The sequence below is a fragment of the Actinomycetospora rhizophila genome, assembly GCF_042657905.1.
In the GTDB taxonomy this organism is placed as follows: domain Bacteria; phylum Actinomycetota; class Actinomycetes; order Mycobacteriales; family Pseudonocardiaceae; genus Actinomycetospora; species Actinomycetospora rhizophila.
Genome location: NZ_JBHSKG010000002.1, coordinates 562,955 through 618,004, shown reverse-complemented (window position 1 = coordinate 618,004; position 55,050 = coordinate 562,955). Strand labels below are relative to the sequence as shown.

Here is a 55,050-nt window from a genome sequence, read left to right as displayed (position 1 = left end):
GGGCGTCAGGCGCACGACGTAGTGCCCGGGGGCGGTGCGGACGGGGTGCACGTGCGCGAGCTGCTGGTCGGGCCCGATCACCGCGAGGTGGATCGGGGCGTCGTCGTGGATCGCGAGGTCGTCGACGACCGCGCCGGTGGACGAGTCGCTGAGGTCGAGCTCGAGGTCGACCGGGGCGCCCGCGCTCGCCGGGGTCGGCGTGCTCGCGGTGACGACGACGCTGCCGCCGGTCATCGGCACCGCCGCCGGCGTGCTCGGCGCCGCCTCGCCGTGTCCCGCGTGGGCACCCGCGGGCGGGGCGCTGACCGGGGCGGGCGCCGGCGCCGCCTCCGGGGTCGTGGACGCCGACGACGGTGCCGTCGCCACCGCCGTGCCGGCGATCGTCAGCCCGACGAGCGCGACCGCCCCCAGCCCGAGCGCCAGCCGGGGCCGCTGCCGGACGCTCGGGGCGAGGGCGGCGACCAGCGCGATCACCCCGAGCACCGCGCCGACCCGGACCGCCCACACCCAACCCGGGGTGGACGCCGGCGCGGCGACGGTGACCGGGACGCGGGCGACGGTGGCGCCGTCGGAGACGGTGACCTCCCAGGCGCCCGGCCCGTCCGCGGTCAGGGCGACCTCGTGCGGCTGCCCCACCGGCGCGACGGGCACGGCGACGGGGTCCGTCGGGACGTCGCCGGGTCGCACCGCCGCGACCCGGACCTCGCCGGGCGGGGCGTCGCCGCGCGGGAGCACGACGACCGGCATCCGGCCCCCGCCCTCCGGCGGCGCGGTGATCGTCAGGGCCAGCTCGCGGGCGCCGAGGTCGAGCTCGAGGCGCTGGACCCCGGTGGGCGTCGACTCGTGCGCGAACGCGGCCGGGGCGACGAGCGCGGCGAGGACGCCCAGCAGGACGAGCAGCACACCCACCCGGCCACGACCGATCACGGGCACACCGTAGAGCCGCGACACCTCATCGGGCAGTGAGGTGAAGAGCGCATGATCGCTCCGGGTGCTCCCGCCGGTCGACGACATCGCCCCGGAGGAGCACCCGGGGCGATCTCGGCGACGGGCGAGTCCCTCTGCTCCGTAACGCTCAGCGCGTTCCGCCGATCCCTCTCAGGACGAGACGCCGGTGAAGGGGACAGGGTGACGACCACGGAGACGGAGACCTCGCCGCCGGCGTCCGGGGAACGGGACGAGGCGGCGCCCTCGATGAGCCCGCGGAGGCGACTCGCGATCTCCGCCTTCATCGTGCTGACCCTGGTCGCCATGCTCGCCGGCACCGCGCCGAAGTCGGCCCTGAGGGACGGTCTCGTCGACCTGGCCGGGCCGTTCATGCTGGCGACCGGCCTCGAGCAGGGATGGAGCGTGTTCGCCCCCAGCCCGCCCCGCACGACCAACCACGTCACCGCGCGCGTCGACCGTGCCGACGGCACCGTCGGGGTCTACCCGCTGGACGGCGGCGACGGGATCACCGAGTACTGGGACTACCGCTGGCGCAAGTACGGCGAGCAGCTGTGGAAGAAGAAGACGGCCGAGCGCGAGCGCGTGGCCTTCGCGGGCTGGATCGCCGACGAGGACCGCGCCGACGGCCACCAGCCGGTGCGCGTCACCCTGGTGCGCGCCGCCTACGTCAACCCACCGCCCGGCGGGGCGGCCGCCGACCAGGGCACGTGGCGCGAGATCCCGTTCTTCACGACCCCGGTGGGCCGGCGGTGACCGCGCGGTGGACCCGTCTGCGGGACGGCTGGGACCGGTTCTGGTTCGCGCCGCAGTCGACGGCACCGGTCGAGGTGCTCCGCATCGTCTTCGGGGTCGTCGCGACGATCTGGATGTTCTCGCTCGTCCCCGTGCTCGGCCCGTTCTTCGGGGCCGGCGGGGCCATCCCGCCGCGGGAGCTGCCCTTCGGCGGCTGGACGCTGCTCACTCTGGTCCAGGGCACGCCGATGATCTGGGCGCTGTGGCTGGCGGGCCTGCTCGGCGCGGTCGCGCTCACGGTCGGTTGCCGGACGCGCGTGGCCGCCCTGCTCGTCTTCGTCGTGATGATGTCGGTGACGCGTACGGCGCCCCTCGCGTTCAACGCGGGCGACGCCCTGATGCGGCTCGTCGCGCTCTACCTGGTCCTCATGCCCGCCGGGTCGGCGGTGTCGGTGGACCGCTGGCGCGCGGACCGGGAGGGGATGTGGACCTTCCCCCGGCACGCGCCGTGGGCCCTGCGCCTGGCCCAGATCCAGCTCAGCGTCATCTACATCTCGACGGTGTGGGAGAAGGCCGCGGGCCGGCTCTGGCGTGACGGCACCGCCGTGTCCTACGCCGTGCGCATCGGCGAGCTCACCCGCGTGCCGGTGCCGCAGTTCGTCACGGACTCGCCGGTGCTCGCCGAGCTGGCGACCTACGGCACGCTCGCCGGCGAGCTCGCGGTCGGCATCCTCGTCTGGAACCGCGCCGCCCGCCCCTGGGTGCTCGCCATCGGTGTGCTCCTGCACCTGTCGATCGAGCTGACCCTCGCCGTGGGCTTCTTCAGCATGACGATCGTGACCCTGTACCTCGCCTTCCTCCCGCCCGAGCGCGCCGAACAGGTCCTGCGATGGGTGCGCGACCGGCTCCCCCGACGGCGGGCACGCCCCGGCCCCGACGAACCCGCACCGTCGGTGCCCGAGGCCCGGGAGCCGGTCGACGCAGAGCCCGAGTCGGTCGCGGCGCCGGCATCGGAGCCCCAGCGGGGCGAGGGCCGACCGACCGAGGGCGAGCCCGGTCAGGAGACGAAGGAGCTGTCCGACGCCTGAGCTAACGCTTTCGTCACGACGCGACTTCTGAGTAACACCGAACGGGTGACAGGCGACACGTGATCGTCGACGGGGCGACGGTCAGCGCACGGATCAGGCCGGCACGGGCCGGGGACGGGAAGAGGGCATGGACAGTCAGGACAAGAGGCGTCGGCTCCTGGTGCTCGGGGCCGGGGTGGCGCTCATCGGATCCCTGGGCGTCGGATCGGCGTCGGCGACCGACTACACCGGCGGCAACACCTGCGTCGCGGTGTCGACGTACCACCACCCGCACCACGGTGACGGCCACGGTGACGGCAGCACCGACAGCTCGACCGACAGCTCCACGGACAGCTCCACCGACAACCCGCTCGACCCGATCACCGACCCGCTGACGGATGCCGCCGACCCCCTCACGGACGCGGCCGACCCGCTGACCGATGCCGCCGACCCGCTCACTGATGCGGCCGATCCCCTGACGGATGCGGCTGACCCGCTGACGGATGCCGCCGACCCCCTCACGGACGCGGCCGACCCCCTCACCGATGCGACGGCCCCGATCACCGGGGGCGAGACGGGTGGAGCCGGCGGCGCGGGCGGCACGTCCTCCCTCCCGAGCGGCGGCTCCTCCCTCCCGAGCGGTAGCTCGTCGGCGCCGTCGAGCGGCGGTCTCTCGTCCATCCCCTCCGGCGGTCTCCCGCTCACGCAGAACCTCCGGGCCGAGCCGACCACCGACTCGGGCTCCGGCGGCGACGCGAGCACCGACGCCGACCTCGACGAGAGCGGCGCCACCCTCACCACGACCGACGAGGGCGACAACTACGACTCCGGCTACCGCGGCGGCCACGGCTACCGCAGCGGCCACTACAGCAGCACCGTCTGCTACTTCAACAGCTCGGTGAACCACTACTGGTACGACTACCGCCCGGTCGGCGAGGTGTACGCGACGCAGGTCAAGCGCGTCCCGTCCGGCGGCGTGGACACGGGCAACTGACGATGCCCGCGACCGACAAGGACACGGACCAGAAGTCCGGCTTCTCGACCACGAACATCTCGATCGGGCTTATCGTGGTCCTGATCCTGCTCGCCCTGGTCGTCGGGGCGAACTCGTCCGGGCCGGTGGGGTTCGGCTCGCCCGCGCCGCTGGCCTCCTCGGCCCCGACGCGGGTGACCGTCCCGTCGATCTCCGCGGAGTCGTCGCTCGTCGCCACCGGGCTCCAGGAGAACGGCAGCCTCGAGGTCCCGCCGGTGTCCCAGCCCATGCAGGCGTCGTGGTTCGACCAGAGCCCGACGCCGGGCGAGGTCGGTCCGAGCATCATCCTCGGGCACGTCAACGGCGGCGGTCAGCCGGGGATCTTCGCGAACCTCGACGACGTCGTCTCCGGCGCGCAGGTGTTCGTCGACCGTGCCGACGGGCAGCGTGCCGTGTTCGAGGTGTCGCGGGTCGAGACGATCCCGAAGGACTCCTTCCCCACCGACGCGGTCTACAACGACACGGCCAACCCGCAGCTCCGGCTCATCACCTGCGGCGGGGACTACGACCGGGGCGCCCGGTCGTACCGCTCCAACGTGATCGTCTACGCCGACTTCGTCGAGGTCCAGAAGGTCTGACGGCCGCCGAACCGACCGACGCCGCGGGACCCGGCCCCTCCGCCGGGTCCCGCGGCGCACCCATCACGATCCCCGCCATGTCCGGCGACACCGACCTCGCCCGCCTGCTGGCCGGCATGCGGCCCGACCTGCATCCCGAGCGCTACGTCTTCGTCCTCGATCCCCCGGACGGCCTGGTCCCGCTCGCGACGGTCCGGGAGGCCGAGGGGCTCTCCGCGATCGTGACGGCCGCCGACGCCGAGGCCCACGGGCTCGCCGGCGAGTTCCCGTGCGCCGGCATCACCCTGCGCGTGCACTCGGCGCTCGAGGCCGTCGGGTTCCTGGCCGCGATCGCCCGCGCGCTCACCGACGCCGGGATCAGCACCAACGCCGTCGCGGGCTTCCACCACGACCACCTGTTCGTCCCCTGGGAGCGCCGCCAGGACGCGATGGCCGTGCTCCGGGGCCTCGCCGGGTCCTGAGCGCCCCGGCGCCCGAGATCAGGAGCGTGCCGTCCACCGGCGGCAGCCGGCGAGCGTGGACGAGGTACTCCTGATCACCGGCAGGGTCCGGGACGGCCGCGCCGGCCAGTGATCACGAGCGCACCGTGCCCCGTCCCCGGCCCGGTGACGTCCACCCGGTACCCCTGATCTCGGCGGCACGGTCGCGCGCCTCACACCGCGGCGCGAGCCCGTGAAAAGCCGGGCCGGGCGGCGTCAACGACGCGTCAACGCGGCCTCCCGCGCCCCGCCCCGCGCGCACGCTCGGTGATCGGCGCGCCGCCACCGAGGGCGGCGCCTCGGTCGAAGGGAACCCGGTGCTCGACCTCCTCTTCGCGGGCGTGGTGATCGCGGTCTTCGCGGTCCTGCTGCTCGCCGTCCGCGGGCTGGACCGGCTGTGATCGCGAACGTGGTGGGGGCCGTGATCGCCCTCGGCCTGCTCGTCCACCTCGTGGTCGCGCTCCTGCGCCCGGAGCGGTTCTGATGGCCGGCCTCCTCCAGGTCATGGTCCTGCTCGTCCTGCTCGCGGCAGCCTGGCGCCCGCTCGGGGACTGGATGGCGCGCGTCTACACCGACCAGCGCGACTGGGGCGTCGAGCGCGTCCTCTACCGCGCGGTGCGGGTCGACCCCCGCTCCGAGCAGCGGGCGAGCACCTACGCCGTCGCGGTCCTCGCGTTCTCGTTCGCCGGCATCGTCCTGCTCTACCTGCTGCAGCGCCTCCAGACCCTGCTGCCGTGGTCGTTCGACCGGGGCCCGGTGGAGCCGGCGGTCGCGTTCAACACCGCGATCTCGTTCGTCACCAACACGAACTGGCAGTCCTACGTCCCCGAGACGACCCTGGGCCACGCGGTCCAGATGGCGGGCCTGACCGTGCAGAACTTCGTCTCGGCCGCGGTCGGCATGGCGGTCGCGGTGGCCCTGGTCCGCGGGTTCGTCCGCAGCCGCACCGATCGGCTGGGCAACGCGTGGGTCGACATCGTCCGCGGGTGCACGCGCGTCCTGCTGCCGATCGCCGCCGTCGCCGCGGTCGCGCTCGTCGCGACGGGCGTCGTCATGAGCCTGCGATCGGGGATCGACGTCGTCGGCCCGGACGGCCGGGTGTCGACGGCCGCCATCGCGCCGGCGGCCTCCCAGGAGTCGATCAAGGAGCTCGGCACCAACGGCGGCGGCGTCCTCAACGCCAACTCCGCGCACCCGTTCGAGAACCCGACCCCGCTGTCGAACCTCCTCGAGATCTTCCTGATGCTGCTGATCCCGGTGGCGCTGACCAGGACGTTCGGTCGTCTCGTGGGCTCGACGCGCCAGGGCGTCTCGCTGCTCGCGGTCATGGGCGGGCTGTGGGCCGTGATGCTCGCGGTGATCTGGACGGCGGAGGCGCGCACTGCCTCGTTCGCGGGCGCGAACCTCGAGGGCAAGGAGGTCCGGTTCGGCGTCCCCGGCTCGGCGCTCTTCGCGAACACCACCACCGGCACGTCCACCGGCGCGGTGAACTCGCTGCACGACAGCTACTCCGCGTTCGGCGGCGGCGGGACGTTGCTGAACATGCTGTTCTCGGAGATGACGCCGGGCGGCGTCGGGACGGGGCTCTACGGGATCCTCGTCGTCGCGATCATCGCGGTGTTCCTCGCCGGGCTGATGGTGGGGCGCACGCCGGAGTACCTCGGCAAACGCCTCGGGCGCCGCGAGGTGACGTGCGCGGTGGCCGTCACCCTGACGATGCCCGCGCTCGTGCTGCTGGGCACCGGGCTGGCCGTCGCGCTGCCCTCGACCGCCGACGCGATGGCCAACGCGGGTCCGCACGGGCTCTCCGAGGTCCTCTACGCGTTCGCCTCGGCGGCCAACAACAACGGGTCGGCGTTCGGCGGCCTCACCGTCACCAGCGGGTTCTTCCAGACCGCGCTGGGCGTCGCGATGCTGCTCGGCCGCTTCCTGCCGATCGTCGCGGTGCTCGCCCTGGCCGGGCTGCTCGCCCGCCGGCCGCGGACCGAGCCCGGCCCCGGGACGCTCTCGACCGGCACTCCCCTGTTCTCCGTGCTCGTCGCCGGCACCGTCGTACTGGTCGCGGCGATCACGTTCCTGCCCGCCCTGGCCCTGAGCCCCCTCGCGGAGGGACTGGCATGACCGCCGTCCTCGACCGTCCGTCCACCACCGGCCGGCCCGTCGGGGCCGGCGCGTTCCGGCCCGCCCAGCTGGTGGAGTCGCTGCCGACGGCGCTGCGCAAGCTCGGCCCGCGCCACCAGGTGCAGAACCCCGTCATGTTCGTGGTGTGGGTCGGGTCGGTCGTCGTCACCGTGGCCGCGATCGTCGACCCGAGCGTGTTCGCGTGGCTGATCGCGGTGTGGCTGTGGTTCACCGTCGTCTTCGCGAACCTCGCCGAGGCCGTCGCGGAGGGCCGCGGGCGGGCCCAGGCCGCCGCGCTGCGGGCCACGCGCACGGACACCGTCGCCCACCGGCCGGACGGGTCGACGGTCGCCGCCACCGCCCTGCGCGTCGACGACCTCGTCGTCGTCGAGGCCGGGCTGACGATCCCCGGCGACGGCGAGGTCGTCGAGGGGATCGCCACCGTCGACGAATCGGCGATCACCGGCGAGTCCGCGCCCGTGGTGCGCGAGTCCGGCGGCGACTCCTCCTCGGTCACCGGCGGCACCACGGTGCTCTCCGACCGCATCGTCGTGCGGATCACCGCGCAGCCGGGCGAGTCGTTCGTCGACCGGATGATCGCGCTGGTCGAGGGCGCGCAGCGGCAGAAGACGCCGAACGAGATCGCGCTGACCATCCTGCTCTCGGCGCTGACGATCGTGTTCCTGCTGGCCGTGGTCTCGCTGCAGCCGATGGCGACGTACTCGGGCGGCGCGCAGTCGCTGGTGGTGCTCGTCGCCCTGCTGGTGTGTCTCATCCCGACCACGATCGGCGCGCTGCTCTCCGCGATCGGCATCGCCGGCATGGACCGGCTCGTGCAGCGCAACGTGCTCGCCACCTCGGGGCGGGCGGTGGAGGCGGCCGGCGACGTGTCGACGCTGCTGCTCGACAAGACCGGCACGATCACCTACGGCAACCGGCGAGCGACCGCGCTGCACCCCCTGGCCGGGGTGGAGGTCGCCGAGCTGGCGGCGGCGGCCCGGCTCGCGAGCCTCGCCGACACGACGCCGGAGGGGCGCTCGATCGTCGCGCTGTGCGCCGCCGACCACGGGCTGGCCGCGGAGGCGACCGCGGACGAGGCGGCCGCCGAGTTCGTGCCGTTCAGCGCGACCACGCGGATGTCCGGGGTGAACGTCGGTGGTCGCGAGCTGCGCAAGGGCGCGACGGCGGCGGTCCTCGCCTGGCTCGGGGACGACACCGACCGCGCCGAGCTCGAGGCCATCGCGACCGGCATCGCCGAGCGGGGTGGCACGCCGCTGATGGTCGCCCATGTGAGTGATTCGGGTCGTCATGACGACCCGAATCACTCACGTGCCGTCGGCATCGTCGAGCTCTCGGACGTGGTGAAGCCGGGGATCGCGGAGCGGTTCGCGGAGCTGCGGACCATGGGCATCCGCACCGTCATGGTCACCGGCGACAACCCGGTGACCGCGCGCGCCATCGCCGCCGAGTCCGGCGTCGACGACGTCCTCGCCGAGGCGACCCCCGAGGACAAGCTCGCCCTCATCCGCCGCGAGCAGTCCGGCGGGCGCATGGTCGCCATGACCGGCGACGGCACCAACGACGCGCCCGCCCTCGCGAAGGCCGACGTCGGCGTCGCCATGAACTCGGGCACCGCCGCGGCCAAGGAGGCCGGCAACATGGTCGACCTCGACTCCGACCCCACCAAGCTCATCGGGGTGGTCGAGGTCGGCAAGCAGATGCTGATCACCCGCGGCGCGCTGACCACGTTCTCGCTGGCCAACGACCTCGCGAAGTACTTCGCGATCCTGCCCGCGATGTTCCTGGCGGTCTTCCCGCAGCTCGCCGCGCTCAACATCACGGGGCTGGCGACCCCGCGGTCGGCCATCCTCTCGGCGGTCGTCTTCAACGCCCTGGTCATCGTCGCGCTGATCCCGCTCGCCCTGCGCGGCGTGCGCTTCCGCCCGAGCAGCCCCGACCGGCTGCTGCGCCGCAACCTGCTCGTCTACGGGCTCGGCGGCATCGTCGTCCCGTTCGTGGGCATCTTCCTCATCGACCTCGTCGTCCGGCTCGTCCCGGGGATCGGCTGAACCATGTCCACGCTCACCGCACCCGAGGCCACCCCCGCCCCCGTCACCGGTACCCAGCTGCGCCGCCAGCTCGGCGCGGCGGTGCGGGTCCTGCTCGCGCTCACCCTGCTCCTCGGCGTCGCCTACCCCGCCGTGATCTGGGGCGTCTCCCGGCTCCCCGGCCTGCACGGCCCCGCCGAGGGCTCGCCGAGCCTGATCGGCATCGACCCGGTGCCGGCGGACCCCGCCGCCGACCCGTGGTTCCACACGCGCCCCTCCGCCTCGGCCCCCGACGACGCCGTGGCGGGCCTGGGCCCCGCCGACGCGACCACCTCGGGCGGCTCCAACCTCGGCCCGTCCTCGACCGACCTCGCGCGGGCCGTCGCGGAACGCCGCGCCACGATCGCCGCCCGCGACGGCGTGGACCCCGCGACGGTCCCCCCGGACGCGCTCACCGCCTCCGCTTCCGGGCTCGACCCGGACATCAGCCCGGCGTACGCCGCGCAGCAGGTGCCCCGCGTCGCCCGGGTCACCGGCCTGCCCGAGGACCGGGTGCGCGCGCTGGTCGCCGACGCCACCGAGGGGCGCACGTTCGGGGTCCTCGGTGAGCCCCGGGTGAACGTGCCGGAGCTCAACGCCTCGCTCGGTGCAGGATGAGGAGGTGACCTCGACACGGGGTGAGCTGCGGATCCACCTCGGCGCGGCGCCGGGCGTCGGCAAGACCTACGCGGCGCTGAACGAGGCCCACCGCCGCGTCGAGCGGGGCACCGACGTGGTGGTCGGGCTCGTCGAGACCCACGGGCGCGCGAAGACCGCGGAGCTCCTCGACGGGCTCGAGGTGCTGCCGCGCCGGGTGCTCGACCACCGCGGCACCGCGCTCACCGAGCTCGACGTCGACGCCGTGCTGGCCCGCGCCCCCGAGGTGTGCGTGGTCGACGAGCTCGCGCACTCCTGCGCGCCCGGATCGCGCCACGCCAAGCGCTGGGAGGACGTCGAGGAGCTGCTCGCGGCCGGCATCGACGTCATCTCGACGGTCAACGTGCAGCACCTCGAGTCGCTCGGCGACGTCGTCGAGCGGATCACCGGCGTGCGGCAGCGCGAGACGATCCCGGACGCCGTGGTGCGCGCCGCCGACCAGATCGAGCTGGTCGACATCACGCCCGAGGCCCTGCGCCGCCGCATGGCCCACGGCAACATCTACCGGCCCGAGAAGATCGACGCCTCGCTCGCCCACTACTTCCGCACCGGCAACCTCATCGCACTGCGCGAGCTCGCGCTGCTCTGGGTCGCCGACCAGGTCGACGTCGCCCTGCAGCGCCACCGCCACGACGAGGGCACCGACGAGGTGTGGGAGGCGCGCGAGCGGGTGGTGGTCGCGGTCACCGGCGGGCCGGAGAGCGCGACGGTGCTGCGCCGGGCGGCGCGCATCGCCCGCCGCGCCGGGTCGGCCGACCTGCTGTGCGTCCACGTGCTGCGCGGGGACGGGCTGGTGACCGGCGGCTCGGGCGTCGGGCTGCGCCGCCTGGCCGAGGACGTCGGCGCGTCCTTCCACACCGTGGTCGGCGACGACGTCCCGGCCGCGCTGCTCGCCTTCGCGCGCGCCGCCAACGCCACGCAGCTGGTGCTCGGCACCTCCCGGCGCTCCCGGTGGGCGCGGGCGTTCGACCCCGGGATCGCCGCCCGCACCATCGCCGCGTCGGGGAGCATCGACGTCCACCTCGTCACGCACGCGGAGGCCGGCCTCGCACCGCGGCGACGGCTCTCCCTGCCCGCCCGCCGCCACGCCTTCGGCTGGCCCGCGGCGGTCCTGCTCCCCGTGCTCGCCACCGTCATCGGCGTGGTGCTGCGCGCGTCGGTCGACCTGTCCACCGACGTGGTGCTGTTCTTCCTCGCCACCGTGGTGACGGCGATGATCGGCGGCCTGGCCCCCGCGCTCGTGGCCGCCCTGGGCGGCGGGGTGCTGCTCAACGTCTTCCTGACCCCGCCGCTCTACACGCTCTCGATCGGGCAGCCGGAGAACGCGTTCGCGATCGTCGCCATGGTGGTCGTGGCGATCCTCGTCGCCGCCGTCGTCGACCGCGCCGACCGGCGTGCGGGCCAGGCCGCGACGGCCCGCACCGAGGCGACCCTGCTGACCTCGTTCGCGCGCGTCGTGCTCTCCCGGTCCGACCCGCTGCCCAAGCTGCTCGAACGGGTGCGGGAGGCGTTCGGGCTCTCCACCGTCGCGATGCTGGAGCGGGCCGGCACGGGCTGGGAGGTCACGGCGTGCACCGGCGACGTGCCCTGCCGCCGGCCGTCCGAGGCCGACGTCGACGTCGAGATCGACGAGGGCGTGCACCTCGTCGGCACCGGGCGCACGCTCACCGCGCCGGAGAGCGCCCTGTTCGCGACGGTCAGCGGGCAGGCGCTGCTCGCCCTGCGCAACCGGCGGATGGCGGCCGAGGCCACCGACGCCCAGCGGCGCGCCGACGCCGCGGGCCTGCGCACCGCGCTGCTCTCGGCGGTCGGGCACGACCTGCGCACCCCGCTGACCGCGATCAAGGCGGCCGCCGGCAGCCTGCGCGATCCCGGGCTGCCGATGTCCGACGCCGACCGCGCCGAGCTGCTCGCCACCGTCGAGGAGTCCGCCGACCGCCTCACCGGGCTCGTCGACAACCTGCTCGACTCCTCGCGGCTGGCCGCCGGGGGCGTCACGCCGGTGCGCGCGCCCGTGGGTCTCGACGAGGTGGTCGCCGCGGCGCTGGCGGGCGGGCACGTCGACGCCGGCCGGGTGGCCGTCGCGGTCGCCGAGGACCTGCCCGACGTCCTCGCCGACGCCGGGCTCGCCGAGCGGGTGGTCGCGAACCTGGTCGACAACGCGCTGCGCCACGGCGACCCCGATCAGCACGGCACCGTCGCGGTCCGGGCGAGCGCCTACGCCGACCGCGTCGAGCTGCGCGTCGTCGACGCCGGGCCGGGCGTGCCCCGCAAGCAGCGCGACCGCCTCTTCGCCCCGTTCCAGCAGCTCGGCGACCGGCGCGCCGCCACCGGCGTCGGGCTCGGGCTGCACGTGGCGCGGGGGTTCACCGAGGCGATGGGCGGCACGCTCGACGCCGAGGACACCCCGGGCGGCGGGCTGACGATGGTGCTCTCGCTCCCGGCGGCGATGCGGCCGGTCCCCGCATGAGCCGCGTCCTCGTCGTCGACGACGACCCCCACCTGCGGCGCACGCTGCGGATCAACCTCTCCGCACACGGGCACCACGTCGTGCTCGCCGCCGACGGGGCCGCGGCCCTGCGCGCGGCCGCCGAGCACCCGCCGCCCGACGTCGTGATCCTCGACCTCGGGCTGCCCGACATGCCCGGGATCGAGGTCCTCGAGGGCCTGCGCGGGTGGACCGCGGTGCCGGTGATCGTGCTGTCGGCACGCACCGACTCCGCCGACAAGATCGCCGCGCTCGACGCGGGCGCCGACGACTACGTCACCAAGCCCTTCGGGGTCCCCGAGCTGCTCGCCCGGCTGCGGGCGGCGGTGCGCCGGGCCGCGGTGGTGACACCGGACGGCGCGCCGATGGTGGAGACCGCGAGCTTCACCGTCGACCTCGTCGCGAAGAAGGTGGTGCGCGACGGCGCCGAGGTGCACCTGTCCCCGACGGAGTGGGGCGTGCTGGAGCACCTCGCCCGCCACCCCGGGATGCTCGTCACCCAGCAGCAGATCCTGCGCGAGGTGTGGGGCCCGGCCTACGGCACCGAGGGCCACTACCTGCGGGTCTACCTCGCCCACCTGCGCCGCAAGCTCGAACCCGACCCCTCGCGGCCGCGCCACCTCGTCACGGAGGCGGGGCGGGGGTACCGCTTCGAGGTCTGAGGATGCCGACCGCCGTCAGGACGAGGAGGACGGCGAGCCCGACCAGCACCGCGGTGAGGCTCACGACGCCCAGGAGCAGGCCGACGACGGTCGGCGCGACGACGGCGGCCGTCGCCCCGACCGCGACGACGACCGTGAGCGCCTCCCCGGAGCGCTCCGGGGCGATCTCGGCGGTCCACACCGCGAGGACCGCGGCCCCGCCCATGATCCCCGGCGCGTAGATCGCCGCGGCGACGAGCGCGACGGCCCCGGAGCCCGCGCCGGTCCCCAGGACGACCAGCGAGGCACCGAGGAAGAGCAGGCAGGCCGCCGCGACGCGGACCGTCCCGAAGCGCGCGCACCAGCCGCCGATGCCCAGGCCGACGAGGCCGACGACCCCGACCAGCCCGTAGAGCGCCGGCGCCCAGCCGGGGGCGAGGGCGGCGCGGCGCAGCATGTCGGCCGCCCAGGTGAAGAACGTCGTCACGCCGACGTGGAAGGCGACGGAGTAGGCGACGGGCACCGCCAGCCCACGCAGCGCGATCCGGCCCGTCCGCGTCGCGCCGGCCGGCGGCACCCGTGGCGTCCACCGCAGGTTGAGCAGGCCCGTCGCGGCCGACGCCAGCCCGATCGCGACCCACACGAGCCGCCACGCGGGGACGCCGAGCGCCGCGAGCCCGACGACCCCGGACACCACGAGCCCGGCGCTCGTGCCGGTGCTGATGATCGCCAGCGTCCGGGCGCGGGCGGGCCGGTCGACGACCACGGCGGCCAGGTCCGAGTACGCCGCCCACACCCAGCCCGCGGCGCTGCCGGCCAGGATGACGCCGGCCGCCAGCACGAGCGGCGACGTCGAGACCGCCGCCAGCGCCCCGCCGACCAGCCCGCACGCGCTGCCGACCGTCGTCGGCGCGCGCGGGCCGAAGCGCCGGCCGACGACCGGGGCGAGGAGCAGCCCGGCGAGGTAACCGGCGAACGACCCCGACGCGATGAGGCCGAGGACGGCGTCGTCGAGCCCGTCGGCGGACAGCGCCGGGTCGGTCCGCAGCGACGGGAGCGTCAGCCCGAACGCGTACCGGCCCATGCCGTAGGCCACGCCCACGACCGCGGCGCCGGCGACGGTGAGGCGGAGGGCCGGGGAGCGCATCATCCGATCGTGGATCACAGAGGCACCACAGGTCGACCACACGGACCGGACAGCGCGCGCCCCGATGCTCGGACCCATGACCGCAGCCGAACCCACCACCACGTTCCCCGCCGCCCCCGGGCCCGTCACCCGGGCCGCCCGCGCCGTCTCCGCGAAGATCGCCGCGCTGATCGGCGTCGCGGCGTTCCTCGTCGGCCTCGGCGTCTCGATGCTCGTCGGCCCGCTGGGCGACCCGCCGGACGGCCCCGGCGGCACGCCGCCCGAGGCGTCCACGAGCCAGGGCACCGGTACCTGACCCGGTTACTGGCTGGTATCACTCGCCGTACGAGCGATACCAGCCAGTAACTGCAGCTCGAGGGACGGCGCCGACTCGTCGGACACCGGCGCGGAGATCACGAGCGCGTGGTCCACCGCGCGGTCGCCGCCCGGAGCGATGAGGTGCTCCTGATCACCAGCAGGGCGCCCCCGGCCGGTGAGCCCGGGCACCCGTCCGCGCCCCGGGAACTCGCGCGCGGACTCGGCCGTTGTCGCGGTTGTCCGGTTCGACCACCTGTGATGAGGAGCTCATGAGACGCCGCCGCCGGCGACGACATCGACACACCGTCGTGGGCGGTCGCCCGTGATCGAGATCCTGCTGATCCTCGCGGCACTGCTGCTCGTGCTCGCGTGCGGTGTGTTCGTCGCGGCCGAGTTCGCGTTCGTCGGCGTCGACCGCGCCACGGTCGAGCGCGAGGCCGAGGACGACCGCCGGGCCCGGGGCGTGCTGTCGGCCCTGCGCTCGCTGTCCACGCAGCTCTCCGCCGCCCAGCTCGGCATCACGGTCACCAACCTCGCCATCGGCTTCCTCGCCGAGCCGGCGATCGCGCGCCTCATCACCCCGCCGCTGACCGACCTCGGGCTGCCCCAGGGCGCCGCGTCGGCGGCGTCGCTGGTCGTGGCGCTGGTGCTCTCGACCGCGCTCACGATGATCTTCGGCGAGCTGGTGCCGAAGAACCTCGCCATCAGCCAGCCGCTGCGCACCTCGCGCGCCGTCCAGGGCCTCATGCGCGGGTTCACCACGGTGACCCGGCCGCTGGTGCTGCTGCTCAACAACACGTCCAACGTGCTCGTGCGCGCCGTCGGCGTGGAGCCCACCGAGGAGCTCGCCTCGGCGCGCTCGGCGGAGGAGCTGTTCTCGCTGGTCCGGCGCTCGGCCGACCAGGGCACGCTGCCCGGGGACACCGCGACGCTCGTGCAGCGCACGCTCGCGTTCACCGAGCGCCACGCCGACGACGTCATGACCCCGCGCGGCGCGATGGAGACCCTCGCACCCACCGACACCGTGGCGACGCTGCTCGAGCGGGCCGCCGCCACCGGGCGCTCGCGCTTCCCGGTGCTGGGCGACGACGACACCGAGCCCGGCGTCGTCCAGGTCCGCGACGCGCTCGGGGTCGACGACGCCGACCGCGCGGGCACCCCGGTGGCCCGGCTCGCCCGCCCCGTCGAGGTCGTCCCGGAGACCGTCGACCTCGACCGGCTGCTGACCCTGCTGCGCGCCCGCGACGTGCAGCTCGCGCTCGTCGTCGACGAGTACGGCGACCTCGCCGGCCTGGTCACGCTCGAGGACCTCGTGGAGGAGATCGTCGGTGACGTCCGCGACGAGCACGACCCGCGCACCCCGCCCGGGGAGCGGCTCGGTGAGGGCTCCTGGCGCTGCGACGGCCGGCTGCGGCCCGACGAGGCGTCGGCGCTGCTCGGCTGGACGCTGCCCGAGTCGCCCGAGTACGACACGCTCGCCGGCCTGCTCGCCGAGCACCTCGGCAGCGTGCCCGCCGAGGGCGACACCGTGACCGTCACCGCGACCCGCGACGGCGAGGAGCTGGGCGAGGTCGAGGAGCGCCCGGTCCGCCTCACCGTCGAGGCCACCGAGCGCTGGCGCGTCACGGCGATCCGGCTCGACCTGGAGACGGTGAGCGCATGAGCATCGGTGCCGGGATCGCCACGGCGGTCGTGCTGCTGGCGGTCAACGCGTTCTTCGTGGGCGCCGAGTTCGCCCTCATCTCCGCCCGCCGTGCCTCGCTGGAGCCGCGGGCGGCGACGTCGCGGGCCGCGCGCATCACGGTGCGCGCGATGGAGAACGTGTCGCTGATGATGGCCGGCGCGCAGCTGGGCATCACGATCTGCTCGCTGGGCCTGGGCGCGCTGGGCGAGCCCGCGGTCGCCGCCGCGATCGAGCCGGCGTTCGCCGCCCTGGGCCTGCCGGAGGCGGCGGTGCACCCTCCTGCGTTCGCGATCGCGCTGCTCATTGTCGTGTTCCTGCACGTCACGGTCGGCGAGATGGTGCCGAAGAACATCGCGCTGGCGCTGCCGGACCGCGCGGCGCTCGTGCTCACCCCGCCGCTCGTGGCGATCGTGACCGTGCTGCGCCCGTTCCTGTGGGTGCTCAACGGCCTGGCCAACATCACGCTGCGGGCGATGCGCGTCGAGCCCCGCGACGAGATGGCCAGCGCGTTCAGCCGCGACGAGGTCGCCGACCTCGTGGAGCAGTCGCGCGCCCACGGCCTGCTCGACCGGGACGAGGCAGCGCTGGTGCACGGCGCGCTCGGGTTCTCGGAGGCCACGCTCGGGGGCGTGGCCGTCGACGACGTCGTCACCGCCCGCCCGGACGCCACGGTCGCCGAGCTGGAGGCCCTCGCCCACGCGCGCGGGTTCTCGCGGCTGCCGCTGCGCGACGAGCGGGGCTGGCACGGCTACGTGCACGTCAAGGACCTGCTGGGGCCACCGGCGCCGCCGCGCGGCCGGCCGGCGCCCGGGCGTCTCGTGCGCCCGCTCGCGACGCTGGGCGCCGACACCTCGCTGGCCGACGCGCTGGCCGAGATGCGGCGAAGCGGCGCGCACCTGGTGCTCGTGGGCGCGCCCGGCGGCGAGCCCGAGAGCGTGGCGGCGCTCGACGACGTGCTGGCCGCCCTGGTCGGCGACATCCACCACGCGGGAGCGCGGGCCTAGGCGGGCGCCTTCACCGCGAGCACGGGCACGTCGGCCTCGAGCAGCAGGCGCTGGGCGAGGTCGCCGAGCAGCGCCTTGCCGACGGGGGTGCGGCGCCCGACGCCGACGACGAGCAGGTCGACGTCGGCGTCGGACTCGAGGTGCTCGAGCACCGCGTCCCCGTCCTCGACGCCGAGCAGGCGGTCGACGACGGTCGCGCCGCCGGGCGCGTCGAGGCGCCCGGGCCGCAGGTTGAGGGCCACGACGCCCGTGCGCCGGCGCTCCCCCTCCACCAGGGCGACGTCGAGGGCCGCGCTGCCCTGGGGGTCGTCGGTGACCGCCACCAAGATCGTCATCGTCGGGTGATACCCCTTCCGTCCGTTGGTCACCCAGTGGAACAACCCGTGCACAGCACACTGCCGAACGGGCGTCTGTAGTGTGTGATACAGACCGCAAGCTGTCCTGAACCGGACACTCCGTGTGCCCGTACGAATGTTCAGGAGGTTTCGTGACCAGCGACGCGTCGACGACGAGCTCGCCACCACCGATGCGCCGCATCGCGATCGCGAGCATGACCGGCACGGTCATCGAGTTCTACGACTTCTTCATCTACGGCACCGCCGCAGCGCTCGTGTTCAACAAGGTCTTCTTCCCCACGCTCGGCGCCGCGGCGGGCACGGCGCTGGCGCTCGCGACCTTCGGCGTCGCGTTCGTCGCGCGCCCGTTCGGGTCGGTGCTCTTCGGCCACTTCGGCGACAAGCTCGGCCGCAAGCGCACGCTGGTGACCACGCTGCTGCTCATGGGCCTGTCCACGCTGGCCATCGGCCTGCTGCCCACCACCGGCACGATCGGCATCCTCGCCCCGATCCTGCTCGTCGTGCTGCGGATCCTGCAGGGCCTCGCGGTCGGCGGCGAGTGGGCCGGCGCCACGCTGCTCACCGCCGAGAACTCGCCGGGCAAGACACGCGGCAAGTACGCACTCTTCCCGCAGCTGGGCCCGTCGCTGGCGTTCGCGCTGGCCAGCGCCACGTTCCTCACCACCGCCCTGACCATGAGCAACGAGGCGTTCCTGGCCTGGGGCTGGCGGGTGCCGTTCATCGCGAGCGTCCTGCTCGTCGCGGTCGGGCTCTACGTGCGCCTGGCGATCACGGAGACCGCGGCCTTCAAGTCCCGCGACAAGAACGTGAGCACGCGCATGCCGGTGGCCGAGGTGCTCAGCACCCACCTGGGCCGCGTGCTGCTGGGCGCCGGGTCGACCATGGCGGTGTTCGCCTTCTTCTACATCGGCGTCACGTACCTGACGAGCTACGGCACGCAGCAGCTCGAGCTGCCCCGCACGACCGTGCTCGCGATGGGCATCATCGGCGGGCTCGTGTTCGCCGCGACGACCATCGCCGGCGCGATCCTGTCCGACCGCGTCGGGCGCCGGAAGATGATCATCATCGGCAACAGCCTGTCGGTGGTCGGCGGCCTCATCGCCTTCCCGATCCTCGACATCGGCACCGGCTGGGCGTTCGGCCTCGGGCTGTCGGTCGTGCTCGGCGTCGTCGGCCTCGCCTACGGCCCCCAGGGCGCGCAGCTGCCGGAGCTCTTCCCGACCCATTACCGCTACACCGGCGCGGGCATGGCCTACAACCTCGCCGGCGTCCTCGGCGGCGGGGTCGTGCCGCTGATCGCCACCGCCCTGGTCGCGTGGCTCGGGTCGAGCCTCGCGATCGGCATCCTGCTCGCCGGCCTGTCGGTCGTGAGCCTGCTGTGCACCATCGCCCTGCCCGACACCGACGCGGCGTCGATCAGCCTGACGAGCGAGCCCGCGACGGCCTGACGACACCGACCGGAGAGCCCCCGCCGGGCCGGCGCCTGCTTCGTCCCTTTCCGTAGGCGCCGGTCCGGCTCTACCCTGCCCGGACCGCCCCGGACCCTCGGAGCGGCCCGTGACGTCTCAGGCGAGGGGGCGCCCGTGGCCAGGCGCAGCACCGGTCCCGACGTCGTGCCGACCCCGACGGTCTCGCCGTTCCTGCTCGCCGAGACCGGGGCGGTCAGCCGCCGCGTCGAGGCCCTCGGTGTGGCCCGGACGCTGCGCACCGGTGGGCACCTCTACCGGCAGGGCGAGAGGTCGTCGGCGTTCCACGTCATCGTCCGCGGCCGGGTGCGCATCCACATGCTGCGCCCCGACGGCACGGTCCGGGTGATCTCGTGGGCCGAGCCGGGCGCGAGCCTCGGCGAGGGCCCGTGCTTCGACGGTGCCCCGCACCCGGTCACCGCGACCGCCGTCGTGCCGTGCGAGGTCCTCTCGATCGCGCGGGACACGCTCGTCGAGGCGGCGCGCGAGGACCCGGAGCTGCTCGTCGAGGTCGTGCGCCGCGTCGCCCACAAGCAGCGGGTGCTGCACCTGCACGTCTGCCTCGACGGCCTGCCCGCCCGCGAGCGCGTCGCGCTGCTGCTCGGGCACCTCGTCGAGGCCTACGGCGAGGGCGCGCTCGGCGCGTCCGCGCGGCTGAGCGTGCGCCCGCCGGTCGACGAGCTCGCGCTCATGGTCGGGCTGACGCGGGTGACGACGAGCCGCGAGCTCTCCCGCCTCGTCGCCGAGGGCGTGCTGCAGAAGGACGGGCGCGACATCGTCGTCCGGGACCTGCCCAGCCTGCGGCGCCGGGTGGACGCGGTGGCGGTCTGACGCCGCCTCAGGGCATGAGGGGCCGCATGTGCCGCAGGACCGCCCGGACGGCCAGCGGTGCGCCCGCGGGCAGGAGCAGGCACCCGAGCCCGCCCACGACCATCAGCGGCACCGCGCCCGCGTGCAGCCCGATGGCCAGCGGGACGACGCCGAACAGCACGGTGGCCACGAGCCCCACGACGATCATGAGGTCGCCGACGCCGAGCCCCACCGCCGGTGGAGCGCTGACCCGGCGCACGAAGCGGGGGTCCAGCGCCGCCAGGTGCGCGACGATGCCGTCGAAGCGCTCGTCGTAGGGGTCGGGCGAACGGTCGGCGGGGTTCCCGGACGTCTCCTCGAGCGGGCGTCCGGGCTCCTCGTGCGGCTCCTCCACCACACCAGGGTGCGGACGGATCGCCGTGCCGACACCGTGTCGTCGGCCACCGCTCACGAGCCCGCCCGCCGGATGACCTCCTCGAGCGCGTCGCCGATGCCCTCGCTGGAGTCCCCGACGATGGCGCGCAGGTAGATGCCGTCGCCGACGGTCGCGAGGATGTCGGCGGCCAGCGGGTCGCCGAGCTCCTCGGTGAGCGCCGCCCGCCACCCCGCCAGGCAGCGGCGGGTCGCCTCCGCCGCGCGCGGCTCGGTGGTCGCGAGCTTGATCAGCGCGACCGTCGCCCGGTACACGGGGCTCGAGGTGGCCGGCTGGTCGAACGAGGTGCGCAGGTAGTAGCGGACGACACCCTCGGGCGCGGTCCGGGCGGCCGCGAGGTCGGTGTCGTTGAGCTCGCGGGCCCGCTCGAGCAGCCCGTCGAGCAGGGCCTCGCGCGAGCCGAAGTGGTAGAGCAGCCCGCCCTTGGACACGCCGGCCGCCGCGGCCACGGCGTCGAGGGTCACCGTCTCGGGGCCGGAGGTGACGACGAGGTCCGTGTAGGCGTCGAGGATGCGGTCGCGCTGTGACGGGCGAGGCACGGCGTTGACACTATACCGTCCAGCCGGTGTAGTTTCGTCTCGTTCAAACTGCACCGTCCGGACGGTGTAGTCACGCGAGAGTCGTGGAGGCGACGATGTCCCGCCGGTCGCCGGCGCTGGCCGTCCTGACGCTGCCGGTGCTGCTGATCAGCATCGACATGACGGTGCTGGGCGCGGCGCTGCCCGCCCTCACCGAGGACCTGGACCCCGGGGCGGCCGAGCAGCTCTGGATCGTCGACGCCTACTCGTTCGTGCTGGCGGGCCTGCTGGTCACCATGGGCACGCTCGGCGACCGCATCGGGCGCCGCCGCCTGCTGATGTGGGGCGCCGCGGCGTTCGGCGTGGCGTCCGTCGCCGCGGCCTTCGCCCCCACCGCGGGCATGCTCGTCGTCGCCCGCGCCCTGCTCGGGCTGGGCGGCGCGACGCTCATGCCCTCGACGTTCTCGCTGATCAAGACGGCGTTCCCCGAGCCGCGCCGGCGGGCGACGGCGGTGGCCGTGTGGTCGGCGGCGTTCTCCGGCGGCGCCGCCGCGGGCCCGGTCGTCGGCGGCTTCCTGCTCGAGCACTTCTGGTGGGGATCGGTGTTCCTCGTCAACGTCCCGGTGATCGCGCTGCTGCTCGCGCTCGGGCCGCGGGTGCTGCCCGAGAGCCGCGACCCGCACCCCGGCCCGTTCGACCTGCCGTCGGCGGCGCTGTCGCTCGCCGCGATGCTGCCGCTGGTGGCCGCGGTGAAGACGCTCGCCACCGAGGGCGCGACGGTCGGCGCCGGCGTCGCCGCGGTGGCCGGGATCGCGGCCGGCGTGGTGTTCGCCCGCCGCCAGCGCCGCCTCACCCACCCCCTGATCGACCTGGAGCTCTTCGCGCGCCGGCCGTTCTCGGTGTCGGTGCTGACCAACCTGCTCGGCGTGTTCGCGCTGGTGGGGCTCCTGGTGCTGATGCCCCAGTACCTGCAGCTCGTGCTGGGCATGGGTCCGCTGGAGGCCGCGCTGTGGATGCTGCCGGGCTCGGTGGCCGGGGTGACCGGCGCGCTCGTCGCCACCCGCCTCGTGCGCCGGTTCGCGGCCCCGGGGCTGGTCGGCGTCGGGCTCGGGCTCGCCGGGGTGGGCCTGACCCTCGTCGGGGTCCTCGGCGGGCTGGCCGCGGTGGTCGCGGGCTTCGTGCTGCTCGGCGGCGGGGTCGCGCTCGCCGAGGCCCTGACCAACGACCTCATCCTCGCGGCCGCGCCCGCCGACCGCGCCGGCGCCGCCTCGGCGATCTCCGAGACCGGCTACGAGCTCGGCGGCGCGCTGGGCACCGCCGTGCTCGGCAGCATCGCCGCGGCGGTGTTCACCGCGCGGACCGGGCAGGAGACGCTCGGCGGGGCGCTCGCGCACACCACCGACGACGCCCTCGTCGCCACCGCCCGCGCCGCGTTCACCTCGGGCATGCAGGTGGCCTCGCTGCTCGGCGCGGCGGTCCTCGCCCTCACGGCGCTCGGCGCCTGGCGGCTGCTCCGTTCGGCCGTCAAGGTCGCCGACCCCGAGATGTCAGCGGCGGCCCGTCGCTGACGCTGAGCGTCCGCAACGCCACGCGCTCGATCGCGAGCGCGTGGCGCCACGCGCGCGTTCGGACTAGCGGGGCTTGATCTCGCCCATCTCGCCCCAGCCGTCCTGGGGCACGTCCTGCACGTTGATGATCTTCGGCGCCTCGGCGACCCACTCGGGCGCGTCGGCGACGATCTTCTTGAAGTGGTCGGAGTTCACGTGCGCCTCGGCCGCGTCGTCCTGGAACGCCTCGACGAGGACGTAGGTGTTCGCCTCGTCGAGGTGCCGGGACCACTCGAAGAAGATGTTGCCGGGCTCGCTGCGCGTCGCCTCGGTGAACTCCTTGACGAGCGACGGGAACTGCTCGGCGTACTCCGGCTTCACCGTCCACTTGACGTTGATGAGGATCACGGCAGGTCTCTCTCCATCCACTGCTCTGCGACGGGGCGGCCGGAATCCTCTCGCGCGCCGGAACCCCGCGCCACGCGCGGCGTTCTGAGACAAAATTGCAGTATTGACTCAGTCCGTCCCCGGACGTTGGCTGGTGGTCGTCACCGCCGACGCCCTCGGGAGGACACCGTGACCGCCGACGCCCGCGAGCGCGAGGCACCCCGCCGGGTGCTCAGCGAGGACGAGTCCGCCGCCGTGCGCCGCGGGGTGCCCGACCCCGGCATCCCGCTGCCGACCGTCGCCCTGCCGACCCTGACCCTCTGGGTCGCGTCGCTCGCACTGTGGGTGGGCGCCGCCGTCCTCGCGCTCGCCGCGCTGGACGGCGAGGTCAGCCGGTGGTGGCTCGCCGCGACCGTGCCGGCGCAGGCGCTGGTCACCTTCACGATGTTCACCGTGCTGCACGAGGCGACCCACCACGCCGCCGGCCGGTGGCGGTGGGTCAACGACGTGCTCGGCCGGCTCTCGATCCCGTTCGTGGCGGCCTGGGCGACGTTTCCGCTGGTCCGCTACATCCACATCGAGCACCACCGACACACCAACGAGGACGTGCTGGTCGATCCCGACGCGTGGGTGGAGGGCGGCCCCTCGTGGCAGCGGCCGCTGCGCTGGCTCGCCATCGACGGCTGGTACTTCCGCTTCTACGGGCCCCGCATGGCGCGCCGGCCGCGCCGCGAGGTCGCCGGGGCGGTGGTGAACCTGGCGGTGGTCGTGGCGGTGGCGGTGGCGCTGGTCGCCACCGGCCACGGGCTCGCGCTGCTCCTGCTCTACCTGGTCCCGCAGCGCCTGGGGATCGGGGTGCTCGCGTGGTGGTTCGACTGGCTGCCCCACCACGACCTCGGCGTCACCGCCCGCACCGACCGCTTCCGCGCGACGCGGGTGCGGGTGGGACGCGAGTGGCTGATGACGCCGGTGATGCTCTACCAGAACTACCACCTGGTGCACCACATCCACCCGACGATCCCCTTCTACCGCTACGTGCGGGCGTGGGAGAACACCCGCGACGACTACCTCGCCCGCGACGTCCCGATCGCGACCGCCTGGGGCACCGAGCTGACGCCCGCGGAGTACCGCGCGTGGCGGGGCCTCACCGACGGGATGGCACTCCCGGCCGGCGAGGTCCGGCCGGGCTTCCACCGGCTGCGGGTCAGCGAGGTGCAGCACGCCGCCGCCGACGCCCTCGCCGTCACCTTCACCGTCCCCGACGAGCTGGCCGCGACCTTCGCCCACCGCGCCGGCCAGCACGTCACCGTGCGCGCGTGGCTCGACCGCGCCGACGGCGACGGGCGCGAGGAGGTGCGCCGGACCTACTCGGTGTGCTCCGCCGCGGGCTCGGGCGTGCTGCGCATCGGCGTGCGCGTGGTGCCCGGCGGCCGCTTCTCGACCTGGGCGGACCGCGAGCTGGCGGCCGGCGACACCCTCGAGGTGGCCGGGCCGTCCGGCACTTTCACCCCCGAGCCGCCGCCGGGCCTCACCTCGGGGCGCCGCGTCGTCGCGGTCGCGGCCGGCAGCGGCATCACCCCGGTGCTGCCGATCGTCGCCGGCGTGCTCGACGCCGAGCCCGCGTCGCGCGTGACCCTGCTCGTCGGCAACCGGGACGCCGCGTCGACGATGTTCGCCGACGAGCTCTCGATGCTCGTCGCGCGGGCGGAGGGCCGGTTGCGGCTCGTGCACGTGCGCTCCCGGGAGGGCGCCGCCGGGGACGACCGCCCCGTCGACGCGGTGCGGTGGGAGACCGTCGAGGCCGGACGGATCGACGTCGACCGGGTGCTGGGCCGGGTGCCGCGGCCCGCGGAGGTCGCCGCGTGGTTCCTCTGCGGCCCCGCGGAGCTCGCCGACGCGCTGGCCGACGCCCTGGTCGGGCACGGCGTCGCCGCCGAGCGTGTGCACCGCGAGCACTTCACCGGCGCCGCCCCTGCCGAGCCGGTGGAGGACGCGGTCGCCGCGACCGTCGCGGTGACCCTCGACGGCGAGACCGCCGAGGTCGGGTGCGGGGCCGACGAGACCGTGCTCGACGCCGCGATCGGGGCCGGGCTCGACGCGCCGTACTCGTGCGCGGGCGGCGCCTGCGGGACGTGCGCGGCGACGCTGACCGAGGGCACCGTGCACATGGCGGTGCGGCACGCCCTCTCCGACGCCGAGGTCGCCGCGGGCCGGGTCCTGACCTGCCAGGCCCGCCCGACCAGCGCGACCGTCGCGGTCGACTACGACGGGGGCTGACGCCAGACTGGGTCGATGGCGGAGGGGGCGGGCGAGTCGGCGGACGGGCGGTCCGGACGCCCCACCGGCGTGCTCGCCGGCCATGTCGCCTACCACGGCTACGACCTGCGCGGCGGCGCCCCGGGCGTCCATCGCGGGCTGCCGTCGCCGTACCTGACGCTGATCGTCACCTTCGGCGAGCCGCTGACGATGCGGGCCCCCGACGGCACGCTCGTGCGCCGTGACGTGGCGATCGGCGGGCTGCACACGACGCCGGAGTCGATCGTCCACGACGGCCGGCAGTCGGGGCTGCACGTCGTGCTCGACCCGCTGGCGGCCCGCGCGCTGCTCGGCCGGCCGGCCGCGGAGCTCGCCGGCGTCACCGTCGACGGCGACGCGGTGCTCGGCGGCGTCGCCCGGGAGCTGCACGAGCGGGTCGAGGAGGCCGAGGGCTGGGCCGGGCGGTTCGCCGCGATCGACGACGTCCTGCACCGCGCGCTCGACGACGGCGCACGTCCCGTCGCCCCCGAGGTGCGGGCGGCGTGGCGGCGGGTCGTGCGCTCGGGCGGGACGGTGCCGGTGCGCGCGCTGGCCGACGAGGTCGGGTGGAGCGAGCGGCACCTCGGGCAGCGCTTCCGCGCCGAGGTCGGCGTGGCACCCAAGGTCGCGGGGCGGATGGCGCGCTTCGACCGGGCCCGGCGCCGGCTGGCGGCGCGCGCCGCCGCGGGCGCACCGCTCGGGCTCGCCGACATCGCGGCCGACGGCGGCTATGCCGACCAGGCCCACCTGACGCGCGAGTTCGGGGTGCTCGCCGGGTGCTCGCCGACCCGCTGGATCGCCGAGGAGATCGGGAACATCCAAGACCCGGTGATGCCCGGGGAGGCAGGGTGAGCGCCATGGACAGCAACGACACCAAGACCCCGCCGCCCACCGTCTGGCCCACCCTCGCCGCGCGGGACGCCCGCGGGCTCATGGCGTACCTGACCGGGGTGCTCGGCTTCGTCGAGGTCGTCGCCTACACCGACGACGACGGCGTCGTGCAGCACGCCGAGCTGGCGTGGCCCACCGGCGGCGGGCTGATGATGGGCCAGCAGCGCCCGGGGACCGACGAGCGCGCGACGTCGAGCGGCTCGTTCGCGTCCTACGTGGTCGTTCCCGACCCCGCGGAGATCGACGCCATCGCCGCCCGGGTCCGCGAGGCCGGCGCCGGCGAGATCGTCCGCGAGCCCTACGACACCGACTACGGCTCCCACGACGTCGCGGTGCGCGACCCGGAGGGCAACCACTGGCAGTTCGGGACCTACCCCGGCGCGCCGCGCCCCTGACCTCTCGGTGGTCACGGGCACCTGGCGCACCGCCGGCGGCGCTGCCGAGGTGGACGACGTGCTCGTGATCTCCTCGGGGCGCCGACGGGGACGGGTACCCGGCGCGCCCGTTCTGGCGAAGGGTGTCCCTCGCCCGTCTATCCGACCGAAGGTGCCCTTCGCTCGGAACCCCGGGGCGCGCTCAGCCCTCCGCCGGGACCGAGAGGTGCTGGTGCACCATCCGCCAGCCGTCGGGGGTGCGGCGGAAGACCCGGGTGCCGCGCGAGCGCACCGTCTCCCCGCCCGCCGGGGTCAGGTGGTCGACGCCCCAGGAGACGGCGAGGTCGCCCCCGACCTCGACGCGCAGGTCCGGGATCTCCCAGCCGACCGGGCCGGGCGAGGCCGCGAGCCCCTCACAGCACACCTCGCGCACCTCGTCGATGCCGACGTACTCGGTCTTCCCGGCGAGCTCGTAGGACACGACGTCGTCGGCGATCGTGGCGACGAGCCCGTCGAGGTCGCCGGCGGCGGTGTCGTCGACCCAGCCGCGGTGCACGTCGCGGATCGCCTGCTCGTCCTCCTCCGCGATCGGGGTCTCGTCGGCGAACGAGTGGTGCTCGTGCGCGACGACCCAGCGCCCGCCCTCCTTGCGCAGCCCGACGGTCAGACGCAGGCGCCGCTCGGGGTGGGCGGCGCGTTCGTCGGGCGTGGCACAGAGCATCAGGGCGTGGGCGAAGGCGACGTCGGCGCCCGCGGTGACGTCGAGCTCGAGGATGTCGAAGCAGGCGCCGGAGGCCTGGAACCCGAAGAACGGGGGCCAGGTCGCCGCGTACTCCTCGATCCCGCGCACGCCGTCGTGGGGCGGCGGCACGTCGAACATGACGATGTCGCGGGTGTGGTCGGCGAGCACCGCGTCCAGGTCGCCGGCGTGCACCGCCCGCGCCCAGCGCTCGATGAGCGCGCGGATCTCCTGCTCGTCCTTCATCGTCGTCGTCGTGCCGGCCATGGGGTCCTCCTCGGTGGCGTCGTGCCTCTCACCCGGTGGAACTCCCGCGGGCCCGGCGAGTCATCGGTCGCGGGCGGACGACTCCAGGAACGCGGCCGGCGGGAGGGCGCCCGGGTCGCCCGGCGCCCAGCGCACGGGGTCGGGTCCGAGCGGGGCGAGGGCACGGACCTGGTCGGCGCACCAGGGCGAGATGCCCGGCCACGCGCCGGCGAGGACGTCGTCGCGGAAGAGTGCCCAGGCGACGGTGCGGACCTCGTCGACCTCGCCCGGGTCGGGCTCGCGGGGCTCGTCGGCGGTGTGGGCGACGAACACCGGACACATCTCGTTCTCGATCACCCCGCCCTGCTCGGCGCGGTAGCGGAACCCGGGCAGCACGAGGCGCAGGCCCTCGAGCTCGATCCCGAGCTCCTGGCGGGCCCGCCGGCGCAGCGCGACGTCCATCGGCTCGTCGGGGGCCGGGTGGCCGCAGAAGCTGTTGGTCCACACCCCCGGGAACGTGGCCTTGTGCCGCGCGCGGCGGGTCACCACCAGCTCGCCGCGGCCGTCGAACACGTAGCAGGAGAAGGCGAGGTGCAGCGGCGTGGCGTCGTGGTGCACGTCGGCCTTCGGCGCGGTGCCCGCGACCGCCCCCGCCTCGTCGAGCAGCACGACCCGTTCGATGGTCCCCATGGCGGGGTCCAGCTTCCCGTGACGCCGTCGGCGCGGCACGTCGGAGCGCCGCGGGGAGGCCTGCGTCACCCCGACGGGGACCCGCGGAGGAAGGGTGACCTCACCCAGGGAACTCCACCCCGAGCCGACGACCCACCTCCGCGCCGCCGGCGGCCCGATCGGGCGGAGAGCCGGAGGGCAGGGTCATCAGCGCAGGTCAGCACCAGTCGCCCGGCACACGCGAGGGAAAAGTGGTAAGCAAGGGAGATCGGCGGGCCCGGGCTCATCCCTCGAGCCCGGGCCCGCCTCTCGCCGCTGCCGCTGGGCGCCACCACAACACCCGCGCAGCGATGAGGCAAGCCTAACCTCAGGCTCGCGGATCGCGCCAGCCCCCTCCTCGATCGAATCTCACCAGCGCCCGCGCCGCGGGCGCCCGGCGTGCCCGAGCAGGACGAACAGCAGGGGCAGGACGAGCAGTCCGCCGGCCGTCCCGGTGGTCGCGGCACCCACCACCATCACGGGCAGCAGCATGACGAGCAGGATCGCGATCCCGAGGCCGGCGACCGGCGCGTGGACGGGCCGGTGGTGGTCGCGGTGCCGGTCGGGGTGCTGGCCGGGGTGCGGCACGGGCGGTGCCGCCCGGGCGTCGCGGCGCGGGGCCGGGGGCAGCGGCAGGTCGGGCAGTGTCGGGTGCGGTGCCGGGAGGTCGGTGAAGAGCACCTCGAGGTCCGCGCGGTACACGGCGACGGCGGCCGCCGCGCTGCGGTCGCCGAACTCGTCGACGTCGAGACGCCCGGCGGCGAGGTGGTCACCCAGGGCGTCGAGGGCGGCGCCGCGGTCGGCGTCCCCGACGCGGAGCCCGGCCCGGCCGGCGGGACGCGCGGGCCTCTCGGGCAGCTCCCGGCCGTCTCCCGTGTGCGGATCGTCGGTGTCCACGGCGCCTCCTCACGCCGGTCGGACGACCCCGGTGCGTCCGGCCCGGCACCTCCATCGTGCGCCTCGCGGCGAGGGAGCGGTGTGAATCGGCATCACGGACTGAGGACAGCCTCAGCTTTCTGGAACCGTTCCAGTCTTCGTGGGACCCTGGGGGCATGACCGAGGCCGTGCACGCGGAGCCGCACGGCGGCGAGCTCTCCCAGCGCCTGAACTGGCTGCGGGCGGGGGTGCTCGGCGCCAACGACGGCATCGTCTCGACGGCCGGCATCGTCGTCGGCGTGGCCGGCGCGACCGTCGAGCGCGGCCCGATCGCCACCGCCGGGGTCGCCGGGCTCGTCGCCGGCGCGGTGTCGATGGCCCTCGGCGAGTACGTGTCCGTGTCGAGCCAGCGCGACTCGGAGCGGGCCCAGCTCGCCAAGGAGCGCCGCGAGCTGCGCGAGGCCCCCGGCGAGGAGCTCGAGGAGCTGACCGAGCTCTACGAGGGCAAGGGCCTGTCGCGCGAGACGGCGCAGCGGGTGGCCACGGAGCTCACGGAGCACGACGCGCTCGCCGCGCACGTCGACGCCGAGCTGCACCTCGACCCCGACGAGCTCACGAGCCCCTGGCGGGCGGCGGGCGCCTCGGCGGTCGCGTTCGTCTCCGGCGCCCTGCTCCCCCTCGTCGCGATCCTCGCGACCCCGACCTCGTGGCGGGTCCCCGTCACGGTCGCGGTCGTGCTCCTGGCCCTCGGGCTCGCCGGGTGGATCAGCGCCCGCCTCGGCGGCGCGACCCCGCGCCGGGCCGTGCTGCGCGTCGTGCTCGGCGGCGCGCTCGGGCTCGCCGTGACCTACGGGATCGGCTGGCTGATCGGCGGCGCGGTCGGCTGAGCCCGCTCGCCGACCGCCCGCGTGAAGCGGGCGGCGACGCGGCGGAACTCCTCGACGAGCGCCTCGGGGGACTCGACGGCGAAGTCCGCGTCGAGGCCGGTGAGGATCAGCGCCGCGGCCCGGGCGTCGTCGGTGGACAGCATCACCCGGCAGGCGTCGGGACCCAGCTCCTCGACCCGTACCTGGTCGGTCCAGATCGTCGCGCGGACCTGCTCGGCCGGGGCTTCCACGCGCACGACGCAGCGGAAGGGGCGGACGTCGGCGACGCGGTCGGCGACGAACGCCGCCGGGTCGCCGCCCGGGGTCTCGCGCGGGGCGAAACGGGGACCGGTGGGCAGGCCGTCGGGCGCGAGCCGCGGGGTCAACCGGTCGACGCGCAGCGTGCGCCAGTCCTCGCGGTCGCGGTCCCACGCCACGAGGTACCAGCGCCGGCCCCAGGCCACGAGGTGGATCGGCTCGATGCGCCGGCGGCTGGGCGTGCCGTCGCGGGCGGTGTAGTCGATCTCGAGGACCCGGCGGTCGCGGCAGGCGCCGCCCACCGCGGCGAGCACCGCGGGATCGACCGACGCCGCGACGCGCGGCGCCACGATCGCGACCGGCATCGCCGCGATCCGGCGGCGCAGGCGCGCGGGCAGGATGCGCTCGAGCTTGACCAGCGCGGCCAGCGCCGTCTCCCCCGTGCCCGCCACCCCGGTCCCGGCCGCGGTCCGCAGCGTCACCGCGACCGCCACGGCCTCGTCGTCGTCGAGCAGCAGCGGGGGCAGCGCGGCGCCGGCCCCGAGGCGGTAGCCGCCGCCCGGGCCGAAGTCGACCTCGACCGGGTAGTCGAGACCGCGCAGCTTCTCGACGTCGCGGCGCACGGTGCGGGTGGTGACGCCCATCCGCTCGGCGAGCTCCGGGCCGGTCCACTCCGGACGGGCCTGCAGGAGCGAGAGCAGCCGCAGGAGGCGGGCGGAGGTCTCGAGCACCCGGTCAGTGTGCCGTGAATGGCGGACAGGAACGGTCCGCGAGCTAGAACGCCGCTCGCACCCCGTCCATGCTCCCGAGCAGCGCGGGCACGTCGGACCACGCCGTGACCAACGCGAACCCGTCGGCCGCGCGGGCCGCCGCGTACGTGGGGTCGGTGGCGTGGACCGCCGCGCGCGTCCCCGACGCCGCGCAGGCCGCGAGGACGCGGGAGAAGGCCTCGTGGATCTCCGGCTCCTCGCGGTTCTGGGCCGGCCCGATCCCGAGGGCCACGCCGAGGTCCCCCGGCCCGACGAACAGCCCGTCCAGTCCCGCCACCGCGGCGATCTCGGGGGCGCGCTCGAGGGCGTCGGCGGTCTCGATCATCGCGAAGGCCAGCACGCTGTCGGCGGCCGCGATCGCGTCGTCGCCGGGACGCAGCGCCGTGCGCACGGGACCGAACGAGCGGCGCCCGTCCGGCGGGTAGCGGCAGGCGGCGACGAGCTCGCCGGCCGTCGCGGCGTCGGACACCATCGGCGCGATCACGCCGCGGACCCCGAGGTCCAGCACGAAACCGATGATCGACTCGTCCACCGCGGGCAGCCGCACGAGCGGGGCGAGCCCGTGCGCGGCGATCGCGCGGACGGCGTCGGCGCTGCGGGCGCGGTCGAACAGGCCGTGCTGCAGGTCGAGGGTGAGCGCGTCGAGCAGCCCGTGGGCCGCGGCGTGGGCGGCGACGAGCTCGACGAGGTGCGGGTCGGGCACCGTCAGCCAGCCGTTGCGCGCGGCGCGGCCGGCCGACCAGGCGGCCCGGACGGGGTCAGCGGCCACAGGTCGACACCGCCTCCCGGCCGGCGAACCGGCCCTCGAGGAACGGGACCGCGGCGGCGAAGCCGGGCGCCGCGCCGCCGACGTGGGTGGGCACAGGGGTGGGCACGAACTGCACCGTGGCACCGCGCGCGCACCACCGCTCGGCGAGCTCGCGGTCCTGGCCGATCGGGACGATGTCGTCGGCGACGCTGTGCACGATCAGCACCGGCGCCCCGGGCGTGCGGGTGCCGATGCGCTGCTCCTCGACGCGGGAGCGGAACGGCTCCTCGTCGAGGTAGGCGGTCAGCGGGCGGCCGTCGCGGGTCAGGGTCTCGGTGCGCGTGCCGGGATAGCGCGCGATCGTGTCGCCGGTGCACTGGCCGCGGGTCTCGGCGAGGACCGCCCGACCGCGGTCGTTGAGCAGGTCGTCGACGGGCAGGTCCGGGTAGGCCGCGCGGAACCCGTTGACGGCGTAGGCCAGCAGGCCCGCGCCGGGCTTGCCGTCGAGGAAGGCGGCGACCTCGGCGAGGTCGGCGGGCACGGCCCCCGCATAGGCGCCCACCAGGTCGAGCTCGGGGGCGTAGGACGGCGCGAGCTCCGCGGCCGCCGCGGACGCGCCACCGCCCTGGGAGTAGCCGGCCAGCGCCACCGGCCCGTCCGCCGGGACGCCGACGTCGAGGGCCTGTGCGGCGCGGGCCATGTCGAGCACTGCGTGCGCGGTGGCCGCGCGGTTGACGTAGGTGTGCTCGCCCGGCGTGCCGAGGCCCTCGTAGTCCGTGACGGCGACCGCGAAGCCCGCGGTCAGCAGCGTCGAGACGAACGGCGCCTCGTACTCGGTGCCCGCCGCGAACTGCCGCGATGGCGCGCACCGGTCGGCGAGGCCCTGGGTGCCGGCGGCGTAGGACACCAGCCGCAGCGGTCCGGGCGGCGGGGCCAGGGGCACGATCACGGTGCCGCTGACGGTGTTCGGGCGGCCCGCGGTGTCGGTGCTGCGGTAGAGCACGCGCGTCGCGCGCCCGGGCAGGGCCGCGGCGAGCGGGACGGCGCTGACGACCGTTCCGGGGCCGGCGCCCTCGGGCTCGGCGGCGGACGCGGGGGCCGCGAGCAGGACGCCGGCGAGCACCAGGACCGCGAGCCCGAGCGAGCGCGTGGCGATACGGACACTGGGTGTCAGCGACGCCACGCCGCTGACACGACACACCGACCGACGACACGCGGGCACCCGAGCCTCCTCCGGCCCGGGACGGCGCCGAGACCTCGGTCACCTTCTCAGGCACTGCTCCGTTCGAGGGAACCGGGTCGGTGCTCCGTGGCCGTACGATCGGCGGTGATGGCCGCCCCGACCCGTACTCCCGCGCCCCGCTTCACCTTCGTGCGCGACACCGCCTACCGGATCACCGTGCGCGACGACGACTCCGGCGAGCGCCTCGAGTACGCGCTCGACGCCTACCAGGGGTGGCTGTCCGCCCCCGACGGCATCCGGCACCGTTTCGGCGCCCACCGGCGCACGCGCACCGAGTTGCGCGACGACAGCATCCGCACCGTCGTCGGCCCCTGACCGCCGGGTTACTGGCTGGTATCGCTCCCTGAGCGAGCGATACCAGCCAGTAATCCGACATCCCCCTCGCGCGCTGTCCCGCCGCCTCCGACTCGGCAGGACGGGCGCGTGCGGCGTCCGGTCAGGAGACCAGGCCGCAGCGGAAGCCCTGGGCCACCGCCTGGGCGCGGTCGGCCGCCGAGAGCTTGCGGAACAGCCGGCGGGCGTGGGTCTTGACGGTGTCCTCGGACAGGTAGAGCTCGCGGCCGATCTGGCCGTTGCTCTTGCCCTGGCTCATCCCGCGCAGGACCTGCATCTCGCGCTCGGTGAGGTTGACGCCCGCGCCCGGCTGCGCGCCGCGCTGCACGGGCATCGAGCCGACCTCGGCGCCGGCGGCCGAGTGCGCCAGCGCGGCGACCAGCTCGGGGCGCGAGGCGTCCCAGCGCAGGTAGCCGCGGGCGCCGCCCGCGATCGCGGCGGCGATGCTGCCGCCGTCGTCGGGGGCGCCGAACACCATGACGTTGGCCTGCGGGTGCGCGGCCATGAGGCGCCGGGTGGCCTCGGCGCCGGACGCGACGGCGCGCTGGGTGCCGACGAACACCACGTCCGCGCTCTGGCGGGCGTAGCGGGTGAGCAGCTCGTCCGCGGTCGACACGCAGTCGATGCGCTGGACGCCGGGCACCGCGGACATGACACGCGTCAGTCCCTCGCGGACACTGCGCCGGTCGTCGCAGATCAGAACCGTCCTCATACAGACTCCGTCCGGGTGGGGAGACCGCCCAGGCGTGTCCGTGGGCGCTGCTCCCCTCATCGGCCGTCCCACCCGTCCGCTTGACCCCCGAATGACAAGAGCGTGGTTATGAACCCCCGATGGAGTGGCGCATGAACTCCCGCCCCGTCCTGCTCGTCAACGGTCCGAACCTGGATCTCCTCGGCCGCCGCGAGCCCGACATCTACGGCCACGACACCCTCGCCGACCTGGAGGATCGTGCCCGCCGCACCGCCGCCGACCTCGGGCTCGAGGTCGACGCGCGCCAGAGCAACCACGAGGGCGTGCTCATCGACGCGGTGCACGACGCGATGACCGACCACGCCGGAGTGATCATCAATCCGGGCGGCTACACCCACACGTCCGTGGCCCTGCGCGACGCGCTGGCGGCGCTGCCCGTGCCCGTGGTCGAGGTGCACCTGTCGAACGTCCATGCGCGGGAGGCGTTCCGGTCGCACTCGTACGTGTCGCCGGTGGCCACGGTCGTGATCGCCGGGGCCGGTCTGACGGGCTACGACCTCGCGCTGCGTTTCCTCGCCGAGCGGATCGTGCGGCGAGCCTGACCACCGAGCCTGACCACCGGGCCTGACCACCGGGCCCGGCTACAGCCCGGCGCGCTCCGCGAGCGCGGCGAGCTCGCCGGCGAGGGCGTCGGGGAACTGCAGGGGCAGGAAGTGCGACCCCGGCAGGCGCACGAGCCGCGCGTCGGGCAGCGCGGCCGCCAGCGCCGCCATGTCCGCGGGCGGGGCGAGGGTGTCGTAGTCGCCGGACACGACGGTGGTGGGCATCCGCAGCGCGGCCAGGGCGTCGTCGTCCGGGGCGTCGTGCTCGGCGGCGGCGAGCACCATCCGCGAGAACCAGGTCCAGTCGTGGCGGGCGAACTGCCGGGCCACCTCGGCGAGCGTGATCATCGGCGCGGCCGACCCGGTCGGGTCCAGGGCCGCGGCGTCCATGCCGGCGCGCTCGAGGGCGTCGCGGCTCGCGTCCATGCCGCGCGGCAGCATGTCGATCACCCCGGCGACGGGCGGGCCGACGACCCGCAGCAGCCAGCCGCCGATCTGGGCGGCGCGCCGGTGCACGCCCTCGGGGACCGAGGCCCCCGGGAACGCGGGCAGCACGCGGAACACGCCGGTGGCCACCCCGCCGAGGGCGAGCAGGCCCGCGACGCGCTCGGGGGCGCGCCGCGCCGCCTCGATGGCCACCGCGACGCCCACCGACCAGCCGACCACCACCGCGCGGTCCATGCCGGCGGCGTCCATGGTCGCGATGAGGTCGTCGGCGTGCGCGCCGACACCGATGCGCGACTCGTCGTCCGGGCGCGCGGACCCGCCCAGCCCGCGGTGGTACCAGGTCGTCGCGTGGTAACCGCTGTGCTCGCCGTGCAGGAAGGGCCAGGCGGCCGCGCTCGCCCCCAGCCCGTTGGAGAGCACGACCGGCACGCCCGCGGCGCCGTTGTCCCAGCGCCGCAGGCGCGTGCCGTCGGCGGCGAGCATGTCCTCGACGTACCCGCCGGCCCCGTCGTCCTCGTCGGCGCCGCTCACGAGACCAGGATGCCCGTCACCGGGCGGCGGTCGCCCGCTTCTCCATGTCCTCCTCGGACAGGTAGTCGCGCGTCTCCTCGAACGACGAGGTCTCGCTCTTGCGCCCGTGCAGGAAGCCGATGCGCACGAAGTCGTCGCCACCGAAGAGGTGGAGGATCCAGTTGAAGACCACCCGGGCCCGCGTGCGCGTCAGCGGCAGCGCGTAGAGGTGGTAGGCGCGGGTGACCACCTGGGCGACGAAGCCGGTCAGCCGCAGCCGCAGCGGGTGGGCCACCGCCTGGGTGCCGCCGAGGTCGACCACGAGGCCGAGGTCGTGGTGCTTGTACTCCCGCAGCGGCTGTCCGCGCAGCGACGCGACGACGTTGTCGGCCGCGATCACCGCCTGCCGGACCGCATGCTGCGCGGTCGGCGGGCACACCGACGACCCGGGCGGGTCCGCGGTGAGGTCGGGGACGGCGGCGGCGTCGCCGAGCACGAAGACGTCGTCGTAGCCGTCGAGCCGCAGGTCCGTGGTCGCCTTGACCCGGCCGCGGACCAGTTCCACGCCCAGCATCTTGACCAGCGGGCTGGCGGTGACCCCCGCGGTCCAGACCAGCGTCTTCGTCGGGATGACGCTGCCGTCGGTGAGGGTGACGCTGTCGGCGGTGACCTCCTCGACCCCGGTCTCGAGCCGGATCCCGATGCCGCGGCGGCGCAGCAGGTCGAGGGCCTCCTCGCCGAGGCGCTGCCCGAGCTCGGGCATGAGCCGCGGGGCGATGTCGACCAGGGTCCACTTCACCAGCGTCGGGTCGAGGCGCGGGAAGCGCTTCATCGCGGCGTCGGTGAGCAGCTCCAGCGACGCGGCGGTCTCGGTGCCCGCGTAGCCACCGCCGACCACGACGAAGCTGCAGCGGGCCGCGCGCTCGTCGGGGTCGGTGGAGGCGTTGGCCAGCTCGAGCTGGGAGAGCACGTGGTCGCGCAGGTACGCGGCCTCGCCGAGGTTCTTCATGCCCAGGCCGTGCTCCTCGAGCCCGGGGATGTCGAACTGCCGGGTGACGCTGCCCGCCGCGATGACCAGGCGGTCGTAGGGCAGGTCGACGACGTCCTCGCTGATCTTGCGGACGACCGCGACCTTGCGCTCCAGGTCGAGACCCACCACCTGCCCGGGCAGGCGCTGGGCCCGCTTGATGGCCCGCGGCAGCGGCACGGTGACCGACTGCGCGGTGATCACCCCGGCCGCGACCTGGGGCAGCAGGGGGAGGTAGAGCATGTAGTCGTGGGGGTTGACCACCACGATCTCCACCTCGCCACGGGCCAGCTCACCCTTGAGCTCGCTCTCGAGGCGCTGGACGGCCTTCAAGCCGGCGAACCCGGCGCCGACCACCACGATGCGCTGCGCGCTCATCCGAGTAAGTCCTCCTCGCCGCGTACCTTCCGCGGAGTTCTGCCCTGGTCGGGGGTTCGGCACACCTCCCCGCCCCGACACGACCGAGACCCATGACGGCTCTCACAGACACCGGAGGACCAGGTCACCCGGCGGGGGCGTGGTCGTTCATGGTCTCCTGCCCGCGACCCGACGGGCACCCCTTCGAGGAGACCGCATGCCGACGACCGTGCTGTTCACCGGCTTCCCCGGTTTCCTCGGCAGCGCCCTGCTGCCCCGCACCCTGCGCCGCTCCCCCGACGCCGAGGCCGTGGCGCTGGTGCAGGAGCGCTGGCTCGACCGGGCGCGCGCGACGCTCGACCGCCTCGAGGCCGCCGAGCCCGCGATCGCCGGACGGACCCGCCTGGTCCTCGGTGACATCACCCGGCCCGGCCTGGGCCTCGACGCCGACGAGGCCGCGGCGCTGCGCGCGGGCCCGCTGGAGATCTTCCACCTCGCCGCGGTGTACGACCTGTCGGTGCCCGCCGACCTCGCGTGGTCGGTCAACGTCGACGGCACGCGCCACGTCGTCGACCTCGCCCGCTCCGCCGACGAGCTCGTCCGGCTGCAGTACGTCAGCACCTGCTACGTCTCCGGGCGCTACGACGGCATCTTCGCCGAGGACGACCTCGAGCTCGGGCAGGCGTTCTCCAACCACTACGAGCACACCAAGCACGAGGCCGAGCGCATCGTGGCCAAGGCGCGCGACGCGGGCCTGCCGGTGACGATCTACCGGCCCTCGGTCGTCGTCGGCGACAGCCGCACCGGCGAGACCCAGAAGTACGACGGGCCCTACTACGCGCTGCAGCTCATCGCCCGCCAGGGACGGGTCGCGGTGATGCCGCTGCCCGGGGACCCGTCGCGCGTGCAGTTCAACGTCGTGCCCAGCGACTTCGTCGTCGACGCGATCGCCGCGCTGGCGCCGCACCCCGGGGCCCGCAACCGCACCGTCGCCCTCGCCGCGCCGCGCCCGCCGTCGGTGCTGGAGATGTGCGAGGCGTTCGCGGCCCACACCGGCAAGAAGCTGCGTGTCGTGCCGGTGCCCTCGGCGCTGTCGAAGTTCTCGATCGACCACGTGCCCGGCGTCGGGCGGCTCTTCGCGCTGCCCAGCTCGACGCTGGACTACCTGACCCACCCGACCGTCTACGACGTCACGGCGACCACCGCCCTGCTCGACGAGGTCGGCGTGCGCTGCCCGCCGTTCGCCGAGCACGTCGGCGCGATGGTGGCCTTCCACCGCGAGCACCCGGACGTCGGCAGCGCCGCGATGGTGTGATCTCGGGGGTCCTAGAGTGGAGGGCGATGGATCGGCGTGTGGCGCTCATCGACTCGGGGTGCGGCCTGCTGCCCACCGCCGGGTGGCTGCGTCACCTGCGCCCCGACCTCGCGCTCGACCTCTACCTCGACCCCGAGGGCATGCCCTGGGGCTCGAAGCCCTCGGACTGGATCGTCGACCGGGTCGTCGGCACCGGGCGCCTCGCGGTCGCCCGCGGCGCCGACGCGATCGTGGTGCCCTGCAACACCGCCTCGGTGACCGCGGTGGTGCCGCTGCGCGCCGCCCTCGAGCCCGGCCACCCCGTCGTGGCCACGGTCCCGGCCGTGAAGCCCGCCGGCGCGACCGGGCTGCCGTTCGCGGTCTGGGCCACCGAGCGCACCACCGCCAGCGACTACCAGGCCGACCTCCTCGAGCAGTTCGCCGCGCCGGGCCAGGCCGACTCGGTGGCCTGCCCCGGCCTCGCGACGGCCGTCGAGCACGCCGACGCCGCGGCGGTCCGGGACGCGATCGCCCTCGCCGCCGCGCGCACCCCGGCCCGCGCCCGGTCGGTGGTGCTGGGCTGCACCCACTACCCGCTGGTCGTCGACGACATCCTCGCCGCGCTCCCGCCCGGCACCGGCCTGCACGACAGCTCGCGGGCCGTCGCCGGGCAGGCCCTGCGCCGGCTGGGGCTCCCCGAGGACCCGGCGGCGCAGGCCGCCGAGGTCCGCGTCCACCTCGGCGGCGAGGAGGGAGCGCTGCCCGCGGCCGCGCTCGCCTACCCGATCGGCCGCGCGCTGGCCCGCGGCGGGCGGATCGCGCGCGCCGAGCTCCCGACCACCGACGAGTCGGGGCGCGGGACCGACCCGGACACCGCGGAGCAGCCGGCGCTGCGTGGGGTGTGATCCCGCGCGGACCCCCTAAGGTCGGCGCCGTGATCCCTGCCGAGAACATCCGCGACTGGCGCGGCCGCCCCGTCGTCGACGTCGAGGACGCGAAGATCGGCACGCTCGAGGCCGTCTACGTCGACACGCTCGGCGACGAGGCCGTGTTCGTCACCGTGAAGCTGTCCTCGCTGTTCGGGAAGGCGCGCCTGGTGTTCGCGCCGCTCGAGGGCGCCGTCGTCACCCCCGAGCACCTCAAGGTCGCCGTCGCCCGCGAGCTGGTCCGCGAGGCGCCGAGGATCGACGCCGACGGCGAGCTGCACGCGACCGACGAGCCGGCCGTGTTCGCGCACTACGGGCTGGAGTACCGGACGGGCTCGCTCGGCGAGCGGCGCCTCGCGCGGCGCTGACTACGGGTCGACCGCCGTCGCGGCCCCCACGGCCTCGCGCCGCACGCGGTCGACGTAGGCCTGGGAGCGGTTGTAGGCGAGCACGGCCGCGCGCCAGTCGTCGCCGCGGCGCAGGTCGCGGTCGTCGGCGCACAGGTAGCGGGCCGCGGCCAGCGCGGCGTCGTCGAGGTCGTCGGGGTCGCTGACGCCGTCGCCGTCCCCGTCGGCGCCGTAGAGCGCCCAGGTCGACGGGATGAACTGCAGCGGCCCGACGGCGCGGTCGTAGGTGGTGTCGCCGTCGAGGCGCCCGCCGTCGGAGTCCCGGATCTCGCGGTTGCCGTTCGTGCCGTCCAGCTCAGGGCCGCGGATCGGGTCGGCGGGGCGCCCGGCGTCGTCGAGGGCGGTGTCGCCGAAGCGGCCGTGGTTCGACTCGACCCGCCCGAGCCCCGCGAGCGTCGCCCACGACAGGCCGCAGTCGGCGAGCTCGCCGCGGGCGGCGGCCTCGGCGCCGGCGTAGGCGACCAGGGCACGTTCCGGGACGCCCGTCGGGCCCGCGGCCTCCCGGGCCCACGTCGCGCGCGCCGCGGCGTCGGTGGGCACGGGGGCGGTGGCCGGCTGGGCGTAGGCGGGCAGCGCGTCCGGGCCCCGGCGGCTGACGGCCACGACGCCCGCGATCCCGGCGCCGACGATCAGGACGAGCACCACGGCCGCCACGAGCAGGTTCTCGAGCCGGCGACCGTCGGTCGGCCCGGTCGGGTCGGCGGGGGGCACGCCACCGACGCTACGGAAGCCCGTGTCGCCGCCTCGTGGGGCGCCGCCCCGGAGCGGTCGTGATCAGGGGCACCCGGTGCACCTCGTCCCCGCGGCAGAGGTGCACCGGGTGCTCGTGATCACCGGAAGGGAGCCCGCGACCCCGACCGTCCGCCCCGACAACATGATCACGAGCACGTGGGCGCGGCCGCCCGGCGTCCGGAGCAACCGCCCGCCGGGGCGACGCGACGTGTCGTCGACTCGACACGCGCGTCACCCGCTCGTCCCCCGTGCCTCGTCGGCCGGTCACCGACTGCCCCCGATCGGTAGTCCATTCGTAGGAGGTCCGGGCTCGGTCGATCAGGCAGTCTGTCGGCCTCCGCCGGGCAGGGAGGGCCGGCGGGACCGGGGTCGCGGGGAGGGGACGCCATGGACATCGACGTCCGGCTGCGCATGTTCACGTGGTTCACCGACGTCTCGGGCGCCGTGGCGGTCAGCCGCATGAGTCCCGAGGAGATCGCCCGCGCGCGGGCCCGGCGCCTGAGCCACAACGTCGTCACGTCCCGCGTGTTCGGCCCGATGCCGCGCGGCGTGTTCGTCACCGACCGCGTCGCCCACACCGACGTCGGCCCCCGCCCGGTGCGGCTCTACCGCCCCCAGACGGCGCGCGCGCTGCCGATCGTCGTCAACTTCCACGGGGGCGGCGGCACGCTCGGCAACCTCGACCAGTCCGACTGGCTGTGTGCGCACGTCGCGTCCCGGGTGGGGGCGCTCGTGGTGTCGGTCGACTACCGCCTCGCCCCCGAGCACCCCTACCCCGCCGGCCGCGAGGACGGGTACGCGGCGGTGAGCTGGGCGGCGCGCGAGGCCGCGACGCTGGGCGCGCGCCCCGACCGCCTCGCGGTGATGGGCGACAGCGCCGGCGGCAACCTGGCGGCCGTGGTCTGCCTGCTCGCGCGCGAGTCCGGGCCGGTGATCGACTCCCAGGTCCTGCTCTACCCCGTGCTCGACCTGACCTTCGGGCGCGCCTCGGTCGAGCGGTTCGCGTCCGGGCCGGTGCTCACACGCGCGGACATGGACGTGTTCCGCGCGCACTACCTCGGCGACGACGGCGACCCGTCCGACCCGCTCTGCTCGCCCCTGCTCGCGCCCGACGTGCGCGACCTGCCCGCGGCGCTGGTCGTCACCGCGGGCGTCGACCCGCTGCACGACGACGGGGTCGACTACGCGCACCGCCTCGAGGAGGCCGGCGTGCCGGTGCGGCACACCGACCACCCCCGGGCGGTGCACGGTTTCCTGACCTTCCCCGGCGTGTGCCGGGCGTCGGCGACCGCGCTCGACGACGTGTGCGCCGAGCTGGTCGCCCGCCTCGCCTAGCTCCTGATCAGGCGTCCATGTGCAGGCCGCCGTTGACCGAGTAGACCTGGCCCGTGATGTACCCCGACTCGGGGTCGGACAGGAACTCGACCACGCGGGCGATCTCGTCCGGCTGACCCAGGCGCTTCAGCGGGATCCCCGACACGATCTTCTCCAGGGCCTGCTCGGGCACGGCGGCCACCATGTCGGTCTCGACGTATCCCGGGGCCACGCAGTTGACCGTGACGCCCTTGCGCGCGCCCTCCTGCGCCATCGACATCGTCATGCCGAACAGGCCCGACTTCGTCGCCGCGTAGTTGACCTGCCCGGCGTTGCCCTTCTCGCCGATGACCGAGCTGATGTTGACGATGCGGCCCATGCCCCGCTCCGCCATGTGCAGGTAGGCGAGCTGGGACATGTAGAAGGTGCCCGAGAGGTTGACCTGGACCACGCGGTCCCAGTCGTCGACCTCCATCTTCGCCACCATCTTGTCCGCGGTGATGCCGGCGTTGTTGACCAGGACGTCCACGCGGCCGTGGGCCTTGAGCACCTCGTCGAACACGCGCTCGCAGTCGGCGCGCTCGCCGATGTTGCCCTGGTGGATCGTGATCTGGTCCGGGAACTCCGCCTGGAGCTCCTCGGCCGAGCTCGGGTTCGACGAGTAGCCGACGCCGACCTTCATGCCGCGCCGGGCCAGCCGCGAGCTGATGGCGCGCCCGATGCCCCTGGCGCCGCCGGTCACGATGGCCACCTGTCCGGTCATGTCTCCCATGCGTGCTCCCTCGCTCGATGGTCCGCGTCGCGATGCCCCTGTACCCGAACGGTGGCCGCGGCCACACGGTCCGGGCACCCATCGAAGTCGGGTTCTCCCGAGACGGGAAGTCCGAGCCTTCCCCTACCCGTGGGTAGCCGCCGTTGCAAAACATCCCAAGCAGCCCGTACGGTCCATGCAGCACCCAACGCCGGGTGCGAGCGAGCGCCCGGACCGGGCGCGAGGAGGTGTGCCATGACGGCCCCCGCCGACGAGCACGTCGAGACCGATCAGCCCCTGGACCGCGACCCCACCGCGGTGCAGACCGAGGCCCCCTCACCCGATCCGGCCGCGTACCTGCGCGGCTACCACGCCACCGCCGCGGTCCGCGGCGCCGCCGAGATGACCAAGGGCGCGGGCTACGTGCTGCGCCGGGCCCTGGAGCAGTCGGTGACGCCGGGCCGCAACACCCGCGACGCCCAGCGCTGGTGGCGCCACGTGATGACCCGCCGGCGCCCGCAGTGGCACAACGAGCACGAGATCGTCTTCGAGACGCCGATCGCGCGCCTGCGGGACTTCTCGCAGGGCTCGACAGACGACGTCGTCCCCACGCTCGTGCTCCCGCCGCAGGCCGGGCACGACTCGTGCATCGTCGACTTCCAGCCGCGCCAGTCGCAGATGATGATGATCCGTGAGGCCGGCCTGACCCGGGCGTTCACGCTCGACTGGGTCGGCGCCACCCGCGCGACGTCGGGGACGACGATCTCCGACTACATCGCCGTGGTGGACCGCGCCGTCGAGCACTGCGGCGGGCTGGTCAACCTCATCGGCGACTGCCAGGGCGGCTGGCTCTCGACGATCTACGCGGCCATGCACCCGGAGAAGGTCAACACGCTGACCCTGGCCGGGGCGCCGATCGACTTCCACGCCGGCGAGACGCCCATCGGCGCGTCCTCGCGGGTGATGACCCAGCGCTTCGGGCAGCTGCCCTACCGCGCGATGGTCGCCGCGGGCGGCGGGAACATGCCGGGCTCGTTCGTGCTCGGCGGGTTCATCGCGATCCGCCCCGAGGCCGAGATCGCCAAGCACGTCGACCTGCTGCGCAACCTCGACGACCCCGAGGCGATCGCGCGCTACGAGGCGTTCGAGGACTGGTTCAAGCACACCCAGGACGTGCCCGGCACGTTCTACCTGTGGCTGGTCGAGCACCTCTTCGCCGGCAACGAGCTGATCAACGGTGAGCTCGAGGTCGACGGTCGCCGCGTCGACATGCGCGACATCCGCTGCCCGCTGTTCCTGCTGGGCGGGGCCACCGACCACATCACCCCGCCGGTGCAGGTCTTCGCCGCCGCCGACCACGTGTCGACCCCGGCCGACCAGGTCACGCGGCGCACGGCCCCGGGCGGGCACCTCGGGCTGTTCATGGGCAACCAGGCCCTGCGCCACGAGTGGCCGCCGCTCATGGCCGCGGTGGCGGAGCACTCGCGCCGCGGCTGATCGCCCCGACCTGGACCGATTCCGCGATTCGTCCGTGATCGTCCGCCCGCGGGCCTGGGTCTCGACCCCGGCCCGCGGGTACGTTCAGTCCACCGGCCCTCCGTGAGGAGGGCACCACGCGCCGTGACCACCCGAGGTGGTCGACCGTTCCCGGCCCATCACCGCGTCACCCCCTTGACCCGAGAGGATCCATCGCATGCCCGGCTCCGTCATCGTCTCCGGCAAGCGCACCCCCATCGGCAAGCTCTCCGGCGCGTTCGCCGGCATGACCGCCGGCGACCTGGGTTCCGCGGCGATCAAGGCGGCGCTCGAGGCCGCCGGCATCAGCGGGGACCAGGTCGAGTACGTGGTCATGGGCCAGGTCGTCCAGGCCGGCAACGGCCAGAACCCGGCCCGCAAGGCGTCGACCGACGCCGGCATCCCGATGTCGACGCCGTCGTTCACGCTCAACAAGGTCTGCCTGTCGGGTCTCGACGCCGTGGCGCTCGCGGACCAGATGATCCAGGCCGGCGAGTACGACATCGTCGTCGCCGGCGGCATGGAGTCGATGACCGGCGGGCCGCACATGCTCCCGAAGGCCCGCTCGGGCTACAAGTACGGCTCGGGCCAGCTCATCGACGCCACCGAGCACGACGGCCTCACCGACGTCTACGACCACGAGTCGATGGGCGCCTCCACCGAGCGCTTCGCCTCGTCGATCGGTCTGTCGCGCGAGGAGATGGACGAGGTCTCGGCCGCGTCCCACCAGCGCGCCGCCGACGCCGCCAAGAACGGCCGCTTCGAGGCCGAGATCACCGCGGTGCAGGTCCCGCAGCGCAAGGGCGACCCGATCAGCGTCACCGAGGACGAGGGTGTCCGCGGGGACACCACCGCCGAGGGCCTCGGCAAGCTGCGCCCCGCGTTCGCCAAGGAGGGCGCGATCACCGCGGGCAGCAGCTCGCAGGTGTCCGACGGCGCCTCGGCGACCGTCGTCATGTCGGCCAAGAAGGCCCAGGAGCTGGGGCTCACGCCGCTCTGCGAGATCCGCAACCACGGCTGGGTCGCCGGCCCCGACAACTCGCTGCTCTCGCAGCCGTCGAACGCCGCCTTCAAGGCCCTGCGCCGCGAGGGCATCGACCCCTCGGACGTCTCCCTCTGGGAGATCAACGAGGCGTTCGCGGCCGTCGCCATCCAGTCGGCCCGTGAGCTCGGCCTGAACGCCGACCAGGTCAACACCGACGGCGGTGCCATCGCGCTGGGCCACCCCATCGGCGCCACCGGCAACCGGCTCGCCGTCCACTGCGCCCACGAGCTGCAGCGACGCGGTGGCGGCTACGCCGTCGCCAGCCTCTGCGGCGGCGGTGGCCAGGGCTCGGCCCTGATCTTCCACGCCTGACGCCCGACCCCGGCGACGCGGCGGTCACCCCTCGCGGGGTGCCCGCCGCGTCGTCGTGCGCGATGGACGGAACCGTCGCGGCGGCGCGTGCGTCGAACCCGGGGACGGGGCTGTGGCCGGTGGGAGGAGCCGGGCGCGGCCCCGTCCGCGAGGACGACGGTAATGATCATGCCGACGGCGGGTGACCATGCTCGGGTGTGCATGCCAAGGTGGTCGTCCGGGCACAGGTGACCGGGAGCACACCCTCAAGACACGGAGGCCAGCACATGCCGCAGGAGGTCCGGGGCGTCGTGTCCCGGGAGAAGGGCAAGCCGGTGACGGTCGAGACGATCGTCATCCCCGACCCGGGTCCGGGCGAGGCCGTGGTGAAGGTCCAGGCCTGCGGGGTCTGCCACACCGACCTGCACTACCGCGAGGGCAACATCGAGGACGCTTACCCGTTCCTGCTCGGCCACGAGGCCGCGGGCGTGGTGGAGTCGCTCGGCGAGGGCGTCACGGGCCTCGAGGTCGGCGACTACGTCATCCTCAACTGGCGCGCCGTCTGCGGCGTCTGTCGCGCCTGCCGCAAGGGCAAGCACCACCTGTGCTTCGACACCCACAACGCCGCCCAGGCGATGACGCTCAAGGACACCGGCGAGGAGCTCAAGCCGGCGCTGGGCATCGGGGCGTTCGCGGAGAAGACGCTGGTGCACTCCGGGCAGTGCACGAAGGTCAACCCCGACATCGATCCGGCGCAGGCCGGGCTCATCGGCTGCGGGATCATGGCCGGCGCGGGCGCGGCCATCAACACCGGTGAGGTGAAGCGCGGCGAGACCGTGGCCGTCATCGGCTGCGGCGGCGTCGGCGACGCCGCGATCGCGGGCGCGGCGCTGGCCGGCGCCACCACGATCATCGCGGTCGACACCGAGGACCGGAAGCTCGAATGGGCCAAGGGCTTCGGCGCCACCCACACGATCAACGCCAAGAACACCGACCCGGTCCAGGGCATCCGCGACCTCACCGACGGCTTCGGCGCCGACGTCGTGGTCGACGCGGTCGGCATCCCGGCCACGTGGAAGCAGGCGTTCGAGGCCCGCGACCTCGCCGGTCGGCTGGTGCTCGTCGGCGTGCCCTCGCCGGACATGAAGCTCGAGGCCGACTTCCAGCCGTTCTTCTCCCACGGCGGGTCGCTGCGGGCGTCCTGGTACGGCGACTGCCTGCCCAGCCGCGACTTCCCCATGCTCGTCGACCTGGCCCTGCAGGGCCGTTTCCCGCTCGACAAGTTCGTCACCGAGCGCATCTCGCTCGACGACGTCGAGCAGTCCTTCGAGAAGATGCATCACGGCGACGTGCTGCGTTCGGTGGTGATCCTGTGACGGCCGAGAAGATCGGCGACGGCGTCGAGCACCTGACGACGTCCGGCAAGTTCGAGATCGACGGCAACTCCTTCGACGTCGACAACAACGTCTGGATCATCGGCGACTCGTCCGAGGTCGTCCTGCTGGACGCCCCCCACGACGCCGAGGCGATCAAGAAGGCGGTCGGCGACCGCAACGTCGTGGCCATCCTGTGCACCCACTCGCACAACGACCACGTCAACGCCGCCCCGGCGATCGCGTCCGCCTTCGACGCCCCGATCCTGCTCAACCCGGACGACCGGGTGATCTGGAACATGACCTACCCGGACCGCGAGCCGGACGGCGAGATCCTCGACGGCGAGACGTTCACGATCGCCGGGATCGACCTGCGCGCGATCCACACGCCGGGCCACTCCCCCGGGTCGACCGTGTTCTACGCGCCGGACATCGGGACGCTGTTCTCCGGCGACACCCTGTTCAACGGGGGGCCGGGCGCCACGGGGCCCTCGTACTCGGACTTCGACGTGATCATCGAGCAGCTGGCCGAGAAGGTCTTCACGCTGCCCGGCGACACGATCGTGCGCACCGGTCACGGTGACACGACGAAGGTCGGCGACGAGGCCGCGCGCCTCGAGGAGTACCGCGAGCGGGGCTACTGAGCTCCTGAGCCCGTACCCGGACGACGAGTACCCGGCCGACCCCTATCCCGGGGTCGCGCCGGGTTTCTCGTATGTGCACCTGGACGCGGCGAGCCACCGCCTCGAGCCGTCCGACCACGCCGCCGCCGGCTGGACGGTGGAGGGACGGGACCTCGACGGCTGGCTCGCCGGCCACGGGGCCGCGCCGCTGACCGCCCGGGTCCCGGTGCTGGCGTTCGGCTCCAACCGCAGCCCCGGCAAGCTCACGTGGCTGCGCGAGCACCTCGGGCTCGCCGGCCCGGTCGTGGTGCTGCGGGCGCGCGTCGAGGGGCTCGCCGCGGTGTGGGCCGCCGGGCTGCGGGCGCGCGACGGGGCGCGACCGGCGACCCTCGCCCCGGCGCCGGGCGCGGTCGAGACCCACGCGGTGTGGATGGCGACCCCGGACCAGGTCGCCGTGCTCGACCGCTGCGAGGGACGCGGGGAGCGCTACGACCTGGTGCGCCTGCGCACGGGCACGGTGGTCACCGAGGACGGGGCGCGGCTCGACGGCGTGTGGACCTACTGGGCGGGCGACCCGGGGACACGCAGCGGACAGGGGAGCACGCCGATAGGGGAGCTGGACCCATCGGTGTCGCGGGCCCCGCTGCTCGTCGACGGCGCGCCGGTCCCGGTCACCGCGCTCGACCAGGCCGCCGCGCGGGACCTCGTCGGCACCCCGGCGCCCCCGGTCCCGGACGCCGTGACCGTCGAGCACGGCACCCCCGACCCGGCGTCGTGGCCCGACCGCGTGTTCGTCTACGGCACCCTGCTGCCCGGGCGCAGCGCGTGGCCGCTGATGGCCCCGCACGTCACCGGCGAGCCCCGCGAGGCGTGGCTGCCGGGCCGGGTGCACGACACCGGCCGGGGCTACCCGGCGCTCGTCCGCGGCGGCGCGGGGCGGGCGCTGGGCGCGGTCCTGACGCTCGCCGACCCGCGGGCCGCCCTGCCGCGCCTCGACGCCTACGAGGGCCCCGACTACGTCCGCCAGCGCGCCGTCGCCCACACCGCCGACGGCCTCCTGCCCACCTGGGTCTGGACCTGGCACGGCCCGGTGTCCGGGCGCCCGTTGACCGCGGCCTGGCCGCCTACGAGCGGGTCCGCACGCTGACGTAGAGCGGGGCCGGGGCCATCGCCGGCGCGACCGGGGCGACGGGCGTCGGGACGACCTCCTCATGCTCGTCGGCGCGGCGCCGGACCGACCGCCCGAGCGCGAGGAGCGCCAGCCCGACGACGAACGCCACCCCGGCCAGCACGAGCACGCCCAGGGCCACGAGCTGCGGGATGCCGTGCAGCCGCGGGACGCCGGGCACGGCGAGGGGCACGGCGCCCATCAGGAGGATCACCGTCACCGCCGACACCACGAGCACCCGCACGTCACGACCCCCCACTCCGCGGATCACCACTGTCCACCGGATCTCGCGCCCGCCGCCAGCGCTCGTTACGACCATCGAGGTCACGATGCGGTCCCGGTCCCCCGCCCGGGTGTCCGTTGGACGCACCCCCGTGGCTCGGACATCCTGATCACCATCTCGCGGACGGGGGAGCGATGCTCGAGATCGACGGGATCTCCAAACGATTCGGTGCCACGATCGCCCTGGACGGCATGACCCTCACCGTGCGCCCCGGCGAGCTCTACGGGTTCGTCGGCGCCAACGGCGCGGGCAAGACGACGACCATGCGGATCGCGCTCGGCGTGCTCGCCGCCGACGCGGGCGAGGTCCGGCTCGACGGCCGCCCGCTCGACGCGGCGTCGCGGCGCCGGATCGGCTACATGCCCGAGGAGCGCGGGCTCTACCCGCGCATGGCCGTCGACACCCAGCTGCGCTACCTCGCCGCGCTGCGCGGGCGCTCGGCCGCGGCGGCCCGCGAGGCCGCCAACCGCTGGACCGAGCGCCTCGGACTCGCCGAGCGCCGCACCGACGAGGTCCAGCGCCTGAGCCTGGGCAACCAGCAGCGCGTCCAGCTCGCCGCCGCGCTCGTCGCCGAGCCGGACGTCCTCGTGCTCGACGAGCCGTTCTCCGGCCTCGACCCGATGGCCGTCGACGTCATGAGCGAGGTCCTGCGCGAACGCCGCGACGCCGGCGCGCCTGTGGTGTTCTCCTCGCACCAGCTCGAGCTCGTCGAGCGCCTCTGCGACCGGGTCGGGATCGTGCGCGCCGGGCGCCTCGTCGCCGAGGGCGCGGTGGCCGAGCTGCGCGACGCGTCGGCCGTCGAGGTCGTCGTGGACGCCCCGCACGCACCGCCGGGGTGGGCCGACGGCGTGGCCGGCGTCGCCCGGGCACGGGACGCCGAGGGCGGGACGGTGCTGACCCTCGCCGACGCGTCCGACGCGACCCTCGGCGGTGTGCTCGACGCGGCCCGCCGCACCGGGCCGGTGCACGAGTTCCGGCGCCGCCGCCCGACGCTCGCCGAGATCTACCGGGACGCCGTGGCCGACCACCCCGACCGCGGGGCGGCCGCGTGAGCGAGGCCCTGCGCCCCGTCCTGCTCATCGCCCGCCGCGAGTTCGCGTCACGGGTGCGGGGTCGGGCGTTCGTCGTCGGCACGCTCGTGGTGCTGGTGCTGCTCGGCGTCTACGCGGCGGTGATCGCCACGATCGCCTCCGGCGACGACACCGCGCGCGTCGGCGTGACGGGCCCGGCGACCGCCCTCACCGGCCCGCTGGAGCGCGCCGCGCCCACCGAGGGGCTCACGCTCACCGTCGTCCCGCAGCCCGACGTCGCGGCCGGTGAAGCCGCGGTCCGGGCCGGGGACCTCGACGCACTGGTCGGCGGCGAGCCCGTGCGGCCCCGGGTCTTCGTCGAGTCGGAGCCCGACGCCGCGCTGGAGCGGGTGATCGTCGACGCGACGTCGTCGGTGGCCCGTGACGGCTTCCTGGTCGCACGCGGGGTCGACCCGGCGGCGCTGGACGCGGCGGTCGCCGAGTCGGGCCCGGTCGTGGTGGCCGCCGAGGCGCCCGACCCGCAGGCGGGCCGGCGGCTGGGCCTGGGGCTCGCCGGGGCGTTCCTGCTGTTCTTCTCCATCCAGACCTACGGCGCGATGGTCGCCCAGGGCGTCGTGGAGGAGAAGGCGAGCCGGGTCGTCGAGATCGTCCTGTCGTCGGTGCGGCCGTGGCAGCTGCTGCTCGGCAAGGTGCTGGGGCTCGGCGCGGTCGGGCTCCTGCAGCTCGTCGTGCTCGGCGGGGCCGGGCTCGCGGTGGCGAGCGCGGCGGGCGTGCTCGCCGCCGGCGCCGGGCTCGTGTCGACGCTGGTGTCGGTGGTGGTCTGGTACCTGCTGGGCTTCGCGCTCTACGCGACGGTGTTCGCCGCCGCCGGGTCGCTGGTGTCGCGCCAGGAGGACACCCAGAGCGTGCTGTCGCCGATCACGATCACCGTGCTGCTCGGGTTCGTCGTCGGCTTCAACCTGCTGACCAACGACCCCCGCGGCACGGCCATCACCGTGATCTCCCTGCTGCCGCCGTTCAGCCCGCTGTTCATGCCGGCCCGGATCGCGCTCGGCGTCGCGCCGGTGGGCCAGATCGTGCTCGCGCTCGTGCTGACCATCGCGTTCACGGCCGGCGTGCTCGCCCTGGGCGGGCGCATCTACGCGAACTCGGTGCTGCGCACCGGCGCGCGCGTGTCCCTGCGCGAGGCGCTGGGCCGGGACTGACCGTCCTCAGGACGGGCGGTCGCCCGCGATCGCCACGCGCTCGGCGACCCGGCGGTGCGGGTGGTAGTCGCCGACCGCGTAGTGCTGGGTCGCCCGGTTGTCCCAGAACGCCACCGTGCCCGGCGCCCAGCGGTACCGGACCTGGTACTCGGGCACGTGCGCCTGCGCGAACAGGTGGCGCAGCAGCGCGTCGGACTCCGCCCGCTCCAGGCCCTCGATGCGGGTGGTGAAGGCGCCGTTGACGTAGAGCGTGCGCCGCCCGGTCTCCGGGTGGGTGCGCACCACGGGGTGGCTCACCGGCGGGAACACGTCCTGCAGCCGCTCGAGCTTCTCCGGCTCCAGGAAGCGCACGAAGCCGGGCACCATGTCGTGCACCGCGCGCGCGTCGTCGATGCGGGCGAGAACGTCCGGGGTCAGGTTGTCGTACGCCGCGGCCATGTCGGCCCAGATCGTGTCGCCGCCGCGGGGCGGGGTCTCGATCATCCGCAGCATCGCGCCCATCGCCGGTGCCGTCCGGAACGTGGTGTCGGCGTGCCAGATGTTCTCGTAGGTCTGGGGCCCGTCGCCGCCCTTGGTGAAGCGCACGGTGGCGGGGTCGTCGCCCTGCTCGAGCAGCGGGTTGGTCTCCAGCTCGCCCCAGTGCCGCGCCAGGGCGCGCTGGCCGGCCGGGTCGAGGTCCTGGCCGGGGAAGAACAGGACCTTCCACTCCAGGAGCGCACGGTGGATCTCGGCGCGCAGCGCCGCGTCGGTGGCGGCGAGATCGACACCGCGGATCTCCGCACCGAGGGTGGCGCCGACCGGCGTGAGCTCGAACGCGTCGTACCGACAGCGGTCCGGCCCGTCGCCCGGCATGCGGCGCAGGAGGCGCCGCCCCTCGAGGAGGTCGACGGCCGGGGTGCTGGTCGACCTGGCCGCGGTGCTGCCCGTTCGCGTGTCGAGGACGCTGGTCACGATCGACCACGGTCAGCTTGGCGGTGGGGCCCCGTCAACGCAATGTGGCCGAGATCGTTTACCCCCTCGCCTTTACCTCGTCCTGGTGCAACGATCCCGCGATGCTCACACGTTCAGGGCGGGTGGTCGGCGCGACCATCGCCGTGCTCGCGTTCGTCCTCGCCGGCTGTGGTGGCCTCTCCGGCTCCGGTCAGCCCCAGGCCCAGGGCGGCAGCCTCGCCGCCAGCGGAATCAACCTCGCCGGCCAGACCTACACGGTCGGCGGCCAGGAGTTCGACGAACAGCTGCTGCTCTGCAAGATGAGCGTGGCCGCCCTGCAATCGGTCGGCGCCGCCGTGAACGACCGGTGCAACATCACCGGCTCCGCCGCCGCCCGCCAGGCCCTGCTGTCCGGCGAGATCGACATGGGCTGGTCGTACACCGGCACCGGGTGGATCACGAACCTCGGCAACACCACGCCGATCCCCGACTCCCAGCAGCAGTACGTGGCGGTCCGCGACCAGGACCTGCAGCGCAACCAGATCGTGTGGACCAACCCGACGCCGTTCAACAACACGTACGCCATCGCCACGACGCGGGCCTTCGCGGACGCGAACAACATGCGCACGACCACCGACTGGGCCAACTTCATCAACAGCGGCAACCCGCAGGCCACCACCTGCGTCGAGGCCGAGTTCGCCAGCCGCAACGACGGCCTGCCCAACCTGCTCAAGACCTACGGCGTGACGGTGCCCTACGACGCCCCGCCGGCCCTGACCGTCCTGGACACCGGGGCGATCTACCAGGCGACCGCCAACGGCAACCCGTGCTTCTTCGGCGAGGTGTTCACCACCGACGGCCGCATCCCGGCGCTCAACCTGGTGTCGTTGGCCGACGACAAGAACTTCTTCCCGAAGTACAACGCGTCGAACACGATCCGCAAGAACGTCGTCGACCGGAACCCGGCCGTCGTCCAGGTCTTCGACCAGATCTCGCCGCGCCTCACCGACGACGTGATGCTGCAGCTCAACGGGCAGATCTCCTCGCAGGGCCGCGACGCCGGCCAGGTCGCCAACGAGTTCCTGCAGCAGCAGGGCCTCATCGGCTGACCCACCACCGCCCCACTGTTTGACCGAAGGGCCCCTTCGCTCGGATAGATCGAGCGAAGGGGCCCTTCGGGCGTTCACGGGAGGCGGCCGGCGTTCCGGCGAGGGGCGCCCCTCGCCCGTCTATTCGATCGAAGGGGCCCTTCGTTCGGAACCGGGCGCGGCGCTCAGAGCGCGTTGAACCGGTCGAGCGCCTCCTGGCGTTCGGCCTTGTGGTCGACGATCGGCGCCGGGTAGTCCGACGGCGGTTCCGCGAGCTTCCAGGGCTGGTGGACCTTCTTGCCCTCGACGTCCGCGAGCTCGGGCACCCAGCGGCGGACGTAGTCGCCCTGGGGGTCGAAGCGCTCCCCCTGGGTCACGGGGTTGAAGACGCGGAAGTACGGGGCGGCGTCGGTGCCCGTGCCCGCCGCCCACTGCCAGCCGTGCTGGTTGGACGGGAGGTCGCCGTCGACCAGGAGGTCCAGGAAGTGCCGCGCCCCCCGCCACCAGGGCAGGTGCAGGTCCTTGACGAGGAACGACGCCACGGCCATCCGCATGCGGTTGTGCATCCACGCCTCGCCGCGCAGCTGGCGCATCGCCGCGTCGATGGCCGGGAAGCCCGTGCGCCCCTCCTGCCAGGCGCGGAACTTCTCCTCGGCGCTCCTGCCGCCGTCCATGGGCATCGAGTCGAACTTCGGGTCGAAGTTCTCCCGGGCCGAGCGGGGGTAGAACCACAGCACACTGGCGTAGAAGTCGCGGAAGCAGAGCTCGTTGCGGTACGACGTCGCGCCCTTGCCCGACCCGCCGACGCCGGCGAGCAGCGTGCGCGGGTGGATGGCGCCGTACTTGAGGTACACCGACATCCGCGAGGTCCCGGGCTTGTCGGGGCGGTCGCGCAGGTCGTCGTAGTCCTCGAGGTGCTCGTCGACGAAGGCCTCCCAGTGGTCGTGGGCGGCCTGCTCGCCGGCGTCGGGCAGCTCGGCCTCCGGGGGCTCGTCATCGGGGATCTTCACCGCGCGCGGCCCGCCGTCCTTCTCCGACGGCTCGATCCACGCGACGGTCGACGCGTCGGTGTCGGCGGGGGCGCCCTTGTCGCGCTTGGCCCACTCGCGGCTGAACGGCGTGTAGACCCGGTAGGGCTCGCCGTCGGACTTGGTGATCCGTCCGGGCGCCACCGCGTACGGCGAGCCGGTCCGGACCAGCTCGACGTCGCGGTCGCCCAGGGCCTTCTCGACGGCCTCGTCGCGCTCGCGGCCGTACGGGCCGAAGTCGGCGGCCACGTGCACGCTGCGCGCCCCCACGGCGCCCGCCAGCTCCGGGATCGCCTCCGCCGGGTCGCCGCGCACGACGAGCAACCGGCCGCCGAGCGAGGAGTCGAGATCGCGCAGACTGCGGTGGAGGAACGTCCGCCGGGCCTTCCCCGACGGCCCGAGCAGGCGCTCGTCCAGCACGAACACCGCGAGCGAGCGCTCCGCCCGCGACGCCGCCTCGAGGAAGATCGGCTGGTCGTGCACCCGCAGGTCGCGGCGGAACCAGACGATCGCGGTCTCGTCCCGCTCGTCACTCATGGATCCCGACTACCCCGGCACGACACGCCTACGCCCGTTCGGCCTCACCCTGCGGCCAGGTGCTCCAGCGACGCGCGGACCAGCGCCGTGTCGCCGGTGTCGAGCCCGTGCACGACGGCGTAGCAGGGGGCGACCGCCCGCCAGTCCCGGGCGCGGTCGGTCAGGTCGGCGCCGTACGCCGCGAGGACGGCGGCCGCGACGTCCGGCGTGGTCTCGAGCAGCGGCCACACGAGGTCCTTGGCGGGGTCGCCGGCGCGCGCGTCGGACCAGTCGAGGACCCCGGTGATCCGGCCGCCGTCGACCAGGACGTGCTCCGGGCGCAGGTCGCCGTGCACGAGCACCGCCGCCGGCGCGTCCCGCAGCCGGGCGAGGCGGGCGTGCAGCGGGCCGGGGTCGTCGAGGCGGGGCAGGACCTCGGCGGCGAAGCGGGCGAAGGCGCGGTCGCGCCACCCGCGGGTGACGTCCGGTCCGGGCAGCCCGCGGGCGACCGCGTCGTCGAGCGGGACGTCGTGCAGCGCGCGGAGGAACGCCCCGAGGGCCGCACCGAGATCGGATCCCGGCGCGTCCAGCGCCGCGCCCCGCAGCAGCGCGTGGCGCACCGTCACCGGCGCGCGGCCGATGAGCCGTGGCTCGGGCACCGGCACCGGGAGGTACCGGGCCAGCCACGGCAGCAGGCGCGCCTCGCGCTCCAGCCCGGCCCCGGCGGCGGGCCGGCGCGCGGTGCGCTCGACCCACCGCCCGTCGACCAGGACGGCGTCGCTGTCCCACCCGGACCCGAGCGGGACGCGCGACACGGGAGACCTAGCGCTGGTCCATGCTCACGTAGGAGCGCTGGGTGGGGCCGGTGTAGACCTGGCGCGGGCGCCCGATGCGGGTGTCCGGGTCGTCGATCATCTCTCGCCAGTGGGCGATCCAGCCCGGGAGGCGCCCGATGGCGAACAGGACCGTGAACATCTCGGTCGGGAAGCCCATCGCCTGGTAGATCAGGCCGGTGTAGAAGTCGACGTTCGGGTAGAGCTTGCGCTCGACGAAGTAGTCGTCCTCGAGC

57 protein-coding genes (2 of these 57 only partly in view) are annotated in these 55,050 nt (G+C 74.7%); 35 read left to right on the top strand and 22 right to left on the bottom strand.

Annotated elements, in window-relative coordinates:
• Positions 1–927 carry the 5' portion of a hypothetical protein gene (locus ACFPK1_RS06790; protein ID WP_378020129.1) on the bottom strand. Its footprint begins 519 nt before the window's first position, so the window shows 927 of its 1,446 coding nt (coding positions 1–927); the start codon lies at positions 925–927; its stop codon lies off the left edge, out of view.
• 201 nt (positions 928–1,128) lie between these two features.
• Between ACFPK1_RS06790 and ACFPK1_RS06785 the strand changes: the two genes are divergently transcribed.
• The 11 genes from ACFPK1_RS06785 to ACFPK1_RS06735 all read left to right on the top strand — a co-directional run bounded on the left by ACFPK1_RS06785 (position 1,129) and on the right by ACFPK1_RS06735 (position 12,852).
• Positions 1,129–1,701: a hypothetical protein gene (locus ACFPK1_RS06785; RefSeq protein WP_378020128.1), complete on the top strand. Its 573-nt coding sequence runs from the start codon at positions 1,129–1,131 to the stop codon at positions 1,699–1,701.
• Positions 1,698–2,768 (top strand): HTTM domain-containing protein, encoded by a 1,071-nt coding sequence (locus ACFPK1_RS06780; protein WP_378020127.1) that lies wholly within the window; start codon positions 1,698–1,700, stop codon positions 2,766–2,768. Before ACFPK1_RS06785 ends, ACFPK1_RS06780 begins: the two co-directional genes overlap by 4 nt.
• Positions 2,769–2,895: 127 nt before the next feature.
• Positions 2,896–3,741, top strand: a complete 846-nt coding sequence (locus ACFPK1_RS06775) for a hypothetical protein (protein WP_378020126.1) — start codon at positions 2,896–2,898, stop codon at positions 3,739–3,741.
• A 2-nt stretch (positions 3,742–3,743) separates the two neighbouring features.
• On the top strand, positions 3,744–4,358 hold the full coding sequence (locus ACFPK1_RS06770; RefSeq protein WP_378020125.1) for a class F sortase: 615 nt from the start codon (positions 3,744–3,746) through the stop codon (positions 4,356–4,358).
• 77 nt (positions 4,359–4,435) lie between these two features.
• Positions 4,436–4,819: an ACT domain-containing protein gene (locus ACFPK1_RS06765; RefSeq protein ID WP_378020124.1), complete on the top strand. Its 384-nt coding sequence runs from the start codon at positions 4,436–4,438 to the stop codon at positions 4,817–4,819.
• A 415-nt stretch (positions 4,820–5,234) separates the two neighbouring features.
• On the top strand, positions 5,235–5,321 hold the full coding sequence (gene kdpF / locus ACFPK1_RS06760; RefSeq protein WP_378020281.1) for a K(+)-transporting ATPase subunit F: 87 nt from the start codon (positions 5,235–5,237) through the stop codon (positions 5,319–5,321).
• On the top strand, positions 5,321–6,958 hold the full coding sequence (kdpA, locus tag ACFPK1_RS06755; RefSeq protein ID WP_378020123.1) for a potassium-transporting ATPase subunit KdpA: 1,638 nt from the start codon (positions 5,321–5,323) through the stop codon (positions 6,956–6,958). The genes kdpF and kdpA overlap by 1 nt, the downstream gene beginning before the upstream one ends.
• Entirely contained in the window at positions 6,955–9,027 is a 2,073-nt protein-coding gene (gene kdpB / locus ACFPK1_RS06750; RefSeq protein WP_378020122.1) for a potassium-transporting ATPase subunit KdpB, read from the top strand. Before kdpA ends, kdpB begins: the two co-directional genes overlap by 4 nt.
• A gap of 3 nt (positions 9,028–9,030) precedes the next feature.
• Positions 9,031–9,663 carry a potassium-transporting ATPase subunit C gene (locus ACFPK1_RS06745; RefSeq protein ID WP_378020121.1) on the top strand — a complete coding sequence of 211 codons (633 nt, stop codon included), beginning with the start codon at positions 9,031–9,033 and terminating at the stop codon, positions 9,661–9,663.
• A gap of 4 nt (positions 9,664–9,667) precedes the next feature.
• Positions 9,668–12,172: a sensor histidine kinase gene (locus ACFPK1_RS06740; RefSeq protein ID WP_378020120.1), complete on the top strand. Its 2,505-nt coding sequence runs from the start codon at positions 9,668–9,670 to the stop codon at positions 12,170–12,172.
• Positions 12,169–12,852: a response regulator gene (locus ACFPK1_RS06735; RefSeq protein ID WP_378020119.1), complete on the top strand. Its 684-nt coding sequence runs from the start codon at positions 12,169–12,171 to the stop codon at positions 12,850–12,852. Before ACFPK1_RS06740 ends, ACFPK1_RS06735 begins: the two co-directional genes overlap by 4 nt.
• On the opposite strand, the gene ACFPK1_RS06730 is transcribed toward ACFPK1_RS06735, so the two are convergent.
• Positions 12,815–13,978: an MFS transporter gene (locus tag ACFPK1_RS06730; protein WP_378020118.1), complete on the bottom strand. Its 1,164-nt coding sequence runs from the start codon at positions 13,976–13,978 to the stop codon at positions 12,815–12,817. The genes ACFPK1_RS06735 and ACFPK1_RS06730 overlap by 38 nt on opposite strands.
• A gap of 76 nt (positions 13,979–14,054) precedes the next feature.
• On the opposite strand from ACFPK1_RS06730, the gene ACFPK1_RS06725 reads away from it, so the two are divergent.
• The 3 genes from ACFPK1_RS06725 to ACFPK1_RS06715 all read left to right on the top strand — a co-directional run bounded on the left by ACFPK1_RS06725 (position 14,055) and on the right by ACFPK1_RS06715 (position 16,963).
• Entirely contained in the window at positions 14,055–14,273 is a 219-nt protein-coding gene (locus tag ACFPK1_RS06725) for a hypothetical protein (protein WP_378020117.1), read from the top strand.
• 324 nt (positions 14,274–14,597) lie between these two features.
• A complete protein-coding gene (locus ACFPK1_RS06720) occupies positions 14,598–15,938 on the top strand; it encodes a hemolysin family protein (RefSeq protein ID WP_378020116.1) in 1,341 nt (446 codons plus the stop codon).
• Positions 15,935–16,963 carry a hemolysin family protein gene (locus tag ACFPK1_RS06715; protein WP_378020115.1) on the top strand — a complete coding sequence of 343 codons (1,029 nt, stop codon included), beginning with the start codon at positions 15,935–15,937 and terminating at the stop codon, positions 16,961–16,963. Before ACFPK1_RS06720 ends, ACFPK1_RS06715 begins: the two co-directional genes overlap by 4 nt.
• Here ACFPK1_RS06715 and ACFPK1_RS06710 read toward each other — a convergent pair.
• Positions 16,960–17,298, bottom strand: coding sequence for a universal stress protein (locus ACFPK1_RS06710; RefSeq protein WP_378020114.1), 339 nt, complete (start codon positions 17,296–17,298; stop codon positions 16,960–16,962). The two genes, ACFPK1_RS06715 and ACFPK1_RS06710, sit on opposite strands and share 4 nt — an antisense overlap.
• Before the next feature lie 152 nt (positions 17,299–17,450).
• Between ACFPK1_RS06710 and ACFPK1_RS06705 the strand changes: the two genes are divergently transcribed.
• Both ACFPK1_RS06705 and ACFPK1_RS06700 read left to right on the top strand, forming a co-directional pair.
• Positions 17,451–18,767 carry an MFS transporter gene (locus ACFPK1_RS06705; RefSeq protein WP_378020113.1) on the top strand — a complete coding sequence of 439 codons (1,317 nt, stop codon included), beginning with the start codon at positions 17,451–17,453 and terminating at the stop codon, positions 18,765–18,767.
• 135 nt (positions 18,768–18,902) lie between these two features.
• Positions 18,903–19,616, top strand: coding sequence for a Crp/Fnr family transcriptional regulator (locus ACFPK1_RS06700; protein WP_378020112.1), 714 nt, complete (start codon positions 18,903–18,905; stop codon positions 19,614–19,616).
• A 7-nt stretch (positions 19,617–19,623) separates the two neighbouring features.
• On the opposite strand, the gene ACFPK1_RS06695 is transcribed toward ACFPK1_RS06700, so the two are convergent.
• Both ACFPK1_RS06695 and ACFPK1_RS06690 read right to left on the bottom strand, forming a co-directional pair.
• Positions 19,624–19,989: a hypothetical protein gene (locus ACFPK1_RS06695; RefSeq protein ID WP_378020111.1), complete on the bottom strand. Its 366-nt coding sequence runs from the start codon at positions 19,987–19,989 to the stop codon at positions 19,624–19,626.
• A 53-nt stretch (positions 19,990–20,042) separates the two neighbouring features.
• The gene (locus tag ACFPK1_RS06690) at positions 20,043–20,567 is read right to left on the bottom strand and encodes a TetR/AcrR family transcriptional regulator (RefSeq protein ID WP_378020110.1); all 525 of its coding nucleotides are present in this window, start codon (positions 20,565–20,567) and stop codon (positions 20,043–20,045) included.
• A 95-nt stretch (positions 20,568–20,662) separates the two neighbouring features.
• On the opposite strand from ACFPK1_RS06690, the gene ACFPK1_RS06685 reads away from it, so the two are divergent.
• Positions 20,663–22,114 carry an MFS transporter gene (locus ACFPK1_RS06685; protein ID WP_378020109.1) on the top strand — a complete coding sequence of 484 codons (1,452 nt, stop codon included), beginning with the start codon at positions 20,663–20,665 and terminating at the stop codon, positions 22,112–22,114.
• Between the two features lie 63 nt (positions 22,115–22,177).
• Here the strand turns inward: ACFPK1_RS06685 and ACFPK1_RS06680 are convergent, their stop codons facing one another.
• On the bottom strand, positions 22,178–22,501 hold the full coding sequence (locus ACFPK1_RS06680; protein WP_378020108.1) for a putative quinol monooxygenase: 324 nt from the start codon (positions 22,499–22,501) through the stop codon (positions 22,178–22,180).
• Between the two features lie 168 nt (positions 22,502–22,669).
• Between ACFPK1_RS06680 and ACFPK1_RS06675 the strand changes: the two genes are divergently transcribed.
• From ACFPK1_RS06675 to ACFPK1_RS06665, 3 genes are read left to right on the top strand one after another with little or no spacing between them, the layout of a single operon-like run.
• A complete protein-coding gene (locus ACFPK1_RS06675) occupies positions 22,670–24,757 on the top strand; it encodes a fatty acid desaturase (RefSeq protein WP_378020107.1) in 2,088 nt (695 codons plus the stop codon).
• 15 nt (positions 24,758–24,772) lie between these two features.
• Positions 24,773–25,627, top strand: a complete 855-nt coding sequence (locus ACFPK1_RS06670) for a helix-turn-helix domain-containing protein (protein WP_378020106.1) — start codon at positions 24,773–24,775, stop codon at positions 25,625–25,627.
• 5 nt (positions 25,628–25,632) lie between these two features.
• Positions 25,633–26,061 (top strand): VOC family protein, encoded by a 429-nt coding sequence (locus ACFPK1_RS06665; protein WP_378020105.1) that lies wholly within the window; start codon positions 25,633–25,635, stop codon positions 26,059–26,061.
• A gap of 181 nt (positions 26,062–26,242) precedes the next feature.
• Here ACFPK1_RS06665 and ACFPK1_RS06660 read toward each other — a convergent pair whose 3' ends face one another.
• From ACFPK1_RS06660 to ACFPK1_RS06650, 3 genes are all read right to left on the bottom strand, one after another.
• A complete protein-coding gene (locus tag ACFPK1_RS06660; protein ID WP_378020104.1) occupies positions 26,243–27,046 on the bottom strand; it encodes a YybH family protein in 804 nt (267 codons plus the stop codon).
• A gap of 60 nt (positions 27,047–27,106) precedes the next feature.
• A complete protein-coding gene (gene idi, locus ACFPK1_RS06655; RefSeq protein WP_378020280.1) occupies positions 27,107–27,706 on the bottom strand; it encodes an isopentenyl-diphosphate Delta-isomerase in 600 nt (199 codons plus the stop codon).
• 396 nt (positions 27,707–28,102) lie between these two features.
• Entirely contained in the window at positions 28,103–28,630 is a 528-nt protein-coding gene (locus ACFPK1_RS06650; RefSeq protein ID WP_378020103.1) for a DUF1707 SHOCT-like domain-containing protein, read from the bottom strand.
• 155 nt (positions 28,631–28,785) lie between these two features.
• Here ACFPK1_RS06650 and ACFPK1_RS06645 point away from each other — a divergent pair, with 155 nt between their 5' ends.
• Positions 28,786–29,496, top strand: coding sequence for a VIT1/CCC1 transporter family protein (locus ACFPK1_RS06645; RefSeq protein WP_378020102.1), 711 nt, complete (start codon positions 28,786–28,788; stop codon positions 29,494–29,496).
• Here ACFPK1_RS06645 and ACFPK1_RS06640 read toward each other — a convergent pair.
• Genes ACFPK1_RS06640 through ACFPK1_RS06630 form a run of 3 tightly spaced genes read right to left on the bottom strand, consistent with a single transcriptional unit; the run spans position 29,457 to position 32,434 of the window.
• Positions 29,457–30,464, bottom strand: a complete 1,008-nt coding sequence (locus ACFPK1_RS06640) for a helix-turn-helix transcriptional regulator (protein WP_378020101.1) — start codon at positions 30,462–30,464, stop codon at positions 29,457–29,459. The genes ACFPK1_RS06645 and ACFPK1_RS06640 overlap by 40 nt on opposite strands.
• Positions 30,465–30,507: 43 nt before the next feature.
• Entirely contained in the window at positions 30,508–31,272 is a 765-nt protein-coding gene (locus tag ACFPK1_RS06635) for an HpcH/HpaI aldolase family protein (protein ID WP_378020100.1), read from the bottom strand.
• Positions 31,262–32,434: a lipase family protein gene (locus ACFPK1_RS06630; protein ID WP_378020099.1), complete on the bottom strand. Its 1,173-nt coding sequence runs from the start codon at positions 32,432–32,434 to the stop codon at positions 31,262–31,264. Before ACFPK1_RS06630 ends, ACFPK1_RS06635 begins: the two co-directional genes overlap by 11 nt.
• A gap of 147 nt (positions 32,435–32,581) precedes the next feature.
• On the opposite strand from ACFPK1_RS06630, the gene ACFPK1_RS06625 reads away from it, so the two are divergent.
• Entirely contained in the window at positions 32,582–32,809 is a 228-nt protein-coding gene (locus ACFPK1_RS06625) for a hypothetical protein (protein ID WP_378020098.1), read from the top strand.
• 121 nt (positions 32,810–32,930) lie between these two features.
• Here the strand turns inward: ACFPK1_RS06625 and ACFPK1_RS06620 are convergent, their stop codons facing one another.
• The gene (locus ACFPK1_RS06620; protein ID WP_378020097.1) at positions 32,931–33,539 is read right to left on the bottom strand and encodes a response regulator transcription factor; all 609 of its coding nucleotides are present in this window, start codon (positions 33,537–33,539) and stop codon (positions 32,931–32,933) included.
• A gap of 131 nt (positions 33,540–33,670) precedes the next feature.
• Between ACFPK1_RS06620 and aroQ the strand changes: the two genes are divergently transcribed.
• Positions 33,671–34,120, top strand: a complete 450-nt coding sequence (gene aroQ / locus ACFPK1_RS06615) for a type II 3-dehydroquinate dehydratase (RefSeq protein WP_378020096.1) — start codon at positions 33,671–33,673, stop codon at positions 34,118–34,120.
• Between the two features lie 39 nt (positions 34,121–34,159).
• Here aroQ and ACFPK1_RS06610 read toward each other — a convergent pair whose 3' ends face one another.
• Both ACFPK1_RS06610 and ACFPK1_RS06605 read right to left on the bottom strand, forming a co-directional pair.
• Positions 34,160–35,098, bottom strand: coding sequence for an alpha/beta fold hydrolase (locus ACFPK1_RS06610; RefSeq protein WP_378020095.1), 939 nt, complete (start codon positions 35,096–35,098; stop codon positions 34,160–34,162).
• Positions 35,099–35,114: 16 nt separating this feature from the next.
• Complete coding sequence (locus tag ACFPK1_RS06605) at positions 35,115–36,482, bottom strand: NAD(P)/FAD-dependent oxidoreductase (RefSeq protein WP_378020094.1); 1,368 nt, start codon at positions 36,480–36,482, stop codon at positions 35,115–35,117.
• Between the two features lie 196 nt (positions 36,483–36,678).
• Here ACFPK1_RS06605 and ACFPK1_RS06600 point away from each other — a divergent pair, with 196 nt between their 5' ends.
• The 3 genes from ACFPK1_RS06600 to ACFPK1_RS06590 are packed head-to-tail and all read left to right on the top strand — an operon-like array spanning position 36,679 to position 39,049.
• Positions 36,679–37,776, top strand: coding sequence for an SDR family oxidoreductase (locus tag ACFPK1_RS06600; protein ID WP_378020093.1), 1,098 nt, complete (start codon positions 36,679–36,681; stop codon positions 37,774–37,776).
• Between the two features lie 26 nt (positions 37,777–37,802).
• Entirely contained in the window at positions 37,803–38,660 is an 858-nt protein-coding gene (locus ACFPK1_RS06595) for a glutamate racemase (protein ID WP_378020092.1), read from the top strand.
• A gap of 29 nt (positions 38,661–38,689) precedes the next feature.
• The gene (locus ACFPK1_RS06590; RefSeq protein ID WP_378020091.1) at positions 38,690–39,049 is read left to right on the top strand and encodes a PRC-barrel domain-containing protein; all 360 of its coding nucleotides are present in this window, start codon (positions 38,690–38,692) and stop codon (positions 39,047–39,049) included.
• Here ACFPK1_RS06590 and ACFPK1_RS06585 read toward each other — a convergent pair whose 3' ends face one another.
• Complete coding sequence (locus ACFPK1_RS06585; RefSeq protein WP_378020090.1) at positions 39,050–39,799, bottom strand: lytic murein transglycosylase; 750 nt, start codon at positions 39,797–39,799, stop codon at positions 39,050–39,052.
• 408 nt (positions 39,800–40,207) lie between these two features.
• Here ACFPK1_RS06585 and ACFPK1_RS06580 point away from each other — a divergent pair, with 408 nt between their 5' ends.
• The gene (locus tag ACFPK1_RS06580) at positions 40,208–41,155 is read left to right on the top strand and encodes an alpha/beta hydrolase (RefSeq protein WP_378020089.1); all 948 of its coding nucleotides are present in this window, start codon (positions 40,208–40,210) and stop codon (positions 41,153–41,155) included.
• A gap of 7 nt (positions 41,156–41,162) precedes the next feature.
• Here the strand turns inward: ACFPK1_RS06580 and ACFPK1_RS06575 are convergent, their stop codons facing one another.
• The gene (locus tag ACFPK1_RS06575) at positions 41,163–41,897 is read right to left on the bottom strand and encodes a 3-oxoacyl-ACP reductase family protein (protein WP_378020088.1); all 735 of its coding nucleotides are present in this window, start codon (positions 41,895–41,897) and stop codon (positions 41,163–41,165) included.
• A 243-nt stretch (positions 41,898–42,140) separates the two neighbouring features.
• On the opposite strand from ACFPK1_RS06575, the gene ACFPK1_RS06570 reads away from it, so the two are divergent.
• From ACFPK1_RS06570 to ACFPK1_RS06550, 5 genes are all read left to right on the top strand, one after another.
• Positions 42,141–43,382, top strand: a complete 1,242-nt coding sequence (locus ACFPK1_RS06570) for an alpha/beta fold hydrolase (RefSeq protein WP_378020087.1) — start codon at positions 42,141–42,143, stop codon at positions 43,380–43,382.
• A gap of 196 nt (positions 43,383–43,578) precedes the next feature.
• Positions 43,579–44,757 carry an acetyl-CoA C-acetyltransferase gene (locus ACFPK1_RS06565; RefSeq protein ID WP_378020086.1) on the top strand — a complete coding sequence of 393 codons (1,179 nt, stop codon included), beginning with the start codon at positions 43,579–43,581 and terminating at the stop codon, positions 44,755–44,757.
• 266 nt (positions 44,758–45,023) lie between these two features.
• Complete coding sequence (locus tag ACFPK1_RS06560) at positions 45,024–46,112, top strand: S-(hydroxymethyl)mycothiol dehydrogenase (RefSeq protein ID WP_378020085.1); 1,089 nt, start codon at positions 45,024–45,026, stop codon at positions 46,110–46,112.
• Positions 46,109–46,753 (top strand): MBL fold metallo-hydrolase, encoded by a 645-nt coding sequence (locus ACFPK1_RS06555; protein WP_378020084.1) that lies wholly within the window; start codon positions 46,109–46,111, stop codon positions 46,751–46,753. Before ACFPK1_RS06560 ends, ACFPK1_RS06555 begins: the two co-directional genes overlap by 4 nt.
• A 73-nt stretch (positions 46,754–46,826) precedes the next feature.
• Positions 46,827–47,879 carry a gamma-glutamylcyclotransferase gene (locus ACFPK1_RS06550; protein ID WP_378020083.1) on the top strand — a complete coding sequence of 351 codons (1,053 nt, stop codon included), beginning with the start codon at positions 46,827–46,829 and terminating at the stop codon, positions 47,877–47,879.
• Here ACFPK1_RS06550 and ACFPK1_RS06545 read toward each other — a convergent pair.
• The gene (locus ACFPK1_RS06545; RefSeq protein ID WP_378020082.1) at positions 47,857–48,144 is read right to left on the bottom strand and encodes a hypothetical protein; all 288 of its coding nucleotides are present in this window, start codon (positions 48,142–48,144) and stop codon (positions 47,857–47,859) included. The genes ACFPK1_RS06550 and ACFPK1_RS06545 overlap by 23 nt on opposite strands.
• Before the next feature lie 173 nt (positions 48,145–48,317).
• On the opposite strand from ACFPK1_RS06545, the gene ACFPK1_RS06540 reads away from it, so the two are divergent.
• Together ACFPK1_RS06540 and ACFPK1_RS06535 are read left to right on the top strand one after the other, a co-directional pair.
• Positions 48,318–49,235, top strand: a complete 918-nt coding sequence (locus ACFPK1_RS06540) for an ABC transporter ATP-binding protein (RefSeq protein ID WP_378020081.1) — start codon at positions 48,318–48,320, stop codon at positions 49,233–49,235.
• A complete protein-coding gene (locus tag ACFPK1_RS06535; RefSeq protein ID WP_378020080.1) occupies positions 49,232–50,419 on the top strand; it encodes an ABC transporter permease in 1,188 nt (395 codons plus the stop codon). The genes ACFPK1_RS06540 and ACFPK1_RS06535 overlap by 4 nt, the downstream gene beginning before the upstream one ends.
• A gap of 6 nt (positions 50,420–50,425) precedes the next feature.
• Here ACFPK1_RS06535 and ACFPK1_RS06530 read toward each other — a convergent pair whose 3' ends face one another.
• Entirely contained in the window at positions 50,426–51,271 is an 846-nt protein-coding gene (locus tag ACFPK1_RS06530; RefSeq protein WP_378020279.1) for a TauD/TfdA dioxygenase family protein, read from the bottom strand.
• A 200-nt stretch (positions 51,272–51,471) separates the two neighbouring features.
• On the opposite strand from ACFPK1_RS06530, the gene ACFPK1_RS06525 reads away from it, so the two are divergent.
• Positions 51,472–52,458, top strand: a complete 987-nt coding sequence (locus tag ACFPK1_RS06525) for a glycine betaine ABC transporter substrate-binding protein (protein ID WP_378020079.1) — start codon at positions 51,472–51,474, stop codon at positions 52,456–52,458.
• A 164-nt stretch (positions 52,459–52,622) separates the two neighbouring features.
• Here ACFPK1_RS06525 and ACFPK1_RS06520 read toward each other — a convergent pair whose 3' ends face one another.
• The 3 genes in view from ACFPK1_RS06520 to ACFPK1_RS06510 are tightly spaced (at most 44 nt apart) and all read right to left on the bottom strand, a layout consistent with a single transcriptional unit that may run on beyond the window.
• Positions 52,623–54,002 carry a cryptochrome/photolyase family protein gene (locus tag ACFPK1_RS06520; RefSeq protein ID WP_378020078.1) on the bottom strand — a complete coding sequence of 460 codons (1,380 nt, stop codon included), beginning with the start codon at positions 54,000–54,002 and terminating at the stop codon, positions 52,623–52,625.
• 44 nt (positions 54,003–54,046) lie between these two features.
• On the bottom strand, positions 54,047–54,796 hold the full coding sequence (locus tag ACFPK1_RS06515; RefSeq protein ID WP_378020077.1) for a phosphotransferase: 750 nt from the start codon (positions 54,794–54,796) through the stop codon (positions 54,047–54,049).
• Between the two features lie 7 nt (positions 54,797–54,803).
• Positions 54,804–55,050, bottom strand: the 3' end of a protein-coding gene (locus ACFPK1_RS06510) for a citrate synthase (protein ID WP_378020076.1). 1,058 nt of this gene lie beyond the right edge of the window; 247 of the gene's 1,305 nt are visible here — the last part of the coding sequence; its start codon lies off the right edge, out of view; it ends in the stop codon at positions 54,804–54,806.

Excerpts from the sequence above, each read along its gene's own strand:
- ACFPK1_RS06600 (WP_378020093.1), top strand. The coding sequence starts at position 36,679 with ATGCCGACGACCGTGCTGTTCACCGGCTTCCCCGGTTTCCTCGGCAGC.
- ACFPK1_RS06725 (WP_378020117.1), top strand. The coding sequence starts at position 14,055 with ATGACCGCAGCCGAACCCACCACCACGTTCCCCGCCGCCCCCGGGCCC.
- ACFPK1_RS06625 (WP_378020098.1), top strand. The coding sequence starts at position 32,582 with ATGGCCGCCCCGACCCGTACTCCCGCGCCCCGCTTCACCTTCGTGCGC.
- ACFPK1_RS06770 (WP_378020125.1), top strand. The coding sequence starts at position 3,744 with ATGCCCGCGACCGACAAGGACACGGACCAGAAGTCCGGCTTCTCGACC.
- ACFPK1_RS06745 (WP_378020121.1), top strand. The coding sequence starts at position 9,031 with ATGTCCACGCTCACCGCACCCGAGGCCACCCCCGCCCCCGTCACCGGT.
- ACFPK1_RS06560 (WP_378020085.1), top strand. The coding sequence starts at position 45,024 with ATGCCGCAGGAGGTCCGGGGCGTCGTGTCCCGGGAGAAGGGCAAGCCG.
- ACFPK1_RS06735 (WP_378020119.1), top strand. The coding sequence starts at position 12,169 with ATGAGCCGCGTCCTCGTCGTCGACGACGACCCCCACCTGCGGCGCACG.
- ACFPK1_RS06575 (WP_378020088.1), bottom strand. The coding sequence starts at position 41,897 with ATGACCGGACAGGTGGCCATCGTGACCGGCGGCGCCAGGGGCATCGGG.
- ACFPK1_RS06525 (WP_378020079.1), top strand. The coding sequence starts at position 51,472 with ATGCTCACACGTTCAGGGCGGGTGGTCGGCGCGACCATCGCCGTGCTC.
- aroQ (WP_378020096.1), top strand. The coding sequence starts at position 33,671 with ATGAACTCCCGCCCCGTCCTGCTCGTCAACGGTCCGAACCTGGATCTC.
- kdpB (WP_378020122.1), top strand. The coding sequence starts at position 6,955 with ATGACCGCCGTCCTCGACCGTCCGTCCACCACCGGCCGGCCCGTCGGG.
- ACFPK1_RS06645 (WP_378020102.1), top strand. The coding sequence starts at position 28,786 with ATGACCGAGGCCGTGCACGCGGAGCCGCACGGCGGCGAGCTCTCCCAG.
- ACFPK1_RS06670 (WP_378020106.1), top strand. The coding sequence starts at position 24,773 with ATGGCGGAGGGGGCGGGCGAGTCGGCGGACGGGCGGTCCGGACGCCCC.
- ACFPK1_RS06530 (WP_378020279.1), bottom strand. The coding sequence starts at position 51,271 with ATGCCGGGCGACGGGCCGGACCGCTGTCGGTACGACGCGTTCGAGCTC.
- ACFPK1_RS06730 (WP_378020118.1), bottom strand. The coding sequence starts at position 13,978 with ATGCGCTCCCCGGCCCTCCGCCTCACCGTCGCCGGCGCCGCGGTCGTG.
- ACFPK1_RS06620 (WP_378020097.1), bottom strand. The coding sequence starts at position 33,539 with ATGAGGACGGTTCTGATCTGCGACGACCGGCGCAGTGTCCGCGAGGGA.
- ACFPK1_RS06715 (WP_378020115.1), top strand. The coding sequence starts at position 15,935 with ATGAGCATCGGTGCCGGGATCGCCACGGCGGTCGTGCTGCTGGCGGTC.
- ACFPK1_RS06565 (WP_378020086.1), top strand. The coding sequence starts at position 43,579 with ATGCCCGGCTCCGTCATCGTCTCCGGCAAGCGCACCCCCATCGGCAAG.
- ACFPK1_RS06595 (WP_378020092.1), top strand. The coding sequence starts at position 37,803 with ATGGATCGGCGTGTGGCGCTCATCGACTCGGGGTGCGGCCTGCTGCCC.
- ACFPK1_RS06765 (WP_378020124.1), top strand. The coding sequence starts at position 4,436 with ATGTCCGGCGACACCGACCTCGCCCGCCTGCTGGCCGGCATGCGGCCC.
- ACFPK1_RS06605 (WP_378020094.1), bottom strand. The coding sequence starts at position 36,482 with ATGAGCGCGCAGCGCATCGTGGTGGTCGGCGCCGGGTTCGCCGGCTTG.
- ACFPK1_RS06570 (WP_378020087.1), top strand. The coding sequence starts at position 42,141 with ATGACGGCCCCCGCCGACGAGCACGTCGAGACCGATCAGCCCCTGGAC.
- ACFPK1_RS06580 (WP_378020089.1), top strand. The coding sequence starts at position 40,208 with ATGGACATCGACGTCCGGCTGCGCATGTTCACGTGGTTCACCGACGTC.
- ACFPK1_RS06775 (WP_378020126.1), top strand. The coding sequence starts at position 2,896 with ATGGACAGTCAGGACAAGAGGCGTCGGCTCCTGGTGCTCGGGGCCGGG.
- kdpA (WP_378020123.1), top strand. The coding sequence starts at position 5,321 with ATGGCCGGCCTCCTCCAGGTCATGGTCCTGCTCGTCCTGCTCGCGGCA.
- ACFPK1_RS06710 (WP_378020114.1), bottom strand. The coding sequence starts at position 17,298 with ATGACGATCTTGGTGGCGGTCACCGACGACCCCCAGGGCAGCGCGGCC.
- ACFPK1_RS06660 (WP_378020104.1), bottom strand. The coding sequence starts at position 27,046 with ATGGCCGGCACGACGACGACGATGAAGGACGAGCAGGAGATCCGCGCG.
- ACFPK1_RS06665 (WP_378020105.1), top strand. The coding sequence starts at position 25,633 with ATGGACAGCAACGACACCAAGACCCCGCCGCCCACCGTCTGGCCCACC.
- ACFPK1_RS06685 (WP_378020109.1), top strand. The coding sequence starts at position 20,663 with ATGTCCCGCCGGTCGCCGGCGCTGGCCGTCCTGACGCTGCCGGTGCTG.
- ACFPK1_RS06520 (WP_378020078.1), bottom strand. The coding sequence starts at position 54,002 with ATGAGTGACGAGCGGGACGAGACCGCGATCGTCTGGTTCCGCCGCGAC.
- ACFPK1_RS06540 (WP_378020081.1), top strand. The coding sequence starts at position 48,318 with ATGCTCGAGATCGACGGGATCTCCAAACGATTCGGTGCCACGATCGCC.